Origin of the sequence: Maricaulis sp. (assembly GCF_017642925.1) — a bacterium.
In the GTDB taxonomy this organism is placed as follows: Bacteria; Pseudomonadota; Alphaproteobacteria; order Caulobacterales; family Maricaulaceae; genus Maricaulis.
The window spans coordinates 112,422-170,092 of sequence record NZ_JAEPOL010000003.1; the positions used below are offsets into that span (position 1 = coordinate 112,422).

Here is a 57,671-nt window from a genome sequence, read left to right on the forward strand (position 1 = left end):
CGTTGAAGACCGGTTGTTCATGCCGGCAACCTACTCCCAAGGCATTCCGGCCTGCCACCTCAAAATTCAGCACGCCCGCGGACAGACGGCGGGACGAAGTGCCGCTATCGTCATTCGCCCGCCGATCCGCTACCAACCGGCCGGTGCGGCGGCAGACACCGCCAGGCGGGAGAAACAGTCTTGGTCCAGCGCCTCTACATGATCCGCGTCCGCGGCCTGATGCGCAGCCAGCTGTGGGCGCAGATCCTTGTGGCCATGCTGCTGGCGATCGGCACCGGCCTCCTGCTCTCGCCGGACCTCGGCTCGCCGCTCGCCGTGCCGGGCGATACCGTTGCCGTCGTGGGCGAATGGCTGCGCCTGCCGGGGCAGATCTTTCTCAACCTGATCCAGATGGTGGTGATCGGCCTGGTCGCGACCTCGATCGTTCTGGGCATCACCTCCAGCGGCGACGCCAACATGCTGGCACGCGTTGCCGGGCGCATCGCCCCCTATTTCCTGATGACGACCACGATCGCGGTGCTGATCGGCTATGCCATCGCGACCCTGGTGCAGCCCGGCAGTTTCATCAGCCTGAGCGATGTCGCACCGGCCGCCGCAGGGTCCGGCGATGTCGATCTGGCCGCCACGCCGGCGCCCACCCTGGCCGGCTCAATCGCCGACATCATCCCGGCCAGCCTCGCCGAGGCAACGCTGAACGCCAATATGTTCCAGATCGTGGTCGCCAGCCTGATCGGCGGCACCGCCCTCGCCTCGCTGGGCATCGGCCGCGCCGCCCCGCTGATCCAGATCATCCAGCTGGTGCAGGACGCCTCGCTGACCATTGTCGGCTGGGCCATGCGGCTGGCACCGTTTGCCGTGTTCGGCCTGATTTCGGATTTCGTGATGCGGATCGGCATTTCCGCCCTTCTGGGCATGTCGGTCTATATTCTCTGCGTCGTCAGCGGTCTGCTGGTGCTGCTGGGCGTCTATCTGCTGATCGTTGCGGTCTTGGGCCGCCGCTCGCCGCTGGCCTTTGCCGGCACGGTCGCGAGCGCCCAGCTCCTGGCCTTCTCGACCTCCAGCTCGGCCGCCACCATGCCGCTCTCGCTGAAGACCGCCGAGCAGGGGCTGAAAGTCCACCCCGCCGTCGCACGCTTCGTCATTCCGCTGGGCGCGACGGTGAATATGGACGGAACCGCGCTCTACCAGGTGATCGCCGCGCTCTTCATCGCCCAGATCTACCAGGTCGAACTCAGCACGCCGGGCTTCATCATGCTGGTGGTGACGGTGGTCGGCGCCTCGATCGGCAGCCCCTCGACGCCGGGGGTCGGCATCATCATCCTGGCGGGCATCCTGCACTCACTGGGCATTCCGGCCTCGGGCGTTGCCATCCTGCTGGGCGTCGACCGCATCCTCGACATGTGCCGCACGGCGATCAACGTCACCGGCGACCTCGTCGCCTGTGTCGTGATGGACCGCTGGCTGGCTGGCGCCCTGGACGAAGACGACCTGGCAGCCCGGCCGCAAAACGAAGTCCGGTCATAGCCGCACCTTAGCCCGCTACTCTGGCGGATTGTGCTCCTGCAGGAACGCAATCAGATTTTCGTAGAGTTGGCGCTTGTGGCTGGTCGTCATCTGCGAGGAATAGTGACGCCCCCCCTCAATGACCACCAATTCATACGGCCGTCCCGCAGCATCCATCGCCTCCGCCATGATCTCGGCCTGCTCGAAGGGAACCACGATGTCCTCGGTGCCGTGGATGATCATCAGCGGTGCCTGGACCCGGCCGGCATGCAGAGCCGGCGAGATCGCATCGACATTCTCACGATGACGCCCCCGCCAATCACCGATATTCCGCGCCCAATAGAGTTGAGAGCCACCGCCGAGACGTTCCTGTTCATATTCCATCATGGCGGCGATGTGTGATACGCCCGCACCGGCAATCCCGCACCGGTAGCGGTCTGGAGTCAGTGTCATCGCGGCCAGCGTGGCGTAACCGCCATAACTCCAGCCGAACACACAGACGCGACCCGGATCGGCGAGCCCTTGGGCCACGATATAGTCGACGCCGTCGTCGAGATCGTGCTGCATCTCCTCCCCCCAGCGGGTGTAGCCCATCTCCGCGAACTCGGTTCCGAACCCGCCGGATCCACGAAACTGTGGCTGGAACACTGCATAACCGCGCGACGCCAACAGCTGTGCCCATTCATCGAAACCATAGCTGTCGCGCGCCTCGGGCCCGCCATGCGGCATCAATACCATCGGCAGGTCCGACGCCTCCCGCCCCGGCGGCAGCGTAAGATACCCAAACAGATCCAATCCGTCGCGCGCCTGGTACCGGATGATCTCGACAGGCGCCACTGCGGCGTCCGGAATACCCGGACGCGCCGCGCCGAGCAGCTGGACATCTCCGCTAGACCTGTCGACCAGATAGTAAGCCCCGGCCGTGTGTCCACCTTCGATATAGACGACCACCCTCCGCACTGCCCGGTCCCAGTCGATCAGGTGGACGTTGGAATCGGGAAAGAAGCCTTCGATCCGAACCTGAAGCTCCGCGAAATCGGGGTCGAAGAACTCGACTTGCCGCCGGCCATCATCCCAGACTGCGCCGATAACCGCATTGTTGCGCCAGTCGCGGACAAGGCTGGAGATGTCGGCAATCTCCGAGGCAACAACCGGTCCCTCAATCGCCTCCTCGACAAAGTCGTAGCGGAACAAGGCAGTCCGTCGTCCCGGCTGCCGCCCTGTCGGCGAACCATTTGTTTCTGAAAGAAAGTAGCCATAACGGCCGGTACTATCGAGGCCGGATATCCATTCGATCACGCCAATCCAGTCCTGCCAGCTCCGTGCTGCGAAGCGGAACTCCCGGTCAAGTTGATGGCGTTCGGTATAGACCCGGCGCCAGCGATCGCTGTCACCCCCGATCCTTGTCCACAGTTCATAGGGCTCACCAGGCGCTCGCCCGCCGCGTTGTCGCACGACGCTTCGATCATTGGCGTCGAGTACCATTTCAAAGTCCTGCGTACCAAGCTCCACGCGACTGCGGTCGTTCACGCGATCAAGATTCTGGGCGAACAAGCCATAGCCTGTTCCGCCCCGGACCCGGGTCCGGACATTGCCACCATGACGCTCAGCGGGCACCCAGGTCAGGACGGACCGCGGATCGGCCTCGTTGATTGAGGCGAATTCGGTGCCAATTTCCAGCTCGACCACATGTTGATCTTCGACCCGCATAAGATAGGAGCGCCGAAAATAGGCATCGTCACCAATGCCGAACCAGTTTCCGCGGTCGATATAGTCCAGCCACAGATGCGTGTCGGAGACGAAGAAGACGTTGGAAATCGCCTGGTCATCACCAACATCGATAACCAGGGGCGCCTGCGAACCGTCCAGCGGGAAAACAATCAGATTGCGTTCTTCCCAGCTGTCTCCGGATACAAACACCAGCCTCTCGCCGTCCGGCGATATCCGCACGTTCGACATGTTCGGCAGGACAACATAGTCCTCGATGGCTGGCGTCTGCCCCGTGGCCGCGCTCGTCAACGCGACCGCAGCTGCTACTGCACCAAAAAACTTCATAATGCCCCGCAGAATTGTTTCTGCGATTTGACATCACCATAGATTGCACATCAAGACCGAAAAAGAAGGGCCGATCCATCGATCGGCCCTTCTTCAGGGTGGGAACCCTAGATCAATCCGGTGGATTGTGCTCCAGCAGGAAACGTTCGAGATTGCTGTAGAGCTGCTCCATATTCGCAACCGTCATCCGATACGACTGGTGCGGCCCATCCTCGATGCGGACAAGTTCGTAAGGCTTGCCTACGCGGTCCATTGCCTGGGCCATCAACTCAGCCTGCTCATAAGGCACGATCAAGTCGTCAGTACCGTGGATCAGCATCAGCGGTGCCTGCACATGCTCGACTTGGCGCGCTGGCGAAATCCGCGTGATGTAGTCGGTTTCGCTGCGCCAGTCGCCGATGTACTCGGCCCAGTAAGTCACCGAAGCGCCACCGAACCGGCCAGTGACATAATCCATCATCGCGAACACGTCGGACACAGGCGCTCCGGCGACCACGCATCGGTAGAGTTCCGGTGTCAGTGTTGCCCCCGCGAGCGCGGCATATCCTCCATACGACCAACCGAAAATGCACACTCGGTCCTGGGCCGCCACGCCGGATTCCACCAGGTGATGAACGGCGTCGGAGATGTCGTCCTGCATCGAACGGCCCCACTCGCCGTGCGCCATGGTGATGAAATCGCGACCGAAGCCCTCTGAGCCGCGGAACTGGGGCTGGAACACAGCATAACCCCGCGAGGCCAGGAACTGGGCCCAAGGGTCGAACCCATAGAAGTCACGAGCTTGGGGACCACCGTGCGGCAACATGATCAGCGGCAGGTCTTGCGCTTCCCGCCCCGGCGGCAGCGTCAGATATCCGAACAGATCCAGACCGTCGCGTGCCTCATACTGGACGACCTGAACCTCGGCAACGACCTCGTCGGGAATCCGAGGCCGGCTCTGCGCCAGCAACGTGACGTCGCCTGTCTCGCGGTTAAGCAGGTAATAGGCGCCAGCCGTCGAGCCGCCTTCGATATTGACGATCACTTTGCGGAAATCGGTATCCCAGCTGGTGATGGTCACGTTCGAGGACGGAAAAAACCCTTCCAGCTGCTCCTGAAGAGCCGCAAAGTCGGGATCGAAGTAGTGGACCTTTTCCCGCTCCTCGTTCCAGCGAACACCAATGATCGCATTGGTGCGCCAATCCGTTATGAAATTGCCGACATCAGCAAGCTCGGACTGCAGCACCGGCCCTTCGATCTCGTTGGTCTCGAAATCGAAACGGAAGACTGCCATCCGATCGTCATTGACCCGCGATGTGAAATAGCCGTAGCGGCCCGTGATATCGAGACCGGCCATATTGGTCATCCGTCCGGTCCAGCGGTCAGAACGGCGGGCCCCGAACCGGAAACGCTCACGCTCAAGGTTCTCGGCGTAGACGCGCTGCCAGCGACCGCTGCGTCGCGACCACAGCTCGAACTCGCCGCCATCACTCGTATAGCGAACGATCGGTTCGTTCTCGGCATTCAGGATATAGTTGAAACCGCCCTCGCCGATAAAAACACGATCTCTATTGCGGTCGCGATCAAGGCCCTGACGATAGAGACCTACGGCTTGATCGACCCCGCCGCCGGCAGCGGGCGACCCCCGATTGTCTTGCAGAACAGGAAGCCATACCAAAATGCTATCGGGGTCCGACAAGTCGCGATTCGCTATCGTCGCGTAGTTGTTAAGCTCCCAGTTATCGCTTCCGTCATAGTCCACAACATAATTGCGAAAAACGTCAGCACGCTCACCTGCGGCAATGATGTCGCGCCGCTCGGAATAGGTGGCCGAGATGTGGTCGTCGTTCAGCCAGCTGACATTGACAAGCACTTGATCGTCACCGCCGTCGATGACATGAGACCCCTCACCCACGAGCGAATAGATGATGATATTCCGCTCGGCTCGGGTCTCGCCGGAAATAAACACCACACGCTCGCCATTCGGCGATAGCCGCACCGACGACATGTTCGTCATCGCTGCATAATCTTCAACACTGGGCGCAGGGGCCTGCGCCTGAACGGCCGAGCCGAAGCAAATAGCCACAATCGCCCCTAGAAAACGGGCCATAAATCCCCTCCCTTACTAAACCCCAATACGCGCGTCACCTTACGGTAAGATTTTATGCCGTGCGCGGTAGATCAAGGGATTTCCCCAGTTTGCCCCAAAAAGTCAGCGGAAAAACTTCGAAAGCTTCAGTCCCTGGGCCTGATAGTTCGAGGCTACGCGGCCATAGGGGATTTCGGGTGCTTCGCGCATCGGCTCGTAGACCAGCCGGGCGATCGGCTGACCGTGTTCGAGAATGAAGGGCACGTCGCGGCCGCGCACTTCCAGCACTGCGCGCGAGCCTGTCCCGCCCGCCTCGGCAATGCCGAAACCAGGATCGAAGAAGCCGGCATAGTGGGCGCGGAACTCGCCGATCTCGGTGGCGATGGGCGCCATCTCCGCTGCCTCTTCCGCGCCGATCGACACGGCCTCCCGAGATGCCAGGATGTAGAACTCGCCCGGATCCAGGATCAGGCGGCGGTCAGGCGCGTACATCGGCTCCCAGAACCGGGTGCGCTCATGCCCGCCGATCTTCGCCAGATCGACCAGCCCGGCATGGCGGCGGGCGCGATAGCCCACAATCCCGTCCTCGAAACCGGCAAGATCGACACTGACCGTCACATCGCGCAGCGGCACATAGGCGCCTTCGCGGAAACGGATCTGGCTGAGCCGGTCGCCCGTTCGGGCAAGGATGGAGAAGGTGCAGGGGCAGATCTCGGCATAGAGCGGACCGTCATAATCCTCCGGCGCCTGGTCAAAGGCGACGCCATGATCGGTAATCACCCGCGTGAAGACGTCGATCCGGCCGGTCGAGCTTTTCGGATTCATCGCGGCGCTGAGGCCCGGCGGCAGTTTCAGCCGCTCCTGCAGGGGCGCGAGGTAGACGCAACCCGTCTCCAGCACTGCCCCGTTGGTCAGATCGACCGTGTGCATGACCACGTCTTCATCGAGCCGGTCCGACACGGTCCGGCCCGGGCCGGGCAGAAAGCTCGCCCGCAAACGCCAGGCATGGCTGCCCAGTCTGAGATCGATACTGGCGGGCTGGATCTGGCCCTCTGCCGGAGACGTGTCAGCGGAAATGACGCCGGTGTCGAACAGGGTTTTCAGCCGGTGGTCGGGCAGGATTCCGGAGGCGGTCATGATCGTCCATGCGGTTGCCGGGCGGGGACGACCACATGTCCCCCATCTGCCGCGCCCTGTCCAGACGCGCTGACCGTGGGGGTTGAGCCGGACCCGCGCGAAGAGGATTATGCGCGCCGGAGCGCGCCTGAAGGCTGCGCAGTGAGGGCGGAAGCGCAGCATGTACGAGCACGAGAGCAGCGGCGTGAAGATCAGCGTGATGCCGGACTATCTGGAGGACGAATCCGATCCGGATGAAGGCCGCTATGTCTGGGCTTACACGATCGAGATCGAGAATACCGGCCATGAAGCCGTGCAGCTGCTCGCCCGCAAATGGGTGATCACCGACTCCATGGGCCGCACCGAGCATGTGCAGGGCGAAGGCGTGGTCGGCGAGCAGCCGGTCATCGAACCGGGTGAATGCTTCCGCTACACGTCCGGCGCGCCGCTGGGCACACCGTCCGGCTTCATGCAGGGCAGTTATGAAATGCGCCGCCGCAATGGCGAGAGTTTCGCGGCGATCATCCCCGGCTTCTCGCTCGACCGGCCGACCGACCGGGTCCAGCTGCACTGATGCGGCCGCACCGGCCTGTTTTCTGGGGTTCGCCGTGACCACATCCCTGCGACAGGTCCTGTTCATGGTGGGCATCATGGTCGCCGTCCTGGCCGCCGCGATGGTTTTCCCGGCCATGCTGGATGCGGCCGAAGGTGACGGGGAAAGCGCCAGCGCCTTCTTCATCTCCTCCATCCTGGGCATGTTCATCGGCGGCGCCACGGCGCTGGTCAATCGCGGCCCGGTCGACTCCATCACACCACGCACGGCCTTTGTCCTCACGGTCGGCGCCTGGCTGGCGCTATCCGTCTGTGCCGCACTGCCGCTGCGCCTCGCCGGCGAGGGACTGAGCTGGACCGACGCCTTCTTCGAGGCGGTCTCGGGCCTGACGACGACCGGGGCCACCGTGATTACGGGCCTCGACTACCGGCCAGAGGGCCTCCTGCTCTGGCGCGCCATCCTGCAATGGATCGGCGGCATCGGTATCATCGTGACGGCGATGGCCTTCTGGCCGATGCTGGGCATTGGCGGCATGCAGCTGTTCCAGCTGGAAACGGGCGACAAGTCCGACAAGATCCTGCCGCGTGCAACCCAGATCGCCGCCAGTATCTCGCTGATCTACCTGATCCTGACGCTGATCTGCTTCTTCGCCTTCATCGCGGTGGGCATGGACTGGCTGCACGCGCTCTGCCACGCCATGTCGACGCTCTCGACCGGCGGCTTCTCGGCGTCGGACAATTCCATGGGCAATTACGTGCACATGGGCGCGGACATCATCACCACCGCCTTCATGATCCTGGCTTCCCTGCCCTTTGTGCTGTTCATCGTGGCGATCCGCGGCAAGCCCGTGGCTCTGTGGCGGGACGCCCAGGTGCGCGGCTTTCTGCTTGTGGTGACCGTCGCAACGGCCTTCCTGACCGTACTCCTCTGGGTGACGGGCGCACACGAGGAAGGCGGCGCGATCCGGCAGGCGGCCTTCAACTCGGTCTCGATCATCACGGGGACCGGGTTTGCCACAGCAGACTATGGCGCCTGGGGTCCGATCTCCCAGGCCGCCTTCTTCGTCTTCATGTTCATCGGCGGCTGTGCCGGTTCGACGACGTGTTCGGTGAAGATCTTCCGCTACCAGATCGCCGGCACGGCGATGCGGCGTTACCTGGCGAAACTTCTGCGTCCCAATGCGGTGATACCGATGCACTATAACGGTCGCATAGTGGATGAAAAAACGCTCCACTCCGTACTCGGATTCTTCTTCGTCTTCTTCGCCGTCTACGCGATCACTGCAGCGCTGCTGTCGGCGATGGGGATGGATACGGTGTCGGCGCTGTCGGGTGCGGCGACCAGCCTGACAAATACCGGTCCGGGCCTGGGTCCGATCATCGGTCCGTCGGGCACGTTCGCCCCCCTCTCCGATCCGGAGAAATGGCTCCTGACCTTCAACATGTTCATCGGCCGGCTGGAAGTGATCGCGGTCCTGGTCTTCCTCAGCCCGCGCTTCTGGCGGAACTAGGAGCGTTTCCAGCGAAAGTGGGAACCGGTTTCGCGGTTCGAAGATGCGGCCACTCAGGACTCAGCATTTTCAGCGAAAGTGGGAACCGGTTTCGCGGTCCGGAAATGCGCTAGCGACTAGCCGCCGCAGCAACCTCTTCGAGGCCGAAGCCCCAATCCTTGTTGCAGTACTCGCAGGTCATCACGATGGCGCCGCCGGTTTCCATTTCCGCGCGGTCTTCCGGCGGGAAGCTGGCGACGATGCCGAGCAGGCGCTCGCGTTCGCACGAGCAACGCCGGGCGATCTGGGCGGGCTCGAACAGGCGCACGCCATCCTCGTTGAACAGGCGATAGAGCAGATTGCCGGCCGACAGGTCGGGATCGAGGAGTTCGGCGTCCTCGACGGTCTCGTAGAGCGCGCGGACATGATCCCAGTCATCCCGGGCCGAACCGCGGGTCTCGTCGCCGGCGACCTGCTGCAGCATGGCTCCGCCGCCACGCCAGGCGCGGGCCTCGCCTTCCTTCCAGCTTTCGCCGATGGCGATCCGCAGGCGCGTGGGTGTCTGTTCGGACTGGGCGAAATAGCCTTCCGCGACCTGCGAAAGGGACGCACCCTCGAGCGGAACGACGCCCTGGTACTGGTCCTTGTCGGGACCATAATCGAGCGTCATCGCGAAGGCGCCCTTGCCCAGGAGACGCTCCATCAGCGTGTCGCGGGGCGGGTTATCGGCGAGCACGGCCTCGACGGCTTCACGGTCGATCTTGGCAAAGCCGCGCACGCCCTCACCGCTGACATATTCGGCCACGACAAAGCGGATCGGACCCGACCCGTTCGCCTGCACGATCAGCCGGCCGTTGAATTTCAGCGCATCCCCGACGAGGGCGGCGATGATCACCGCCTCGCCGAGCAGATGGGCTACCGGTTCGGGATAGGCGTGCGCCGACAGGATCGCGTCCAGCGTCGATCCCAGGCGGCAGACACGGCCGCGCACGGCCCGTCCCTCAACCTGGAAACCGGCCACGATATTGTCATGCTCTCCAAGCGGATCGCTCACGCCGTCTCTCCGTTCGGCAAGGGTTGGTCTAGTTGGCCTCGAGTGCGCCGAGCGCTTCGTCGAGAATGGCCACGGCCTCGCTGGCATCGTCCTTGGTGATGATCAGCGGCGGCGCCATGCGGCAGACATTGTCACCCGCCGCGCCGACCAGGAGATGGCGATCGCGAGCCAGTCCTGCAAGCTTCTTGGGATCGAAACCGTCTTTCAGCTTCACCCCGACCAGCAGACCCTTGCCGCGGATCTCGGCGATCTTGTCGCCGTGACGGTCCATCAGCCCGTGCAATTGCTGGCGCAGATAGTTCGACACGTCGACCACATGATCCATGAAGCCGTCGGAGGTCAGCTCGTCGAACACGACATTGCCGACCGCCATGGCCAGTGGGCCGCCGCCATAGGTCGAACCGTGCGTACCGACGACCATGCCGGCCGCCGCGGCTTCCGTCGCGAGGCAAGCCCCCATCGGGAAACCGCCGCCAATGCCCTTGGCCGCGGCCATGATGTCCGGCTCGGCGCCGTCGACCCATTGGTGTGCGAACAGCTTGCCGGTCCGGCCGGCACCCGACTGGACCTCGTCAAAGATCAGCATCAGGCCGTGCTCGTCGCAGATCTGGCGCAGACCACGCAGGAAGCTGTCTTCCGGTGCCCGCACACCGCCCTCGCCCTGGACCGGCTCGACGCAGATCGCCGCGGTCTCTTCGGTGACGGCATTCTTCACGGCATCCAGATCGCCGAATTCGACCTGGTCGAAGCCTTCCATCGCCGGGCCGAAACCCTCGAGGTATTTCGGGTTTCCGCCGGCATTGATCGCGCCATAGGTGCGGCCGTGGAAGGCGCCGGTGAAGGTGATGATGCGATAGCGCTGCGGATTGCCGTTCACGAAGTGATAGCGGCGCGCCGTCTTGAGCGCGCATTCCATCGCCTCTGCACCGGAATTGGTGAAGAAGACGCGGTCGGCGAAAGTCGCCGCGCAAAGCTTCTCGGCCAGTTCGATACCCTTGGGCACCTTGAACATGTTGGACAGGTGCCAGAGCTTGCCGGCCTGCTCGTTGAGGGCGGCCACAGCCTTGGGATGGGCATGGCCCAGACAGTTCACCGCGATGCCCGAAATGAAGTCCAGATAGGCATCGCCGGCCTCGGTATACAGGCGCGTTCCCTTGCCGTGGTCAAACACGAGATCCGGCGGCGAATAGGTATCCATCATCGGGGCGGGCATGAGGTCCTCCAAAAGCATCGCGGCGCCCGTTTTCGGACGCCTTTGATACTCGTCTAGGCCTCCCCGCTCAGCTCTTCAAGCGCCAGCCTGCGCGCAAGAGCAGATAACAGGCCGCGGCCAGTGCAAGGTTGATCGCGAGCACCAGGAAGGCACCGATGGCGAGATTGCCGTCGGCATGCCCCGTGAAGCCGTAGCGGAAGCCGTCGATCATGTAGAAGAAGGGGTTGAAATGGCTGATCGTGGCGATCGGTTCGGGCAACGCCGTGACCGAATAGAACGTGCCCGACAGGAAGGTCAGCGGCGTGATCACGAAGGTCGTCACGGCCGCCATATGGTCGAACTTCTCGGCCCACAGACCGCCGATCACGCCGACCATGCCCAGCATGGCCGAGGCCGATATCCCGAAATAGAGGACCGCCCACCAGTGCTGCGGCATGACGTTCATGAAGGGGATCAGCGTCACCGCCGTCACCACCGCCACCATGATGCCGCGCGTCATCGCGCCGGCGATGAAGCCGATCGACAATTCCAGCGCCGACAGCGGCGGCATCAGGAAGTCGACCGCATTGCCCTGCACCTTGGACACCAGGATCGAGGAGCCCGAATTGGCGAAGGCGTTGTTCAACAGGCCCATCAGAATGAGGCCCGGCGCCAGGAACTCGATGAAGGGGATACCGTTCACATCGCCCCGCCGCGAGCCGATCGCGACGGCAAAAACGGTCATGTAAAGCAGCGTCGTTGCGACCGGTGCAGCGACCGTCTGGGTGTAGACCTTGAGAAAACGCCGCACTTCCTTCTTGTACAGCGTCCATAGACCTAACCAGTTGATAAAGCCGAATTTTCTGGGCTCGTTAAGGCCGGTTAAACTGGCGTTACTCATATCGAATTACCCTTAAGATCCCGGTAACCATCCGCGTTAACGATTAGGCGTGCAAGTGAGCTTTCCACAGGAATGGTCATCCCCCGATCTTGTGGCCTCAGTTAGCGCGGGTACAATATCTAGTGTAATTAAACATGAATTGAGATATGCGCTCTTAGCCGACATTCAAGGCAATGAAGCGCATCCAACTCAGGAGATGAGTGCGATGGCCTGGACTGACGAACGCGTCGAGCAACTCAAGAAGCTCTGGTCGGAAGGCCTGAGCGCCAGTCAGATTGCCAAACAATTGGGGGGTGTGACCCGGAATGCCGTGATTGGCAAGGTCCACCGTCTCGGTTTGTCAGGCCGCGCGACGCCGTCGCGCCCGGCCCGCCGCACTGTTAAACCCTCCCGTCCGCGCACCACAACGGCTTCCACCGCGCCGGCACAGCGCCCGGTGTCGCGTCCCTCCCCCTCAACTGCGACCCCGGCTGCTCCCAAGCCGGCGCCGGTGGAGCCTGCCGTCCTGCCGTCTGGCGAGTTTGCCACCGTGCTCACCCTGCGTGACTCGATGTGCAAATGGCCGATCGGCGATCCCGCCCAGGCCGAGTTCCGCTTCTGCGGCCGCAAGACCGCCGGCGGCAATGCCTATTGCGAGGCGCACTCCTCGATGGCCTACCAGCCGAGCGCCAAGCGCCGCCGCCGCACCAGCGATGCCGGTGCCGCCCTCGACGCGATCGCCGCAACCCGGCGCTATAATTTCTGATTTCCGGCCCTGCCCTCACCCTCGGGTCCGGTAATGCGGCCGCCTCTCGGGGCGGCCGTTTTCTTTTGTGCTTCTGTATGAAGGGTCAGTCGCGCCGCTCGCCCACCAGCGCCTCGCGCATTTCGGGAATCCAGCTGTCCGTGCGGCGATTATAGGCCCTCAGGGTGGTGGCAAAGCCCCAGTGGCACCAGGCAAAGTCGCGGTCTTCCGAGGCCTGGCGCACCGCCCCCACCCAGCGCGCCCGCAAGTGTTCGGGCACTTCGTAATAGACACCGAACTCGCCAACCAGGACCGGCACATTCTGGGCCTGTGCATACTGAGCCACAATGTCGAGGTCGCGGGCGAGTTCCGCCTCGTCGGCCGGACCGCCCCATTCGATGCCGGTGCGTGACTGGTTCGACCAGGGCGCGCCCTGATGGGTGAACTCGAAGGGCGAATAATAGTGCACCGTCGTCATCACCCGCGGATCGTCCGCGGGCACTTCGGTCTGTACGAGGCCCTCGATATTGTTCCAGCGGGCCGAGGACAGGATCACCCAACGCTCCGGCGACACCGCGCGGACGACATCGAGCAGGTGCGCATTGATTGTATTGACCTGCGCGGCGCTGACCCGGTCGGTCGGCTCGTTCAGCAGCTCGAAGATCAGCGTGTCAGGATAGCCGGCATAGTGCTCGGCCAATTGCCGCCATATCGCCGCCAGCTGCGGCAGGCGGCCCTCAGGATCACGCATCAGGGCGTCGAAATGATGGACATCGACAATGACGCTCAGCCCGCGCGACAGGGCGTGATCGATGATCGCATCGACCCGGGCCAGCACGGCGGGGTCGATGCGGTCGCCGGCACCCAGATGCGCCGACCAGCGCACCGGCAGACGGATCGTGTCGAAACCGGCCTCGGCGATCGCATCGATATGACCGAACTCGATCGTATAGCCCCAAGCGCCCTCGTATTCGGCTTCCAGTGCCCCGGACAGATTCATGCAGCGCGCGACCGGCGGCGTATCGACAGCGAGTGATTGCCGCGCCGGGTCGGGCGCAGCCTGCACGCGGGAGTCCGCAGGCCCTTCGCAAGCTGCAAGAAGGGCCGTGCCCAGGATCGCGGTTCTGGAAATCATGTGCATGGCGTCTCCCCTGACCGGCGCCCGCGCCGGCCCCGGTCACAGCCTCTCACGATCCGCATCTTTCATATCATAGGTTTTATCTATCAATATGACGGTATTTTTGAATTAGAAGGCATGGAAAACAGGCCCCAAATCCTCAGCGGCTCAAGACAAAGGAGACGCCATGAAATACGTGATTGCGGGTTTGCTGGCCGCGACGGTTCCGGCCGGAACCGCCCTGGCTGACGAATGGGGTTACGCCGGCGAAGGCGCACCGGAGAACTGGGGCGCCTTGTCGCCCGATTTCGCTGTGTGCAGCGCGGGTGTGCAGCAAAGCCCGGTCGACCTGGTTCCGGGCATTATTGCCGACGGCGTCCGGCCGGTGCTCGACTTCGGCGACATTTCCGGTGTCGAGGCCGAGCGCAACGCGCATGGCGTGACCTATCACGTCCCGTCCGGCTCGGCGCAGCTGTCGCTGAACGGCCGCAACTTCGACCTCCTGCAGTTCCACTTCCATGCCGCATCCGAGCATTGGGTGGAGGGACAGTCCTATCCGCTGGAAGTCCACTTCGTGACGGCCAGCGAGGGCGATCTCGCCGTGGTCGGCGTGCTGTTCGAGCGCGGCGAGGCGCATGCCACCGTCGAGACTTTGTGGGATGCGATCGGCGAACCGGGCGACCGCGAGGAAATCGACGGGACGATCAGCCTGGCCTCCCTGCTGCCGCAGGACCAGGCCGCCTTCCGCTATGAGGGCTCGCTCACCACGCCGCCGTGCTCGGAGATCGTCTCCTGGACGGTGTTCACCACCCCGCTCAGCGTCTCGGACGCCCAGATCGACGCCTTTGTCGAAACGGTCGGCGAGAACGCCCGGCCGCCACAGCCTCTCAATCGGCGCTACGTCCTGCTGGACAACTGACGCTCCGGACACCCACCTTCAAGGGCGCACGCCTTCCCGGTGCGCCCTCTTTTTTGAGGCAGGTTTCAGGGTGTCGTCACCGGATAGGCGATGATCTCGCCATTAAGCCGCACCATCTCGTCCTGCAGGGCATCGCGAGTGGTTTCGGCGAGCGCCGGGGTGATCGTGAAGACGACCAGCATGCGGCGGCCGGACGCGGTGACCTGGCCTGCCCGGCTCCATCGGCCGTCACTGCTTCGACCGGAATGCGCCGACAGTACGATCCAGCTCGTGACGCCCAGCGCCTCGATGCGCGTTTCCACCTGATCGACCTGGACCGCATCCACTTCCAGCTCGACACGAAGACATGTTTTCCAACCCGTCATTGCACGCCTCCAAGAACCATCTGCGCCGTTGTGAAATAGAGCGGAATTCCGATCAGCAGGTTGAACGGAAAGGTGATGCCCAGGGACAGGGTGAGCGACAGCGCCGGCCTCGCCTTCGGCAAGGCGAGCCGCATTGCAGCGGGCACCGCGATATAGGAGGCCGATGCCGCAAGCGTCATCAGCAAGGCCGCATTGCCTGGCGCCAGGCCGAGACCGCGGGCGATGACCAGGGCGATGCCCGCCGCGATGAGCGGCATGTAGAGCCCGTGCAGCACCACACCCGGCCGCATCTTGCGCCCATGCTCGACCAGGCCCCGGCCGGCGATCAACCCCATATCCAGCAGGAACAGGCAGAGCACACCGCGGAACGCGTCGACGAACAGGGGTGAGACCGCCGCCATCCCGGTTTCACCGGAGATCCAGCCGATGGCGAAGGCACCCAGCAGAAGGACGATCGAGCCATTGGTCAACGGTTCGACAAGCCGCAAGCCTCCGCTGCGTCCTGCGGCACCGGCCAGCAGAAGGCCGGTCAGGATGGCCGGCGCTTCCATCGCCGCGGCCACCGCCACCATGGCGCCGCCGGTTTCCAGCTGCAGCATGCGCGCGGCGTCGGATGCGGCGATGAATGTGACGATGGATATCGATCCGTAGTGGGCGGCGATCGCGGCCATGTCGACCCGTGGCAGCGAGGTCGTGGCGCGCAGGAGGCCGAAGCTGAGGGCCGGCAAGGCTGCCGAGAGAACCACCCCGGCCAGCAGGACCGGGATGATGTCGCCCAGGCTGGCACGCGCCATTTCGGCGCCGCCCTTGAAGCCGATCGCCATGATCAGGAAGAGCGACAGGCCCTTTGCAAAGGCTTCTGGGAATTTCAGGTCGGACCGTATGAACGCAGCAGCCAGTCCGAGGACGAAGAACAGCACCGGCGGCGAGGCCAGCGTCGCGAGCGCAATGGAGCCGTGTTCCAAAACCTGATCCTTTTGATGAGGTCAGTCCGGCAACCGCCGAGAGGGGGGCAAGGGGCGGTTGCCGGACAGTTCTCTGCACCGGCGGCTTTGGGACCGGAGGTGAGGCCGGCGCAGAGGCGAGTGGGTACGCTCTAGACGGCAGCCTGAATGAGTGGAAATATATGGATGCTGTTCTTTCATTAGGAAAAAACTATATATGCGTCCGACCTTCCGGCAGCTCGAATATCTGGTCGCGATCGACGAGACCGGACGGTTCTCCAGCGCCGCCCACAGCATGCATGTCAGCCAGCCCAGCCTGTCCGCGCAGGTGGCCGAGGCGGAAAGCCATCTCGGTTTCAGGGTGTTCGAACGGGGGCGGAACGGCGCGATCGCGACACCGCTCGGTCGTGAACTGCTGACCCGCGCACGCGAGGTCCTGCAGTCGATGTCCGATATCAAACGGCTCGCCCAGTACGGCCGGGACGGGCTGGTCGGACAGGTCCGCCTCGGCGTGCTGCCGACGATCGGCCCCTATCTTCTGCCGCGCTGCACGGCCCGCCTGCATGCGCGCTATCCCCAGCTTCGCCTGTCGATCCGGGAGGAATCCTCCGTGGTGCTGAACCAGGCCCTGAGCGACGGGCGCATGGATGTCGTCATTTCCGCACCGGAAGATCATCCCGGCTGCACCAGCGCCGCCCTGTTTCACGAGCGCCTGTGGATCGCCGTGCCGCCGGACGATCCGCTGGCACAGACACGCGGGCCCGTCGGTCTGGCCGAGCTGTCCGGATGCGCCTTCCTGACGCTGGCGCTCGGTCACCGCCTGAACCGGCTGGTCGCGGATCTGGCCGAACGGTCGGGCGGACATCTGCCAGCCGACTATGAAGGGACCAGTCTGGATGCCATCCGCCATATGGCCGCGCTCGGGGCCGGTGTCGCCGTGCTGCCGGAACTCTATGTCCGCTGCGAGGCCGAGCGCGATGACAGCCTGGTCTTCCGGCGGATCGACGACCCGGGCGCCGAACGCGATATCGCGCTGATCTGGCGGCCCGGATCCCCCCTGTCGACCGGCTTCAATGCGGTCGCGGACATCATGCGCGAGGCAGCACAGGCCGCGCTCGCACCGCGGACGCGATAGCTGCGTCCGCCAGGCCTACCAGCCGACCGTGAAGCTGCGTCCGGCATGGGCGCGGCTCTCGGCCTCATCGACAATGGCGATGGCGAAGTCCTCGACGGAGATGGCGGAACGGCCGTCCTCGCCCATCACCAGCGTATCCGTTCCCAGCCGGTAGCGGCCCGTACGCCGGCCCGGTTCAAGGCTGGCGGGCGGGCAGATGTGGGACCAGCCCTCACCGCCTGTGGACAGCACGGCGTCGCGCTGGGCCTGACAGGCCTGCGCGATGGGCCGCACGGCGTCGGGCAGGAAGCCGGGACGGGTCAGGACGGTCCAGGCCGGCTGGTCGGGAAAGCGCAGGCTCGCCGCTCCGCCGACGATCACCACCGGCACGCCGGTCTCAAGGGCCGCATCGAGCAGGGTGCGGGTATAGCCGACCAGTTCGGCTTCCCGGCCGGCGGGCGGCCGCAGTGCCATCACCGCCACATCCTGGTGGCGCAGCACGGCGCGGATCGCCGCCCCGTCGCTCGCCTCGGCGAAGGCGGGAATGGTCAGCCCCGGCAAGCCAGCCGCCCGCTGAGGGTTGCGCACCACTCCGGTGACATCATGCCCCCGGTCGAGCGCCTCTTTCACCACGCAGCGCCCGACAGACCCGGCGGCACCGAATACAGCGATCCGTTTCATGCCGTTCCTCCCTGCCTTGCCGACAAGGCCACGGCCGGCGTGCGGGTAGCGCGCTGGCTGAGCCAGATACTGGTCAGCACCAGGGCGGCGCCGGCAAACTGGATCGCGTCCAGCCGCTCGCCCAGCACCACCCAGCCCAGCACGACCGCGCTGACCGGGCTCAGAAAGCCCAGCATGGTCGCGGCCGACGGCCCCAGCCGGGCAATGCCACGGAACCACAGGACATAGGTCAGGGCCGCACCGATCAGGGCCAGATAGGCAAAGCCGGCGATGTGCCCGGCGTCCAGCGCGGGAAGCGGCGGTTCGACGATGAGGGCAAGCGGCAGCAGCAACAGCCCGCCCGCGGTCAGCTGCCATGCGGTCAGGGTGAGCAGCGGAACCTGCGGCCCCCAGCGCCGGGTCAGCACGGTCCCGGTGGCCATCGATGCCGCACCGCCCAGGGCTGCCAGGACACCGATCGGGTCGAAGCCGGCTTGCGGCGATGCCAGGAGCAGGGCGACGCCGGCCAGGCCGCCGCCGGCCGCGATCACCGCAAGCGGGCGAATGGCGGTTCCCAGTGCCAGCCGGGCCAGGCCCAGCACGATCAGCGGCTGGACGGCACCGACCGTAGCCGCGATCCCGCCGGGCAGGCGGTAGGCTGCCACAAAGAGGCAGATCCAGAACACGGTGAAGTTCAGCGCACCCAGCACAAAGGCCTGGCCCCACCAGGCACCGGCAGGCAGACGGCGCACGAACAGCAGCAGCAGGAGCCCGGCGGGCAGGGCCCGCAGCAGGGCGAGCGTGACGGGATATCCGTCCGGCAGCCACTGGGTGGTCACCAGATAGGTGCTGCCCCAGATCGCCGGCGCCAGCGCCGTCAGGAAAATGTCGAAGGTACGGGGCATGAACTACTCCACCGGCAGGGCGACAGGACGCATCGGCGCGGCATCGGCACCGCGCAGTTTCAGCGACCCGCCGATAAAGGCGAACTCGTGGACACCGTCCCGGGCGAGCCCTTCCAGATTGACGAGTTCCATGATCGGAACGCCGTGCTGGGCGAGCAGGTAGGTGTGCAGCGGAACATAGTTGCCCGGTACTTCGGACGGGAAGGCTTCGAGGCTGAGATTGTCTGCACCAACAATCATCGCGCCGCCCTCCTCGACCAGGAAGCGCGCAGCCTCCATGCCCAGGCCCGGCGGATTGTGCATGTAGCGCTCCGCCGTCTCATAGTCCTGCATGCGGCCGGTGCGGATCAGCACCACATCCCCTTCGCGCAGCGGCGTATCCTGGCGCGCCAGAGCCTGCTGCAGATCGGCACGCGTGATGCGATAGCCATCCTCCAGCCGGTCGACGCCGAGCGCCGCAGCGACATCGATCATCACGCCGCGGGCGATGATGGGCGGAATGGTTTCCGCTCCGGTCACCTGCCAGCCACGGTCGCCGAGATGCGCGTCGGCCGAGAAACCGTTCCAGATCTGCCCGTCGACGCCGAAATGATTGAGCGCGTCGATATGCGTGCCGGTGTGCGTGTACATCGAGATCGCGGAGCCGGTGTAGGAGACGTGCCCGTTCTGCACCTCGCCCACCCCCATCGGATCGTCGACCACGGTGCCGCGCGGCGTGTGGGTCATCCAGATCTGGTAGTGAGGGTCTCCGGCGGCCTGCCAGCTGGGCATGCCGATGAAATACTCGACCGACAGGTCATAGGCGCGTCCGCCGGCGATCCGGCCCAGAATGGCGGCGCGACTCTCGTCGGTCATCAGATTCAGCCGCCCGAGTTCGTCATCCGGCCCCCAGGGGCTGGCTCCGACGGCGTCCTGACCGAAGGCCGCAGCCAGGCCAATCAGCGGGGCCAGAAAGCTGGCGATCAGAAAATGTTTCATGTCGTCCTCCGGGGTTTTTTGCCGGACCGATCCGGCGCCCCCGTATTTATTCGTTCACATGAGAAGACAAAGACGGCATGATCGAGAACTCTTTTCACTCGGAGTAAACAATGGACAAGTTCCGCGCCTTGCAGGTCTTCCGCCGTGTGGTGGAGCTGAACGGGTTCAGCGCGGCGGCACGCGATCTCGACCTGTCCAATGCCGGGGTCAGCAAGACGGTCAGCGCCCTGGAGGCGGAACTGGGTGCGCAACTCCTCGTGCGCACCACGCGCAAGCTCCGGCTCACCGATACCGGGCAGGCCTATTACGACCGGGCGGTGGAGATCCTCGAAGCGCTCGCCCACGCCGATGAGGCCGCCAGCGGGTCCGACGCATCGCCACGCGGGCGGCTGCGTGTCTCCGCCCCCATGTCTTTCGGACTGACCGACCTGGCCGAACGGCTTCCGCGCTTCCAGCAGCGCTATCCGGAGCTGATCCTCGATGTCGAGTTCAACGACCGGCAGGCCGATCTTCTGGAAGACGGGTTCGATGTCGCGCTGCGCGGCAGCGGTCCCCTGCCCGATTCAAGCCTGAAGGCGCGGCGCCTGCGCCCGCTGCACCGCTTGTTGTGTGCGTCGGCGGAGTATCTGGCCCGCCATGGCACGCCGGAAACGCCCGAGGCGCTGACCGGCCACAACTGTCTCGTCTTCACGATGGCGGCACAGCCGAACAGCTGGGTCTTCCGGCGCGGCGAAGAGACGGTCGAGATTGTCGTTGCCGGCAATCAGCGCATCAACAATTCGATTGCGCTGTGTACGTCCGCGATCGCGGGCTGCGGCATTGTCCTGCTGCCGGACTTCGTCGCCAGTGGAGCATTGGCGGGCGGCAGGCTGCAGCGCATCCTGCCGGACTGGCATGTCGACGACCAGCATATCCATGCCGTCTATCCAGCCCATCGCGAGCGCGCGCCAAAAGTGCGCGCGCTCATCGACTTTCTGGTCGCCGAATACGCGGACGCTCAGGCGTTGACGTCGAAGGCGTAGCCGGCCGAGCGGACGGTGCGGATGGGATCGCGCTCTTCCTTGGTGTTCAGCGCCTTGCGGAGGCGGCCGACATGGACGTCCACCGTGCGCGCCTCGACATAGACATCCGAACCCCAGACCGCATCGAGCAATTGCTCGCGCGAGAAAACCCGGCCGGGATGCTGCATGAGATAGTCCAGCAGGCGGAATTCCGTCGGGCCGAGATGGATCTCGCGGTCGGAGCGTTTCACGCGGTGCGCGACGCGGTCCATCGTGATGTCACCGGCGGTGATCACATCCTCGGCGAGGCCCGGGCGGATCCGGCGCAGCACGGCGCGGATACGGGCAAAGAGCTCGGTCATCGAGAAGGGTTTGACGACATAGTCGTCAGCGCCCGTATCGAGCCCGCGTACCCGGTCGGTCTCCTCGCCGCGCGCCGTCAGCATGATGATCGGCACATTGGCGGTTTCCTGGCGGCCGCGCAGGCGGCGGCAGACCTCGATCCCGGAGACCTTGGGCAGCATCCAGTCGACGAGCACCAAGTCCGGCGTGGTCTCCTCGGCCTGCATCAGGGCGTCCTCACCGTCACCGGCAACGGAGACCTGATAGCCTTCCTTTTCCAGATTGTACTGCAACAGGGTGGCGAGGGCGTCTTCGTCTTCGACCACGAGAACTTGAGGCTTCATCGTTCCGTCTCCACGATCAAGGTCATCAAGATTTGGCGTCGTCCGCCTCAAGCGGCCCGGCTGTCACCATGAAGTGCACAGCCTCGGCGACATTCGTCGCGTGGTCGCCGATACGTTCGAGATTCTTCGCCACAAAAAGGATGTGAACACCCGGCTCCACCTGGCCCGGATCCTCGGTCATGCTCATCAGCATCTGCCGCACAAGCGCGTTATAGCGTTCGTCGACCTCGTCATCGGTGCGCCAGACCCGGATTGCCGGTTCGACATCGGCCGAGGACAGGGCATCGAGCACTTCGTGCAGCTGTTTCACGACGATCGCACCGAGACGCTCGACCTGGTCGAGCAGGGAGAGCGGCGCGTATTCGGCCAGATCCTCCGCCCGATAGGCGATGTTCTTGGCGAGATCGCCGACGCGTTCGAGATCGCTGGCGATCTTCAGCGCGGAAATCGTCATGCGCAGATCGGTGGCCAGCGGCTGGCGCAGGGCGAAAAGGCGCAGCACGCGCTTTTCGACGTCGTCCTGCATGGCATTGACCTGTTTCTCGCGCTCGCGCACGCCGGCCACGAGGCTGGCATCGCGGCGGACAATGGCTGCGAGCGCCGTTTCCAGCTGGGTTTCCACCATGCCGCCCATGCGGGCGAGTTCATCGGCCAGCTGGTCGAGTTCCTCGCCATAGGCGGTGACGATATGTGCGGTCTTGGACAGCGCCATTGCGCTACCTCCTCATCTGGCGCCGGCCCCTAGCCGAAGCGCCCCGTGATGTAGTCCTGCGTGCGCGGATCGCGCGGGTTCGTGAAAATGTCCTCGGTGCGGCCGAACTCGACCAGCGTGCCCATGTGGAAGAAGGCGGTACGCTGGGACACGCGGGCAGCCTGCTGCATCGAGTGGGTCACGATGATGATGCAGTAGTTCTCGCGCAACTCGTCGATCAGTTCCTCGATCTTGGCCGTCGCGATCGGGTCGAGCGCCGAACACGGCTCGTCCATCAGGATGACTTCCGGATTGATCGCGATCGCGCGGGCAATCACCAGACGCTGCTGCTGGCCGCCGGACAGGCTGGTGCCCGGATCGTTCAGGCGGTCGGCCACCTCCTCCCACAGCCCGGCCTTCTTCAGGCTGCTCTCGACGATCCCGTCCAGATCGTTGCGCGACAGCGCCAGGCCGTGAATGCGCGGACCGTAGGCGACATTGTCATAAATCGACTTGGGAAACGGGTTGGGCTTCTGGAACACCATGCCGACGCTGGCGCGCAGCACGACGGGGTCGATCGACTTGTCGTTCACCTCGGCGCCGTCGATCTTCAGCGAACCGGTCACCCGGGCGCCCTCGATCGTGTCATTCATGCGATTGAGGCAGCGCAGAAAGGTCGACTTGCCGCAGCCGGACGGGCCGATGAAAGCCGTGACCGAGCGGTCCGGAATGTCGATCGAGACGTGGTTGAGCGCCTGCTTGCCGTCATAGGCGACACAGACATCCCGGGCCGCCACCTTGATCGGCGGCTCGGTCTCGCCGAAGCCGGCATTCTGGTCGAGGATATGGGACTGATTGTCGGGCATGGGGTTACCATCTCCGCTCGAAACGGCGGCGCAGATAGATCGCCAGGGCATTGAAGCCGATCATCAGCGCCAGAAGAACAAGAATGGCGGCCGCGGTACGCGCCTCGAAGGCCCGCTCGGCACCGTCGGACCACAGGAAGACCTGCACAGGCATCACCGTGGCCGGCTGGGTCAGGCCTTCCAGGCCCAGCGTCGGCGCGTCGGCGATGAAAGCGACCATGCCGATCATCAGGAGCGGCGCGGTTTCGCCCAACGCCTGGGCCAGGCCGATAATGGAGCCGGTCAGGATGCCCGGCGCGGCGAGCGGCAACACATGGTGGAACACCGACTGGGTTTTCGATGCGCCAACCGCGAGCGCGGCCTGTCGGATCGATTGCGGCACGGCCTTGAGGGCCGCGCGCGAGGCGATGATCACCGTCGGCAGCGTCATCAGCGACAGCACCAGGCCACCCACCAGCGGCGCCGAGCGGGGCAGGCCGAACGCGTTGATGAAGACCGCCAGGCCCAGCAGGCCGAACACGATGGACGGAACGGCGGCCAGATTGTTGATATTGACCTCGATCAGGTCGGTCAGCCGGTTTTTCGGCGCGTATTCTTCCAGATAGATCGCCGTGAACACACCGACCGGCACTGACAGGCAGATCACGATCAGCATGGTCAGGATCGAGCCGAACAGCGCGCCCTTCACACCCGCCAGTTCCGGCTCGCGGCTGTCAGCGTTGGAGAAGAGGTAAGTGTTGAAATCGGTGCGCACGAGACCGCGGGCTTCCAGCGCCCGGGTCCACACGATGGCCTGGTCGGAGACCCGGCGGCGGCTTTCCGGCGTATCGATCACATAGAGCGTCCAGTCTGCCGCCCCGGAGATGTCCGCCGCATCGCCCAGCATCGCTTCGCCGCTGGCCGACCGGCCATTGGCGTCGAGCGCAGTCAGCCGGACGGCAACGCCGCTCAGCTCGACAAGGATGGTCGGCAGGTCCCGGTTCAGCTCGATCCGGCCGTCATTCTCGGCCAGTTCCTCGCGCAGGGCCTGCGCCTGGGCAGACAGGCGCTCGGCTTCATAGAGCGCATCCTCGGCATCGCTTCCCTCGAGCTCGGCTGCGAGATTGCGCGCCCGCTCGGCCCGCGCATCAAGCGCCGTCGCCTCGGCCCGCATGGTCGCCACTGCGTCCTCGACCAGGCTTGCAAAGTCCGGTGCGCTCGAATTCAGCGCAAGGGCATCGCCGTCGGCACTGATCGTGAGAAGTCCGCTGGTCGCCAGCGTCCGGTCCTCGACGAGCCGGCCCTTGAGATAGAGATCGAGATCGTCCGCGATCGGCATGCGGAAAGTATAGGTCTCGCCGACCAGCGATGGGTCGGCCAGGACATCATCCATCAGCCGGGTCGCGTTGAGCGGCGTGTAGAGACCGAACAGGTTGCGCAGGTCGCGGCGCGCCGTGACCTCGGGGAATTCCGCCCGTATAGCGTCCTGGAGGACGCGGCTGTAGGCACCGCGGCGCAGGGAGGCCTCGCTGGCATCGCCTTCCGGATCGACCACGGAGCGATCGAGATGCACCGGCAGGACCAGCTGATTGACGGTGAAAGCGGGCAGCCCCTGCGACAGGATCGAAATCAGCAGGATCACCAGAATGCCCACGGCCGACGCCACGGCTGCCAGTCCGGCCGCGCGGAAGCGCAGCTCGGCCCGGTAGCGCCGCGGCAATTGACGGCTCACCGCATCGCGAATGGACGTGGTGTCGGAGGTATCAGTCATATTTTTCCCGGTATCTCTGCACCACACGCAGGGCGATGACATTCATGATCAGGGTGATGACAAACAGGACGAGCCCCAGCGCAAAGGCAGACAGGGTCTTGGGACTGTCGAATTCCTGGTCGCCCGTCAGCAGCATGACGATCTGCACGGTGATGGTGGTCACCGATTCCAGCGGGTTTGCCGTCAGATTGGCGCCCTGGCCCGCCGCCATGACGACGATCATCGTCTCGCCAACGGCGCGCGACACGGCCAGCAGGATCGCGCCGACAATGCCCGGCAGGGCCGCCGGCATCACCACGCGGGTAATCGTCTCCGAACGGGTCGCGCCCATGGCATAGGAGCCGTCGCGCAGCGTCTGCGGCACGGAATTGATTACATCGTCAGACAGCGAGGAGATGAAGGGGATGATCATCACGCCCATCACCAGTCCAGCCGACAGCGCGCTCTGGGTCACCACATCGTCGAAACCGAGCCAGGTGAACAGACCGCGGATCGCCGGCCCCACCGTCAGCAGGGCAAAGAAGCCGTAGACCACCGTCGGGATACCGGCGAGGATTTCCAGCACCGGCTTGGCTGTCGCCCGGAAGCGCGGGCCGGCATATTCGGACAGGTAGATGGCCGACAGGAGGCCGATCGGCACGGCCACCGCCATCGCAATCAGCGTGATCAGCGCCGTACCTGCGAACAGCGGCACAGCCCCGAACGCACCGGATTGGCCGACCTGGTCGGCCCGAAGGGCGATCTGCGGCGACCATTGCAGGCCGAACAGGAATTCGGAGACCGGCACGGTCGAGAAGAAGCGGATGCTCTCGAACAGCAGCGAGAAGACGATGCCGACCGTGGTCAGGATCGCGAGCACGGAGGAGAGGAGAAGGAGGCCGGTGATCAAGCGCTCGACATGATTGCGGGCGCGGAAATCGGGGATGACCTGGCTGCGTGTGCGCAACAGGCCGCCAGCCGCAAAAACCAGCGCCAGAACAGCCACGAAATAGCGGATGCGGTCCTGATAGCGGGCCACGATGCGGGCGGCCGCGTTCAACTCGGCGCTCTCGCGGCTGGACAACGCTCCGTTGGCGATCTGCATGGCGTCGGACAGGAAGAGCTGGCGCTGTTCGCGCGGCGCCTGGACAAGCTCGAAGCCGGCGAGCTGACGCATCGACGCACCGGCTGCCTCGGCCTCGCTGCCGACAGCTGCGACCAGTTCGGCGCGGCGGCCGATCGCGGCCTCTTCAGCTGCCGTTGCGGAATTCAGTGCCTCCCGCTGCTCCTGCTGCAACTGCTCGAGACGGGCCGGATCGCGCTCCTCGCCGCGCGCGCTGCGCAGGCGCTGCATGTCGTCGCCGATGGCGTTGACGCGTTCGCGCAGCTGCAGGGCCGCGCCCCGGAATTCCTCATACTCGGCATCCGACAGGAGGCGTTCTTCCAGACGGGCGTTGAGGGCGCTGGCTTCGCGCTGAAGCTCGGAGAAGGTCAGGCGTTCGACGGCCTGGCCGCCGAAAATGCCGTAGGCCGCCAGCAGCAGGAATGCCGGCAGGCCGGTCCAGATCGCAACGTAATAGCCGTGATAGTTCGGCAGCGAGTGGAGACGGACCGTATTGCCGTTCACCGCGCCGATCGCCCGCGCCCGGCCGACATAGAATCCGCCCGCCAGCATGACGATGACCATGAGAGCAACGATGGCGATCACTGACATTCAAAGTGTCCTTCGGACGTCCGGCTTCGGGCCGGCTGCGCGGCAGGCGTGACAGATACTGGGTGTCGCGGCCCCCGTTTATGACAGAGTCGCTACAGTTTTGTGACAACGCACGGCCAGTCTGCAGACACAGCCGTCAGACGCTTTCGCGGGCCCGCTCGCGCACCGCGGCAGGAACCGGCAAGAAGACCGAGAATACAGACCCTTCGCCCGGAGCGCTCTCGACCGTGAAGCCGCCGCGGTGGCGGTTCACGATATGCTTCACGATGGCCAGTCCGAGACCGGTTCCCTCCTTCGGACCGCTCTTCTGGCCGTCGACGCGATAGAATCGCTCGGACAGGCGCGGCAAGTTCCGGCGTTCGATTCCTTTGCCCTCGTCGCGGATACGAACCGCGAAATACCGCTCGCGCGGTTCCGAGGCCGGCGCGGCCAGTGTGAGACGACTGGCCTGCGCACCCAGCACCAGCTCGGGACGTTCGGCCTCGTCGCGCATCAGTGGTCCGGCGATCTCGATCTGCACGGCAGAGCCTTCGGGGGAGTATTTGATCGCGTTCTCGATCAGGTTGAGCAGCACTTCCATCAGCTGATCGCGGTCGCCGATAGCCGGTGCCGAGGCCGGCTTGCGCACGGTGAGGCGGATCGCCTTCTCCTCCAGCTGCGGCCGCAGATAGTCGCGGGCATCCTCGACCAGGGCCGACAGATCGGTCTCGCTGCTGGGCGGGACGTGCTCGTCCATCTCGACCCGCGACAGGGACAACAGGTCATTGATCAGACGCTGCATGCGCTCGGTCTGGTCGAACATGATGCCCAGAAAGCGCTCGCGCGCCTCGCTGTCATCGCGCGCATGCCCCCGCAGCGTCTCGATAAAGCCCGCCAGCGAAGCGAGCGGCGTGCGCAGCTCGTGGCTGGCATTGGCGAGGAAGTCGGCCCGCATGCGGTCGGCGCGCTTGATCGAGGTTTCGTCGGAAAGCACCAGCATGGCCCGCCAGGGCATGACCCGGTCGTCCTCGGCCCGCAACGACGCCACGAAAGCGCGCACATGGCTCTCGACCGGTGCCATCATGGAGTACTCAACCGGATCGACGGCCTGACCACGCAGCGCCGTGCTGACCGCTTCAAGCACCTGCGGCTGGCGCAGCACGGCGGACAGGTGCCCCGCCGCCGAGCCGAGGCCGAGAAATTCCCGCGCCGCCGGATTGGCCAGCTCGATCCGGCCGCCGGCCCCGATCAGCAGGACCGGGATCGGCAGGCTGTCCAGCATGTGCTGGGCGCGGGCCTGCGGGTCCACCGGTGCGGGCGCACTGTCATCCACATCCGGCCCGCGCGCAGGGTTCAGCGTGGTCGACACGGTCAGGTAATAAAATGTCGACAGTCCTGCTATAGTGGCAATAGCGACGAGGGTCTCGACGAAGCCGAGCTCCCCGAACATCCAGAACAACAGGATGACGATCGCGCCAAGGGCTGCAACGGCTGCCGTATCCCGGCGCCGGATCCGGATCAGGGGCCGTTCGTCTGCAGAAGGCTGCCTCATTCTGACTCCGTTTGCATCCGATCCGGCAAGCCGGGGCATCTAACAAAAAAATAAGTGCCCACGGGCTAGTTGAAGCTCTATCGCATATTCGCAGTGCCACGCGAAGCCGTGACGCCACCGGAAACCGGGACGCACCAGGGATGCATCTCGAAAATCGAGAGAGTTTTCATGCCATTCGCTATCGATTTAGTGTTTTTCGATAAAAATCTGTTGACTTTCGAGATGCCCTTTCTAGGATGCAAAAATCATCGAGATCGTGACGTGCGGGGACAACGCATGCGTAAAAGTTTGTTAGTTTTGGCTACGGCCCTTGCCACGGCGTCCTGCGCCAGCCTTCCGGCCTATCAGGCCGGGGATGGTCTTCCGGACGCACCGGCGCAGTGGGCTGCAGCTCCAAGGGATACAGGTGCACAGGCTTCCCGGGACTGGGTTGCCGAGCTGGGCGATGCCCGGCTGTCCGCACTGATCGACGAAGCCTTCGACACCAATCCGAGCCTCAACCAGTCCTTCGCCCGCTATCGCGCGGCCCGGGCTGCGGCACGGGTTGCGGGTTCCGACCGCCTGCCGTCTCTGAACGGTGGGATGGACTACACCCGCACCGAGCGCAACACCGGCTCGGGCAGTGACAGTTTTTCGCTGGGTCTTTCGACCGCGTGGGAAGCCGATCTGTGGGGCCGGGTCGCCGATGGCGCGAACGCCAGTGCGCTGGACGCCGAAGCGGCCGCCGACGATGTTCGCGCATCGCAGCTGTCCGTAGCCGGCCTGGTTGCCAAGGGCTGGTTCTCGCTGATCGAGGCCCATCTCCAGACCGAACTGGCCGAACGCGACCTGGCGACCCGCCAGTCCTCGCTCGACCTGACGGAACGCCGCTTTGCCCGCGGCCTGGTCCGCAGCTCCGACGTCCGCACGGCCCGCTCGGCCCTGGCATCGTCCGAAGCGGCCCTGGCCTCGCGCCGGCGCGCCGAAGCAGCGGCCTCGCGCAGCCTGGAAGCGCTGCTGGGCCGCTACCCGGCTGCCCGCCTCGCTCCGGAAGGCGACTTCCCGGAACTGGGCCTGGTCGGCGATATCGGGACCCCGGAAGCCCTGCTGACGCGCCGTCCCGACGTGCGCGCCGCCGAACGCCGCCTGCAGTCGGCCGGCCTGCGCGCCGATGCCGCCCGCAAGGCCCTCTATCCCAGCCTGTCACTCAATGGCAGCTCGGGTACGGGCGGTGCCGATGTCGACGACATGTTCGATCTGGACTCGCTGGTTTCCAGCCTGACGGCCAGCCTGACAGGCCCGATCTTCAATGGCGGCGCCCTGCGTGGCGCCCGCGATCAGGCCCAGGCCAATGCCGAAGCCCAGCTGGCCAGCTATGTCTCCACCGTGCTGACCGCCTGGCAGGAAGCCGAAAACGCGATCGACGCGGACGCCATCCTGGCCCAGCGCGTGGACAATCTGCGCCAGGCCTACGAAGAGGCTGCCGAGGCCGAAAATCTCGTGATCCGCCAGTATGCCAGCGGCGTAGCGACCATCTTCGACCTGCTCAATGCCCAGTCCCGGCGCATCAGCGCCGAAAGCCAGTACATCTCGGCACGCCGCGAGCGCGCGGCCAATCGTGTCGACCTCTATCTCGCCATCGCCGGCGATTTCTCCGCGGCCCAGTCCGCAGACCCGGCCGCCCCGACAGGAGAATAATCATGGGTAAGCTCATCGGACGTTTCGTCATCATCGGCGGTGTTGCCGTCGTCGGTGCTGCAGTTCTCTTCATGCTGTTCGCAACGCAACCGCAGCCGCAGCGGGCCAATTCGGCGCCGCGGCCGGTCGCCGTTTTCGTCGCGGAAGCCGAGCGGGGCGAAATTGCCCTCACCGTCGACTCCCAGGGCGAGGCCCAGCCGCGCACCCAGATCAACCTGGTGCCGCAGGTGGCGGACCGCATCACATTCGTGAATCCCGACTTCATCGAGGGCGGTTTCTTCGAGGCCGGTGAAACCCTGATCCAGATCGATGATGCCGACTACCGTCTGGCGGTCACCCGGGCCTCTGCCCAGGTCGCCCAGGCCCAGCAGGCCCTGGCGCGCGAACAGGCCGAATCCGAACTGGCCGCAAGTGAATGGGCCGAGCTCGGCGAAGGCGAGGCTTCGGCCCTGACCCTGCGCGAACCGCAACTGGCAGAGGCACGCGCCCAGCTGGCCGCCGCGCAGGCAGCCCTGCAATCGGCCCGCCTGGACCTGCAGCGCACGCGCATCTCTGCACCGTTCGCCGGCCGGGTCCGCTCGAAGAATGCCGGCCTTGGCCAGTATGTCTCGCCAGGCACCAATCTGGGTGAAGTCTTCGCAACCGACACCGTGCTGGTGCGCCTGCCGTTGACCGATCATGACCTGTCCCTGCTGGGCATTCCGGTCGCCTACAACGCGGCCAACGATGAACGCGGCGGCGTCCCGGTGGTCCTGTCGGCGACAGTTGCCGGTGGCTATCACGAGTGGGAAGGCCGCATCACGCGCACCGACAGCGCCATCGATCCGCAAACCCGCGTCCTGTACGCCATCGCGGAAGTGACCGACCCCTATGGTTCGGGTGCCGATGACGGCGCGCCGCTGGCTATCGGCCTGTTCGTCAACGCTGCCATCCAGGGGCGTGAAGTCGACAACGCCTACATCATCCCCCGCAACGCCCTGCGCGGCGAGGACAGCGTCTATATCGTCCGCGAAGGCGGTACGCTGGAGATCCATACGGTCGACATCATCGACTCCAGCCCGGAACGCGTCATCGTTTCGAGCGGTGTCGAAGCGGGTGACCTGGTCGTGGTCTCGCCGATCCGTGGCGCCAGCAACGGCATGCGCGTGCACACCTACAATGCCGATGGCGAGCAGCTCGCCGACTACTCGGCCAATTATGAAGAAGCGCCGGAAGGCGAGGAAACCGGTGAAAGCGTTGCCGACGGCGAGAACGCCGTGGCGAGCGCCGGTTAGGCCCGAAGGCAGGAGAGGAAGCGGTCATGACCGATCCCAACAAGACACACGACCAGGTGCCCGGGGGCATCGTCAGCTGGTGGGCACGCAATTCCGTCGCCGCCAACCTGCTGATGATCGTCGCCATCGTCGGCGGTTTCCTGGGCTACAACATGCTCAACCGGGAAGTCTTCCCGACGGCGTCCTTCAACGGCGCGACCGTGTCGGTCTCCTGGCCCGGCGCCTCGCCCCAGGACATCGAAGAGCAGATTGTCGTCCGTATCGAGGAAGCGCTCGCGGACATGGACGGGATCGAGACCATCACCTCGACCGCCCGTGAAAGCGTCGGCTACGTCAATATCGAGGGCAAGCGCAACGTCGACATCGGCGAGTTCATCGACAACATCAAGCTTGAAGTCGACTCGGTGAACAACCTGCCGCCATCGGCCTATCGACCGATCGTGTCGCAGTGGCGCAATCAGGAACAGGTCGTCGGTTTTGCCGTCCATGGCGATATCGACCGGCGCGACCTGCAGGCGATCGGCCGCGAAGTTCGCGACGAGGTCGCCCAATTGCCCGGCGCATCCATCGTCAATCTCTGGGCCTCGCGCGGCGAAGAAGTCTCGATCGAGGTCTCCGAGGACAATCTGCGCCGCTACAACCTGTCCTTCGACGAGATCGTGCGGGCCGTGCGGGCTTCGTCGCTCAACGCCTCCGCCGGTACCGTGCGGACCGAGCTGGGTGAATTCGGCCTGACCGCACGCCAGCTGGCCGATACGGCGCCCGAGTTCGAAAACATCATCATCCGCCAGACCAGTGCCGGCGGCACACTGCGTATCAGTGACGTGGCCCGGGTCACCGACGGCTTCGTCGACAGCAATATGGAAGCCACCTACAACGGCGAGACCATGGTGCTGATTGTGGTCGAGCAATCGCCCGGTATCGACGTGGTCGATACCGCCGCCGCCGTCCATGACTTCATCGAACGCAAACAGGCCGAACTGCCAGAAGGCGTGAGCATCTCGCTGTGGTGGGACAATTCGGAAATGTATTCCGACCGCATGGAGACGATTTCCAGCTCCGCGCTGTTCGGTGGCATCCTGGTCCTGATCACGCTCTTCCTCTTCCTGCGTCCGATCGTGGCGCTGTGGGTGACGGTCGGCATCTTCACCGCTTTCGGCGGCGCCTTCCTGATCCTGCCGATGATGGGCGTGTCGCTGAACATGCTGTCGCTGTTTGCTTTCCTGATCGTCATCGGGATCGTGGTCGACGACGCCATCGTGGTCGGGGAAAACATTCACGACCGGGTCGAACGCGGTGAGCCGGGCCTGACGGCGTCGATCATCGGGACCCAGATGGTGGCCAAGCCGGTCATCTTCGCGGTCATCACGACGATCATGATGTTCTCGCCCTGGATGCTGCTGACCGGTCCGGAAGTGCAGTTCACGCGGCAGATCTCGCTGGTCGTGATTGCTGCCCTCGCCTTCTCGCTGGTCGAGTCCCTGCTGATCCTGCCGGCCCACCTCTCGCACATGAAGCCGCAGTCGGAGAAAGGCCTCTTCGGCCCGCTGATCAAGTTCCAGCGGTCGATTGCCAACTCGCTGATCTGGTTTGCCCGCAACATCTACCGGCCGGCCGCCAAACTGGCGATCCGCAACCGGTATGCGACGCTGGTCGGCTTCCTGATGATTTTCCTGGTCTCCATCGCCCTGCTGATGACGAACCGCGTGGGTTCCGTTTTCATGCCGCAGATCGAAAACGAGACGATCCAGGTGAATATCCAGCTGGCCGAGGGCACGCCCTGGAACCGGACCGAACAGGTCCGCCAGCAGCTGGACGACGCCCAGGCGGAAGCGCTCGAGTACTATCGTCAGGAGTATCCCGGCGAGAACGACATGATCGAAAGCCGCTCCACCATCGCGTCCGATGGCCGGGTGCGGGCCTGGATCGAGCTGGCTGTGCCGGCGGAACGCCCGGGCCATCTGCCCACGGCTGACGTCGCGCAGCAGATCCGCGAATTCCTGGGTCCGATCCCGGACGCCGAGGAAGTGCGCCTGGACTCCACCATCAATGATGGCGGCAGCCGCATGACTTTCGCCCTGTCCCACCCGGACCTGGCCACCCTGCGTGAAGCGGCGGATGCCCTGAAAGAGCAGCTGCGCAGCTATGACACGCTCTACGATGTGGTCGACAGCCTGCAGACCTCGACCGAGGAATTGCAGTTCAGCCTGCGCCCCAACGCCCAGGCCGTCGGCCTGACGCTGCAGGACGTCACCCGTCAGGTGCGCCAGTCCTTCTACGGTGAGGAAGCCCAGCGCCTGCCGCGCGATGGCCAGGACGTGCGGGTGATGATCCGCATGGACGAGGCGTCCCGCCGCTCGCTGGACACGTTGCAGGAAATCCGCATCCGCACCAGCGACGGTCGTGAAGTGCCGCTGTCCTCGGTCGCCGAGGCGCACTTCGCACCGGGTCTGAACCGGATCAACCGCCGCAACGGCATGCGCACCGTCACGGTGTCGGCCGAGCTGTCCGATCCGGCGGCGCGCGGCGACATCAACCAGAGCCTGAACGAGGACTTCTTCCCGACTTTCGACGCGCAATTCCCCAGCCTGTCGCGGGACGAGATCGGCCAGGCCGAAGGTGAACGCGAGTTTGTGGCCGAGCTGATCAACCTGCTCATCCTGGCCCTGGGCTCGATGTACATCCTGCTGGCCGTGGCCTTTAAGTCCTACTTCCAACCGCTGGCCATCATGGTGGCAATCCCGTTCGCCCTGACTGGCGCGATCTTCGGACACTTCCTGTTCGGCATGCCGATCGCCCTGTTCTCCTACTTCGGCGTCGGGGCAGCCGCGGGGGTCGTGATCAACGACAACCTCGTGCTGCTGGACTTCGTGAACCGCCTGCGGGCCAACGGCGTGGGTGCCTTCCAGGCCCTGGTCGATGCCGGCGTGCAGCGTTTCCGCCCGATCCTGCTGACCTCGGTGACCACCTTCCTGGGCATCTTCCCCATGATGGCGGAAACCTCGACCCAGGCGGAGTTCCTCAAGCCGATGGTCGTGGCACTGGGCTTTGCGGTCGTGTTTGCCCTCTTCCTGACCCTGCTGCTGGTCCCGGCCATGTACGCCATCGGGGTCGACATCGCCCGCCTGTTCCGCGCCATGTGGACCGGCGAGCGCCAGCCGCGGCTGGGTGAGCACTACACCGATACCGACTTCGCGCACGGCGAGCTTCCGGGGCATCTGGAAGAAACGCCTGCCGAATAGGCCGCGGACAACACATCCGCTGAATAGCCAAGTCTCGCCCCGCGTTGTACACAACGCGGGGCGAAACATTTTCGCGAAGCGTATTTTGGGGATGCATCCTATGAAGAAGCTGCTGCTTGGCACCGCGGTGCTGGCGCTGGTCGCCGCCTGTGGCCAGACCGATACCGCACAACCGGAACACTCTGCTGCCGTCACACAACCGGCCGGACAGCCCGAGATCGGCGAATGGGGATTCGATCTTGCGGGCATGAATACTGAGATCGATGCCGGCGACGATTTCTACCAGTATGCCAACGGCACCTGGCTCAACGAAGCCGAAATCCCGGCAGACCGCTCCAACTACGGCATGTTCACCGAGCTCGCACTGGAAGCGGAAGTGCACGTGCAGGAAATCATCACCGAGCTGGCTGCCCAGAACGCAGCAGATGGCACGGTCGAACAGAAGGTCGGCGACCTTTACGGATCCTGGATGGACACGGCAGCGATCGAGGAACGCGGCCTGGCTCCGGCCCAGCCCTATCTCGACGAGATCGCTGCTGCGTCCACGCATGACGATATCAACGCGCTGTTCGCGACAATCCACCATCAAAGCCCGTTCGGCGTCGGCATCATCCCCGATCCGGCCGACACGACGCGCTACACCGTCTTCGTCGGTCAGAGCGGCCTCGGCCTGCCGGATCGCGATTACTATCTGGAAGACGAGAACGCAGAATATCGTGACGCCTATCGCGCCTTCATCGCGGAGATGTTTGCGCTCGCGGGGATCGAGGACGGTGAGGCCAAGGCCGATGCGATCCTGGCCCTGGAAACGCGCCTCGCCGAGGTTCACTGGACCCAGGCCGACAGCCGCGACATCCAGAAGATCTACAATCCCATGCCGATCGACCAGCTCGATACGCTGGCACCGCAATTCGGCTTTCCGCAGGCGATGGCCCAGCTCGGCCTCGATGGCGTTGCCACCTATCTGGTCGCCCAGCCGAGCGCCATCGAAGGCGCCGGTGCGATCTTCGAGGAAACCCCGGTCGACGTCTGGAAGGATTACATGACCTTCCACTTCCTGCGCTCGAATGCGGCCCAGCTTCCGGCAGCCTTCGACCAGGCCAGCTTCAACATGTATGGCGCGGTCCTGAACGGTACCGAGGAACAGCGCCCGCGCGATCGCCGCGGCGTGAACCTCGTCGGTGGCCAGCTGGGCGAGGCCGTCGGCCAGATCTATGTCGAGCGCCACTTCCCGCCCTCGTCCAAGGACGCGATGGAAGAGCTGGTCGCGAACCTGACGGCCGCTTTCGAAGAACGCCTGCAATCGCTCGAATGGATGGATGACGAGACCCGCGCCAACGCGCTGACCAAGCTTTCCACCTTCGAGCCGCGCATCGGTTACCCGGACGAGTGGCAGGACTATTCCGCGCTGGAAATCCGCGCTGACGACATTTTCGGCAATATCGTGCGCCTGCGCGAGTTCGGCTGGAATGAGCAGGTCGAGGATCTCGCCGGCCCGGTGGACCGGGGCGAATGGCCCTACCCGCCGCAGACGGTGAACGCGTCCTACAACCCGCTGATGAACCAGATCACCTTCCCGGCCGGCATCCTGCAGCCGCCCTTCTTCGATCCGCACGCCGACGCCGCGGTCAATTATGGCGGCATCGGCGCAGTGATCGGTCACGAGATCGGCCACGGCTTTGACGACCAGGGCCGCCGCTTCGATGAAACGGGCGCCATCCGCGACTGGTGGACCAGCGAGACGAATGAGCGTTTCGAGGAACGCGCCGACCGGCTCGGCGCCCAGTATGACGGCTACTCGCCCGTCGAGGGCCGTTTCGTGAACGGCACTTTCACCATGGGTGAGAATATCGGCGACCTGGGCGGCCTGCAGATGGCCTACACCGCCTATCACCGCCATCTCGACGCCTGCTGCAATGGCGAGGCCCCGGTGATCGACGGCTTTACCGGCGACCAGCGCTTCTTCCTGGCCTGGGCCCAGGTGTGGCGGCGCCTCTATCGCGAGGACAACCTCATCTCGCGCCTGACCACCGACCCGCACAGCCCGTCGCAATACCGCACCAACGGCGTCGTGCGGAATCTCGATGCCTGGTACGAGGCCTTCGGCGTGACGGAAGAGGACGACCTCTACCTGCCGCCCGAGGAACGCGTTTCCATCTGGTAGATGCTTGACGGCCCGGCTTCCCAAGCCGGGCCGTTTTTCCTTGTGTGTCGCCGGAAAACGCAGGCTCAGCCTTTGCGACTTCGCTTTCGCGCCCTAGTGTTTCCGGCAAGTTTCATGAATCAGACCGATTGGGGAGTGTTACCATGAAGAAACTGCTTCTGGGCACGGCGTGCCTTGCTCTGCTCGCCGCCTGCCAGCCGGCCGGCGAACAGCCTGAAGACGAAACGCCGGCCGCCGAGACCGGCGCGTCCGGCGAGAGCCATGACGCCGGGACCGAAACCGCGAGCAATGAGCATTCTCCGGAACTGGGCGACTGGGGTGTCGAGACCCAGCACATCTCCGACACGGTCGATCCGGGCGACGACTTCTTCCGCTACGTCAATGAAGGCTGGCTCGACACGACCGAGATCCCGGCCGGCTTCTCCAATTTCGGCTCCTTCACCGAACTCTATCTGCGGTCCGAAGACCGGATCGAGGGGATCATCCTGGAATCCGCTGAAAGCGACGCCGCCGACGGCACGCTGCCGCAGCAGGTGGGTGATCTCTACGCCTCCTACATGGACACCGACCGTCTGGAAGAACTGGGCCTCGACCCGGCCCGCCCTGGCCTCGAGCGCATCGCGGCGGCCCAGTCGCATGACGACATCGCCAGCCTGATGGGCGCGCCGGGCACCCAGTCGATCTTCGGGGCCTATGTCGGCCGCGACCCGGGCAATCCCCAGCGCTATATCGTCTCGGTCAGCCAGGGCGGCCTCGGCCTGCCGGACCGCGACTACTATCTGGAAGACACCGAACGCTTCGAGACCTATCGGACCGCCTATCTGGAATACATCGCCGACGTGTTCGAGATGATCGGCATGGACAATGGCGCCGAGCGGGCCCAGGCGATCCTCGATCTGGAAACCGCGCTGGCGGAAATCCACTGGACGCGCGCCGAGAGCCGCGACCGCGTGGCGACTTATAATCTGATGTCCGCCGAGGATGTCAGCGGTTACGCCGCCGGCTTCCCCTGGGAGAGCTTCTTCTCGGCCCTCGACTTTGCCGACCAGGAAGAATTCGTGGTGCGCCAGAACACGGCGATCCAGTCGCAGGCCCAGCTGTTCAGCGAAATCCCGGTCGAGACCTGGAAGGACTATCTCGCCTTCCACTGGATGGAGAGCCATCGCGACCAGCTGACGCAAGCCTTCTACGACCGCTCCTTCGACTTCTACGGCCGCACGCTGAACGGTACGGAAGAGCCGCGCCCGCGCGACCGCCGGGCGATCCAGTTCGTCAACGGCAATCTGGGTCAGGCCATCGGCCAGATCTATGTCGAGCGCTACTTCCCGCCGGAATACAAGGAGCAGATGGACGAGCTGGTCGGCTATCTGCGGGCCGCCCTGCGCGAGCGTATCGAGACGCTGGAGTGGATGGACGACGAAACCCGCGTCGAAGCCTTCGACAAGCTGGACAAATTCCTGCCGAAGATCGGCTATCCCGATGTCTGGCCGGACTATTCCAGCATCGAGATCCGCGAAGGCGACCTGTGGGGCAATAATGAGCGGATCAATGCCTGGTTCCGTGCCGACAGCCGCGATCGGCTGCGCGGCCCGATCCGCGACTGGGAATGGTTCATGTCACCGCAAACGGTGAATGCCTATTATTCCTCGACCTCCAACGAGATCGTCTTCCCGGCCGCCATCCTGCAGGGTCCTTTCTTCGACCCCTATGCCGACCCGGCCGTGAATTTCGGCGGTATCGGTGCCGTGATCGGTCACGAAATGGGCCACGGCTTCGACGACCAGGGCAGCCAGTCCGATGGTGACGGCGTGCTGCGCAACTGGTGGACCGAAACCTCGCGCCAGCAGTTCGATGCCCGCACCGACCAGATCGTGGCACAGTACGAGCAGTTCTCGCCGGTCGAGGGCATGCATGTCGACGGGCGCCTGACACTGGGCGAGAATATCGGCGATATCGGCGGTCTCTCGATGGCCTACCGGGCCTTCCAGCTCTACGCCGCGGACAATGAAGTCCCGGCCGAGCTGGACGGTTTCAGCCAGGACCAGCGCTTCTTCCTGGCCTGGGGCCAGGTGTGGCGCCGCCTCTACACCGAGGACGCCCTGGTTTCGCGTCTGACCACCGACCCGCACAGCCCGTCGCAATATCGCGTCAACGGCGTCGTGCGGAACATGGACGTCTGGTACGAGGCCTTCGGCGTGACCGAGGATGACGACCTCTACCTGCCGCCGGAAGAGCGCGTCTCCATCTGGTAGACGAGCCCAGGTTTACAGGAACAGGCCCGGTCGCAAGACCGGGCCTTTTTTCTTGCTGAACCGTAAGGAAATCCTCACACAGCCGACGGGCTTCGCCCGGCATCTTCCCCATGCTGTCTAGTTTCAAATGGGGAAAATCCATGAAATCCATCCTGCGCGCCGGCACGGCCGGCCTTGCGCTTTGCCTTGCAGTGTCCGGCTGGGCCCAGGCCCAGGACGCGGAGCTGGGGGAGTGGGGCGTCGAGACCCAGCACATCTCCACCTCGATCCATCCCGGCAATGACTTCTTCCGCTATGTGAACGAAGGCTGGCTCGAGAACACCGAAATCCCGGCCGGCTTCTCGTCCTACACCGCCTTCCACGAGCTCTATCTGCGTTCAGAAGACCGGATCGAGGGGATCATCCAGGACTCCGCTGCCTCCGACGCCGAAGCCGGTACGCTCGCCCAGCAGGTCGGCGATCTCTATGCGAGCTACATGGATATCGACACGATCAATGCCCGCGGCATCGACCCGGTGCGTCCGGGCCTGGCCCCGATCGCCGACGCCGAAACCCACGCAGATATTGCCCGCCTGTTCGGCCTGCCGGGTTATCCGTCGATGATCGGCACCAATATCTCGCGCAATGAAGGCGATCCCAGCCACTACATCGTTTACATCAACCAGGGCGGTCTGCACCTGCCGACGCGCGACTACTACCTGCTCGATGACGAGCGTTTCGTGGAATACCGCGCGGCTTACCGGTCCTACATCGCCGACATGTTCGGCTTCCTGGGCTATGAGGATGGCGAGGCCCGGGCCGACCGGATCATCGCACTGGAAACGGCGCTGGCCGAGGTTTACTGGACGCCGGCCCAGACCCGCGACCGCGTCGCGACCTACAACCCGATGACGCTGGACGAGCTGCGCGAGTTTGCGCCGGAGTTCGACTGGACCGCCTTCCTCGACGGCAGCGATTTTGCCGACCAGACGAATTTCATCGTCTCCCAGACGTCCGCCATCGAGGCCGCTGCCACCATCTTCCAGAACACGCCCGTCGAGACCTGGCAGGACTATCTGGCATTCGGCTATCTCAACGCTTCTGCCAACCTTCTGAGCGAAGAGGTCTACGCGCGCTCCTTCGACTTCTGGGGCCGCACCCTGAGCGGTACGGCAGAGCCGCGTCCGCGTGACCGCCGGGCGATCCAGTTCGTCAACGGCAATCTGGGCCAGGCCATCGGCCAGATCTATGTCGAGCAATACTTCCCGGCCGAGCACAAGGCCCAGATGGAAGAACTGGTCGGCTATCTGCGCGCCGCCCTCGGTGAGCGTATCGAGACGCTCGAATGGATGGATGAAGAGACCCAGACCGAAGCGCTGGCCAAGCTGGAAACCTTCCTGCCGAAGATCGGCTATCCCGATGTCTGGCCCGACTATTCCAGCATCGAGATTCGCGAAGACGACCTGTTCGGCAATGCCGAGCGCGTCAATGCCTGGTTCCGCGCCGACAGCCGCGACCGTCTGCGCGGCCCGATCCGCCACTGGGAATGGGGCATGTCGCCGCAAACGGTGAACGCCTATTACAACTCCACGGGCAATGAGATCGTCTTCCCGGCTGCCATCCTGCAGGGTCCCTTCTTCGACCCGAACGCAGACCCGGCGGTCAATTTCGGCGGCATCGGTGCCGTGATCGGCCACGAAATCGGTCACGGTTTCGACGATCAGGGCAGCCAGTCCGACGGCGAAGGCGTGCTGCGCAACTGGTGGACCGAAACCTCGCGCGAACAGTTCGACGCCCGCACCGACCAGATCGTGGCGCAGTACGAGCAGTTCTCGCCGGTCGAGGGTATGAATGTCGACGGTCAGCTGACGCTGGGCGAGAATATCGGCGATATCGGCGGTCTCTCGATGGCCTGGCGGGCCTTCCAGATGTACGCCGCCGAGCATGACGTTCCCGAAGAGCTCGACGGCTACACGCCGGCGCAGCGCTTCTTCCTGTCCTGGGCGCAGGTCTGGCGCGTCCTGCAGCTGGAAGATGCGGCCCGGGCGCAGCTCCTGTCCGACCCGCACAGCCCCGGCCAGTACCGGACCAATGGCGTCGTGCGGAACATGGACATCTGGTACGAGGCCTTCGGCGTGACCGAGGAACACGACCTCTACCTGCCGCCGGAAGAGCGCGTCTCTATCTGGTAGGCAGTTCGCCACGCACAAGGAAACGGCCCGGTCCTGCGACCGGGCCGTTTTGCGTTGCGGCCTTGCCCGCACGCACCAAACCCGGTCTTATCCGCCCCCTATAAAAGCAGACGCGATCCACGAGGGGAGATCATGGAAGCCGAAACCGCACCACTGGTGAGCAATGATGCCGTTGTCATGGGCCTGCTCGCCCTGCTTCTGGGCGCCGTATTCTGGACCTCCAGCCTGCAGAACAAGGCCGCCAAGACCTTCTACCGGATCTTCCCGCCCCTTCTGCTCTGCTACTTCCTGCCGTCGCTGCTGAACCTCTTCAACATTGTCGATCCGGAAGAGTCTCAGACCTATTTCGTCGCCTCGCGCTATCTCCTGCCGGCCGCCCTGGTGCTTCTGACCATGTCCGCCGACCTGCCGGCGACACTGCGGCTGGGCCCCAAGGCGCTCATCATGTTCTTCACCGGCACGATCGGTGTCGTGATCGGCGGCCCGGTTGCTCTGTTCATTGCCAGCATCCTCTTCCCCGACGTGGTCGGTGTGACCGGACCGGATGCCGTCTGGCGCGGTATGGCGACCGTCGCAGGCACCTGGATCGGCGGCGGCGCGAACCAGGCCGCGATGTACGAATTCTTCGGCGCCGGCAGCGAGGTCTATTCGGCCTGGATCGCCGTCGACATCATTGTTGCGAACATCTGGATGGCCGTCCTGCTGCTCGGCGTCGCCAACGCCAAGCAGATCGACCGCTTCCTGAACGCCGATGCCGGTGCCGTCGACGAACTGCGCGCCAAGGCCGAACAGTTCGAGCAGGAGCATGCGCGCGTGCCCGAGCTCAAGGACCTGATGATCATCATTGCCATCGGCCTGGGCATGACCGGTCTGGCGCATGTCGTCGCCGACATCATGGGACCGTGGATCGGAGCGAACATGCCGGCCCTGGCCGATTTCGGACTCGATTCCGGCTTCTTCTGGCTGATGCTGATCGCCACCGTCGCCGGCGTCGCCCTGTCCTTCACCGGCGCTCGCCAGCTGACCGGGGCCGGTTCGATGAAGGTCGGCTCGGTGTTCATCTATGTCCTGGTCGCGACCATCGGCCTGCGCATGGACATCACGGCGATCTTCCGGAACACCGAATTCTTCATCATCGGCCTGATCTGGATGGCGGTGCACGTCACCCTGCTGCTCGCCGTCGCCTGGCTGATCAAGGCACCGACCTTCTTCATCGCGGTCGGCTCCAAGGCCAATATCGGCGGGGCGGCCTCGGCACCGGTGGTGGCGTCCGCCTTCCATCCTTCGCTGGCACCGGTCGGCGTCCTGCTGGCGGTGGTCGGCTACATTGTCGGCACCTGGGCGGCCATGATGACGGGCTACATCATGATGGCCATGATGGGTGCGACGGTTACGCCATAGCGCACAAAAACAACTAGATAGGGAATATCCGTCACGAATTCCCCTGATGGGTGTTTTTCGGGCAGGCATGGTTAATCTTTCTTAACCATGCCTGCAATTTGCGCTAGCATCCGCTCGATTTGCGAGCCCGTACCAACGGCGCCCGCAGTGTCGACAGAGGGGGAATCACATGCTCCGACACACGCTCCTGTGCGGCTCAGCCGCCGCACTCATCTCGGCATCGGCCGCTTTTGCCGGCGATGCCGAATGGTTCCCGCCGGATCCGCCGAACAGCGCGGCAGCCGGCGAGTGTTACGCGCGCGTCCGGATCGCGCCGGAATACGACGCCTATTCCGAACAGGTCACTACGCAGGACAGCTATGAGCGCTACACCGTGGCCCCGCCGCGCCTGCGCGACGAGCGCCGCGAATACATCTCCCGCGAAGCCGGGATGCGCTACATCGTCACCGAGCCGGTCTACGAGACCGTCACCGAGACGGTGCAGGTCCGTCCGGCCTACGTGGAATACGTCGTCGAACCGGCGGTCCACGATACGGTGACCGAGACCATCATGGTCCGCGAACCGCGCATGGTCTGGCGCCGGGGCTATACGCCGGGTGCCCAGATGACCCGCTTCGACAGCGAGACCGGCGAAGTCTGGTGTCTCGTCGAGGAAGAGGGCGAATACCGCACCGTCACCCGCAATATCGTGGTGCAACCGGCCCAGATCCGCGAAGTCGAGCACCCCGCGGAATACGCTACCATCACGCGCGACGTGCTCGTGCAGGAAGCGCGTTTCGAGCAGGTTCCGATCGAGGAACTGCGCGACACCTACCGCATCCAGGTCGTCGATCAGCACGCCAGCGTCGACAGCCATGTCGTGCCGGTGGAGACGGAAACCGTCACCCGCTACTCCCTGCGCACCGAAGAGCGCTGGGAATGGCGCCTGGTCGACTGCGAGGACATCGAGCTGCCGGGTTACAACCCGCCGACCAGCACCGAAATCCCGGCTGTCGCGCAGAACCGGGCTGCTCCGGCACCGCAGCACGGCAATACCTATCTCTACGGCACGGACGTGCAGGTGCAGGATGACAGCTATTCGGAAGAAGTTCCGGTGGCGCAGGTCTCCTACTCCACGCGCACCAGCCGCCGGGCGCAATAAGGCGCACGGACTGCAATTCAGGTCTGGACCCGGGGGGCACCGGACCCAAGATGAACGGCGCGGGCGCAAGCTCGCGCCGTTTGCCTTTTCGGGCCGCAGCAAACCGGGACGTCACCATGTCAGCCAGAGATTATGTCGTCGGCTATGGCAGCCTGCTTTCCAGCTTCAGCCGCACCACCTATTCCGGTCTGACCGAGCCGGCGCGGCCGGTCATCGCGCTCGGCTGGCGCCGGGGTTGGACGGTCCGGTACACCGACGAGGCCGCGACCTATGCCGGTGTCCGCACTGCCCCCGGGCATGCGCTCGACGCGGCACTGGTGCCGACCGAGATCACCGATGCCCTGCGTCACCGCGAGCGCGGCTATGTCTTTACCGAACTGCCGCGCGAGACCGTGCTGCCGGCCGATCCCGAGCACGGCGCCCTGCCCGACGGTCGCTACTGGATCGTGGTGAACCGCGAACAGGTCCGGGCCGATGCCGGCCACCCCATCCCGCAATCCTATGTCGACACCTGTCTGGTTGGCTGTCTTGAGACCGGCGGCGAGGCCCGGGCCCGGGCCTTTATCCGCAATACCGAATTGTGGGACGCGCCCTGGATCGATGACCGCGACAGCGCCTCACCGCTTTATCCACGGCGAACGCTCGCGACGGCCGATCAGCGCGAGGCCATCGACCGGCTGCTGGCGAGCGAAGGCGTTCTGCGCCATCGGCGGCCTGTCTGAATTTAGTGAACCGGATCGCTGAAGCGCGCCAGCACGTCTCTCGCGGTGGCGAAGGCTTCGCGCCGCAATTCGCGCAGATCCCGCACCGCTTCGCAGCTCCGGGCAAACTGCTGCTCTGACAGCAGGCGCTTCGGGAAACCCGTTTCCTGGCGCGCCGGCTCGCCGCCGCCCCAGGCCCAGCTGCCGGTCCGTTCGTCGCAGTCGTAGAAGCGGGCAAACACGTCGGCATGCTCGGCGAGGAATTCGACGGCGGAGACGAGAAAATCGACATCATCATCGCTCATCGTCCAGTGCAGGCTGACCCGGCACCAGCCCGGACGCGCGCCGGTTTCGCCAGCGAGAACCCGCTCGCGGATCGCCATCGTCTCGTCATCCCCGATGCCGAGCAGGTGATGGCCATAGGGGCCGGCGCAGGAACAGCCGGCGCGCGACTGGATCCCGAACAGATCGTTCAGCAGCACCGTCACCAGGCGCGGCGGGATGCGATTTCCGTTCCGGCTCAAAAGGTTGAAGGAGACGATCCCGATGCGACGGACGGGATCGGCCGGGCCGAGAACCTCGATCCGCGGATTGGCCGCCCAGCGGGACAGGGCCGTTTCCAGCGCCCGGTGTTCGCGCGCCGCGATCGTGTCATGACCGATTTCCGCCTGCAGCTGCAGGGTCAGGGCGGCGCGGACGAACTGCGGCAGGCCCGGCGTGCCCGCCCGTTCGCGCGCTTCGATATCGTCGATGAAATCATGCCCGCCCGGCCAGACATAGCGCACCGTACCGCCGCCGGAGAGGGTCGGCGGCAAGTGTTCGGGATAGAGTGCACTGTTGAACAGGAGGAGGCCGCAGCTGCCCGGACCGCCGACGAATTTGTGGGGCGAGAAATACACCGCGTCGATCGCCGCTTCCGGATCGGACGGGTGCATGTCGATCGGCAGGTAGGGTGCACTGGCGGCGCAATCCAGACACATAATGGCACCATGCGCGTGCAGACAGCGCGCCAGAGCGGTGACATCCGTGCGCACCCCGGTGACATTCGACGCCGCGGAGAAGGCGCCGATCTTGCGTTTGCCGGCATGACGCGGATCCGAGAGGGCGGCGGCGAGGGCGGACAGGTCGATCCCGCCATCGGCAGCCAGCGGAATGGTCACCGTCTCGGCCAGGCTCTCGCGCCAGGTCAGCTCGTTGGAATGGTGTTCGTAGGGACCGACAAAGACGACGGTATCGGGCTCGTGGTCGTCGAGCCCGCCCAGCGCGGCGCGGGTGGCAGGCGGAATGGCCAGGCCGAGGATTTCCTGCAGCTTGTGGATCGCGCCCGTTGCACCGGCAGCGCACGGAATCAGGCAATCGCCGGGGCCGGCATTGACCGCCGACTTGATGATGCGTTCCGCCTCGCGCATCCAGGCATTGCTGGCCCGGCCGGTCGCGCTGTCCTCGGTGTGGGGATTGGCATAGTCCGACGCCAGGCGCTGCATGACCGCCTCGATCTCCGCCAGGGCGCGGCCGGATGCCGTATAGTCGGCATAGAAGAGCGGCCGCGAGCCGAACGGCGTTTCCAGCCGCACATCGCCGCCCGCAAGTCCGGCACGGACCCGATCGATGAGGGTTTCGGTGCGGCTTTCGTCGAACATGGTCTCATCCCTCCTGACTGGAGAGCGACTAGACCATGTTTTCAAGGGTCATTTTCGCCAATTGAAACCCACCCTCCGCAGCAATATGGTGATTTTCACCAACAGGGAGACAGATCGTGGAGATTGACGACTATGACCGCCGGCTTCTGCGCGAGATCCAGACCGACTCCGACCGGACGGTGCAGGAACTGGCCGACCTGATCGGGCTCAGCGCGACGCCGACCGCCCGGCGCCTGAAGCGTCTTGCCGAGGCCGGCATCATCCGGAAACACGTCGCCCTGCTCGACCCGGAAGCGCTGGGCCTGCAGGCCACCCTGTTCATCGCGGTGCGCACCAGCCGGCATGATGCGGAATGGCTCGGGCGTTTTGCCGAAGGCGTGCGCCGCATGCCGGAAGTGGTCGAATTCTACCGGCTGAGCGGCGATATCGACTATCTGATCAAGCTCTGCCTGCCGGACGTGCGGGCCTATGACGAGGTCTACAAGAAGCTGATCGCCATTGCGCCCCTGTCCGATGTCAGCGCCAGCTTTGCCATGGAAGCGATCAAGAATACGACAAAACTTCCCATTTGACGGGCACTTGGCACGCTTGATACGGGGCACGCGATGGGCGAAGCTTCGCCCTGTCCGCGAGCTGACCCCCTGATGCCCATCATGACCGATCCGACCGTCGACACCGCCCTGGACCCCGAGCCCCGGCGCCGGGGCGAAAGCTATCGAAATGTCGCCGCGATCGTGCTGGCCCTGGCCATGCTGCAGATGGCAGCGGGCGCCCTCTCCGTGGTGGGACCGCTTGCGCTGATTTCCGGCGGCGCCTCGACGCTGAAGATCGGTACTATTGTCTCCGGCTATGCCTTCGGCTTCCTGCTGGGCGCCCACTTTGCCCCGCGGGAAATCCGCCGCATCGGCCACATCCGTGCTGTTGCCGCCTTTGCCGGCGTGACCTCGATTGCCGCCGCCCTGCTCTATGTCAGCGACGCCCTGGCCTGGTGGCTGGCGATGCAGTTCATCATGGGCGTGTGCGTTGCCGGCTTCCTCGCCTCCGGCGAAAGCTGGGTGGCGGACGCTGCCCCCAGCGACAAGCGCGGCGCCATTCTCAGCTTCTACCTGGTGACCGCCAAGATCGGCTTCATCCTCGGCCCCTTCCTCGTTGCCTCGGTGCCGCCCGGCGCGGCCGTCGGCTTCATGATCGTGGCTGCGCTCTACACCGCCAGCCTGATCCCGGCGACCGCCACCAATCGCGCCCAGCCGGCCGCGCCCTCGGCCGAGCCCTTCGGTCCGCTGCGGATCTGGAAGACGGCACCGTCCGCCGTGATCGCCGCCGGGTCTGCCGGCCTGGTCAATGGTGCGGTGATGCAGCTCTACGCCGTCTATGTCGGCGGGATGGGAACCGAGTCCGTCGCCGCCACGGCAGCGGTCTTCTCTGCCTTCATGGTCGGCGGCGGCGTGATCGCGCAATGGCCGGCCGGGATGATTTCCGACCGGATCGACCGCCGCCTCGTGATCGCCGCCCTGGCGGTCACGGCCGGGATTGCGGGCGTGGTGCTGGGGCTGATGTCCAGCGTGCTGCCGCTGATCGCGGTCTTCGTGATTGCCGGCATCTGGGGGGCCGGGGCGCAATCCTATTACGGCATTGCCGCGGCCCATGCTGCCGACCGCGCGGACGAGGGCCAGGCGACCAACATGATGTCGGGCATTCTGACGGTCTATGCCACCGGCGCGATGATCGGCCCGGTGATTGCCGGCGCGACGATGAGCCTGGTGGGCACGTCGGGCCTCTTCCTCTACGCCGCGGTGATCCTGTTCGGCCTCTTCGGCGCCATGCTCTACCGCCGCACCGGCAAGCCGCCGGCGAAGGATACCGACAAGGCCGGCTTCGAGGCCACCTCGGCGACCAGTGTCTCGGTCTATGAGCTTACGGAGATCGCCAGCGAGGAGGCGGAAACCGAAACCGGTGAGGAAGACGAGGATACCGCCATGGCCTTCGCCGATTCCGGCCTGGTGATGGATGACGAGGACGATATCGACGACGACGCCTTCGACGATGATGACGAGGAAGACGGCTACTGGCGCTCCTAGCGCAGCCCAGCCCCTTTTGCCCTATTCGCCGGCTTCGGCCGGCTCGGTCGGCTGGTCGGTGAAACCTTCCAGATCGCCCGACGGCTCGGCATCGCGCTCGATCTCGACTGCGCTCAGCGCATAGGCCTTCAACAGGCGCGCGACGGAGAAGAGCGCGTTCTCGTGGACGCGTTCATAGCCGTGCGACGCATCGATACCGAAGGTCACCAGCGCCGTGCGCACATCCGCCCCGCCCTCGATGGCCGAGGCCGCGTCCGAACGGTAATAGCGGAACACGTCGCGCTGGAAAGGGATCTGCTTGCTCTTGGCCAGATGGATCAGCTTGGTCGTGAGGTGATAGTCGAACGGGCCGGTCATGTCGGCCATGCCGATCGTGACGCCGGTCTCCTTGGAGTTCTGGCCGGGCGCAACAGCGCCATTATCGACCGCGACCATCGAGGCCACGTCATGGGTCAAGATGGAGGAGGCGCCGACGCCGACCTCTTCAGAGATCGAGAACAGGAAAAGTGTGTCGACCGGCAGTTCGGCCCCGCTTTCCTTGAGCGCCTTGAGCACGGCGAACATGGCGGCAACCCCGCCCTTGTCGTCCAGATGACGCGAGACGATAAAGCCATTGCCCAGGAATTCCGGACACGGGTCGATGGCCACGAAATCGCCGACGGCAATGCCCAGCGAATTCATGCTCACCGAGGCGACACCGATGGCCGCGGCGTCGATGTCGTTGTGGACCGGCGCGTCGATGCGCAGTTCGACCTGCGACCAGGCAACCGGCTGGGTATCGATTTCCTTGTTGTAGACATGGCCCGAGGCCTTCAGCGGCAGGATCGAGCCGCGATAACTGCCATGCTCGGTGAACAGGGTGCAGCGGGCACCTTCGGCGAAGCGGGCCGACCAGTGCCCGATCGGCGCCAGCGACAGACGGCCATTCTCCTTGATGTAGGAGACCTGGGCGCCCAGCGTGTCGACATGGGAGATGATGGCGCGGGCGGGCTGTTCCTCGCGCCCCGGCAGGCGCGACCGGATCGCGCCGCGCCGGGTCAGCTCATACTCGATCCCCAGCCGCTCCAGCTCCTCGCAGCACCAGCGGGCGATCTTGTCGGTATAGCCGCTCGGACTGGGGATGGTGAGCAGCGTCTTGAGGGTTTCGCGCAGATAGGTTTCGTCGATTTCAAGCTCGGACACGGTCAGCTCCCGGACGGAGGTTTTCGATACGGGCGGAGCGCGGGAAGAGCAGGTCGAGGAAGCGCTCCACCACCGGCTGGGGTTCGTGATTGGCCAGCCCCGGACGCTCGTTCGCCTCGATGAAGACGAACTCGTCCAGCACCGGCGCCTTGACGATGAAGTCCAGCCCGGCGACCGGAATATCCAGCGCCTTGGCGGCCGCGATGGAGGCCTCGACGATCTGCGGATGAAGCAGGTCGGTCACGTCGTGCAGCGTGCCGCCCGTGTGCAGATTGGCGGTCAGGCGCACTTCCAGCGTCTCGCCGGACGGCAGGACATCGTCCCAGCCATAACCGGCCGCCGCGATACAGCGCTCGGTCTCGGCATCCAGCGGAATGCGCGCCTCGCCCCCCGTGGCGGCCGCCCGCCGACGGCTGAGCCCCTCGACCAGTTCGCGCACGGTCTTGCGCCCATCGCCGGCCACGACCGGCCGCTTGCGCAGGGCGGCGGCGACCACGGCCCGGTCGATCACGATCACGCGCAGATCGTCGCCGGGCACATAGGTTTCCACCAGCACATCGGGACAGTAGTGGCGGGCATTGGCGATGGCGGCATCGAGGCCTTCGGCATCACGGATATCGACGGCCACACCCCTGCCCTGCTCGCCCCGCGCAGGCTTCACCACGACAGATCCGGCCCGCTTGAGCAGAGCCTGGGCCGCATCGGCATCATTGCCGTCGACCGCTTCGGCAACGTCCAGCCCGATCTCGGTCATCAGGCGGCGCGTCACGGCCTTGTCGTCGCACCGGCTCATCGCGATGGCCGAGGTGCGCTCGGTCAGGGATTCCCGGCAGACGACCGACTGGCCGCCAAACGTCAGACGGAAAAAACCGCCCTCGGCGTCCAGCACATCGACGGCAATGCCGCGGCGGCGCGCCTCGGCCACGATGATCTCGGCATAGGGGTTGAGCCCGTCTTCCAGCGACTTGCCGCCGGTGAAGAGCTTCTCGTTGATCGGGTTCTTGCGCTTGACCGTGAAGAAGGGTGTGCGCTCGAAGCCCAGGCGTTCGTAGAGGCGGATCGCGGACTCATTGTCGTGGATCACCGACAGGTCGACATGACGCGAGCCGCGCGCCGAGAAATGCGCGATCAGATGCCGGGTCAGCGCCTCGCCGACCTTGGCATGATTGGCGCGCGGATCGACCGCCAGACACCACAGCGAGGCGCCGCATTCCGGATCGTTGAACAGGCGGGCGTGATCGATGCCCGTGACGGAACCGATGATCTCGCCGCTCGCCTCGTCGACGGCGACGAAATAGACGATCTCGCGGCTGTCGCGATGCTGCCAGAAAAACTCCGGATCGACCGAGACCATGCCGCAGGCCGCATAGATACGGTTTACCGCATCGGCGTCCGAGCGGGCCGCCATGCGGCGCACCTGGAAGCCGCGCGGCGGATCGCCGGCATCGCGATAGGTGGGCAGTTCCAGACGGTAGGTGTGGGACGGGTCGAGAAAGATCTCCTGCGGCGCGAGCGCCAGCAGGACATGCGGATCGCGCACATAGAAGGCAATGTCGCGCCGGTCCGGCTTCTCCGCCAGCAGCCGGTCGATCAGCGTGTCCTGGTCGCGGAAAGTATGGGCGAACAGCAATTGCCCCCAGCCGCAATCGATCGCCGCATCGCTGACAATCGCCTCACCCTCGCCTTCGGCCGGCGGGATGGCCTCGTCGGCCGGCAGCAGGGCCTGTTCACGCTTGCGCCGGAGCCGGTGCGAGATCGCCCCGGCCGGCTGTCGGGGTCCGGGCCGCGTCATGCAGCCACCTCGGCCCGGGCCGGCTTCACGGGCGCATCATGCGTCTGCAGCCACAGCGCCAGCACACCGATCTGCCAGAGTTTGGAACCGCGCAGCTTGGTGATGTGCGCTTCGGGATCCTTCAGGAGGTGATCGACATAGGTCTCCTGCACGATGCCGCGATCCCGGAAGGACCGGCTGCGCACCGCGTCGCGCACCATGTCGAGGAAATCTCCCTGCAGGTATTTCAGGGCCGGAACGGGGAAATAGCCCTTGGGCCGGTCGATGACCGCGTGCGGCAGGACCTGACGGGCCAGGTGCTTGAGCACGCCCTTGCCCTCCTGCTGCAGATGCAACTCGGCGGGACAGCGGGCCGCCAGCTCGATCACCTCGTGATCGAGGAAGGGCACGCGCGCCTCCAGCCCCCAGGCCATGGTCATGTTGTCGACCCGCTTCACCGGATCGTCGACCAGCATGACATGGGTATCCAGCCGCAGGGCCTTGTCGAGGGGCGAAGCTGCGCCCGGCGTCTGGAAGTGGTCGCGCACAAAATCGCCGGCATGATCGCCCCCAAGCCAGGACGGCTGCAGCAGCTCGGCCATCTCGTCATGCGAGCGGTCGAAGAAGGCATCGCGATAGGTGCCGAAAGCATCGTTCGCGCCGGCCATGGGCGGGTACCAGTGATAGCCGGCGAAGGCCTCGTCGGCCCCCTGACCGGACTGGACCACTTTCACATGCTTGGAGACTTCCTCGGACAGGAGGAAGAAGCCGACGCAGTCATGACTGGTCATCGGCTCGGACATGGAGGCGATCACCTCCGGCAGGGCGCGCAGCGCGCGCGAGGCCGGGATCTCGATCTTGTGGTGCTGCGTGCCGAAATGCCTGGCGACGATATCGGAATAGTGGAACTCGTCGCCGGCCTCCCCATTCACGCTCTCGAAGCCGATGGAGAAGGTGTTGAGGTCCTTCACGCCGGCTTCGGCCAGCAGCGCCACAATCAGCGAACTGTCGAGCCCGCCGGACAAAAGAACGCCGATCGGCACATCGGCCACCATGCGCCGCTTCACCGCACCGCGCAGCGCCTCGGCAATCCGCTCGCGCCAGCCCTCGGCATCGAGCCCCTGCTCCTCCTCGCGCATATCGTAGGGACAGGACCAGTAGCGGTGTTCGCGGCGCGTGCCGTCGCGCTCGATCTCCATCAGCGTGGCCGGCGGCAGTTTGCGCACGCCCTTGAACAAGGTGCGCGGCGACGGCACGACGGCGTGGAAGCTGAAATACTGGTGCAGGGCGACCGGATCGAGCTCGCGGTCGACATCGCCGGCGGCCAGCAGGGCCGGCAGGCTGGAGGCAAAACGCAGGCGGCCGGGCGTCTCGGACAGGTAGAGCGGCTTGATGCCCAGACGGTCGCGCCCCAGCACCACCTTGCCGCTGTCGCGCTCGGCAATGGCGAAGGCGAACATGCCCGACAGGCGTTTCGCCACATCCAGCCCCCAGGCATGATAGCCCTTCAGGATCACCTCGCTGTCGCTGGTGGAGAAGAAGCGATAGCCCTTGCTCTCCAGCTCGGCGCGCAGTTCGCGGTGATTGTAGATGCAGCCATTGAAGGCGAGCGTCAGGCCCAGCTGGGCGTCATGCATGGGTTGGGCGCCGGCTTCGGTGAGATCGATGATCTTGAGACGGCGATGGGCCAGGCCGACCCCGTCGCGAATGACCATGCCGCCGCCATCCGGTCCGCGCCGGCGCATGGCCCAGCTCATCCGCTCGAGTGCTTGCGAGTCGGAAGGAGAGTTCTGGAACGACAAGTCGCCGGCAATCCCGCACATGCTATATTACCCCCTGTATTGAATCTGTATTGCGCACTCCACAAAGCCCGACTCGACCCGATCATCAAGTCAGCACGTAATACGGTATGCAACCTGTAAACTCATTCCAAGCGAAAAAGGTTCCATATCGGGTGTATTCTATTTTATGTGCACCACGCGACCTTGATTATCGAGCCAAAAGTACTATCCATATTGACAGATTGACTTCCGCGTGACCTTCACGCCCCATTTTCTGTAAACGGAGTACGATAAACTATATGAGACATTCCCATCGCCCGCGCAGGGTCGCCGCTTTCGTCGCTGAATCCGTCAATGTCCGCCAGCTGCAGACCGCATCCGAAGCGCTGCAGCGCCACAACCGCCGCGCCGTCCTGGTCTCCGACCAGCACGCCCTGCTGCGCGGTTACAACGGCTCCGCCGAGATCAATTTCGCGGTGGCCGAGACGACGGAGAACATCGAGCCGAATGCGTATGACGCCCTGGTGCTGATGGAAGGGGCGGCCAAGCTGGCGCCCAGTGCGACCAGGCTGGCGAAGCGTTTCGGCGATGCCGGCAAGCCGGTCGTCGCGCTCACGGGCAGCGCGCCGCTGCTGTCGGAAATCTCCGGCAATAATACCGGTCCGGGCGAGAACACGGCCTCGGCGATTGTCGAGGGTGAGCTTTATGAAGTCACCGACGACGATGCCGACTGGAAGATCCTCGACGCCATTTCCGAAAAGCTGAAAGCCATGCAGGATGCGCATCAGCTGGAGCGTGCCGGCGCCTGACGGAGGCCGGCCGCTGACAACAAAAAAGGGGCGCCGCGGTTTCGCAGCGCCCCTTTTTCTGTGCCCGATGCACTCCGCCTAGCGGCGGTAGCTCAGAACAACCCAGGTCTTGGACACGTCGGCCGGAGCCGGCGCCACGCCGGGGCCGTCATAGTCCGCCGCTTCCAGGGCGAGGGAGAGGCCCTGCGGCAGGTCGAGCTCGACGAAGGCATCCCATTCGCTGCCCAGATCGGCACCCGTGCGCTCGGCCTCGAATTCGTGACGGCGCACACCGGTGGACAGACCGCGGATGAAGCCCGTCTCCCATTCGCGGCCCCAGGACAGCATCACATTGAAGTCCTCGACGCCGTCGACCGTGCCCTGGCGACCGCCGCCGGAGAAGACGTCCGCCCAGCCGAGGAAGTCGTGGTTCTTGCCCAGCGGGTTGGCAAAACCGGTCGAGCCATTGCCCTCGATCACATCATAGCCCAGGGCCAGTTCCGCGCCGCCATAGCTGAAGGCGAGATCGCTGGCGAAATAGGCGAGGTTGAAGTCGATCGCCGCAGACGCGTAGTCGGTCTGGTGCGCATACATCACCGCGTATTCGACACCCAGATCGCCATAGCTGCGCTCGCCGGCCAGACGGGCGCCCAGCGTCGTGTTCGAGCGATCGCGTCCGCCGGCCGAGGTAATGTCGATGAAATAGGCAAAGCCCGAAACGTCGAGCGTGTCGTTGATTTCGTAGCCGACATGGAAGAGATGGCTGTCGCTCTGCCAGTCGGAATCATCGCCGGGGCCGCGATTGATCCGGTCGTGATAGACATAGCTGGCATCGAACGCGCCATGCGACCAGCCGATCTGGATCGCGTCGTGCGAATTCTTGTCCTGGCGGTGGCCGGCAGAGGCGACGAACTGGCCGTCATCGAACTGCAGATACTGGCGGCCCAGCGTCACGGAGACGTTCTCGAAGGGCGAGAAGGCCACCTGCAGACGGTTGAGTTCGGTGAACTCGCCATCCTTGATCCCGGCATACTGACCCAGCCCGTTGAGGCCGGAATTATAGTCGTCATCGCCATCGACGGCCGTGACGTTCTCGACTTCACCGAGGAAGATAAAACCATTCCATTCCGGCGACTTCCAGCCGAGGCGGGTGCGCAGGGTGATGGCGTCGGCGCCGAGCTTGCCGTCCTGGGCCACATTCTCGTAGCGCATGCGCATGTCGACGAGGATATCGCCCGGCAGGCTGTTATCGGCCACAGCGAGGGGGGCTGCAGCAGCGCCGACGAGCAGCGCGGCCGCAAGCGTAGCGGTCATGGTCTTCATGGGATTGTCTCCTGTCGCAGCCTTACGCCGCGCGAATGTTCTCGAGGAAGGCTTCGAAATCCGTCTTCCAGGCGGTGTAGCGGCCCGACATCTCTTCGGAGGCGCTGAGCACGGACTTGGAAACCTGGTCGGTCTGGCGGGTGAACTCGGCCACGCGGTCCACATTGGACGCGGCATGCGTGGTGCCGTCCTGGGCCTTCTGGGCCGACTGGGCGATCTCCGAGGTCGCGACGCGCTGCTGCTCGATCGCCGAGGCCGAAGCCACGGCCAGCTCGCCCAGCTGCGACACCGCATCCAGCGCCTTGGACGCCGACAGCGAACAGGCTTCCGTCGAGGACTGGATCTTGGAAATCCGCTCGGCGATCTGCTGCGTGGCCGTCGTGGTCTGTTCGGCCAGCGCCTTCACTTCCGACGCCACGACCGCGAAACCGCGACCGGCTTCACCGGCCCGCGCCGCCTCGATGGTGGCGTTGAGGGCCAGGAGGTTGGTCTGGCTCGCGATGGTGTCGATCAGGTCGACAATGGCGCCGATAGCCTGGGCCGATTCCGCCAGCTCCTGGATGCCTTCGGCGCTGGCGCTGGTCTCCTGGCCGGCCACCTGCGACAGCTCGCTCGTCTTGGTGACCTGGGTCGAGACTTCCGCAATCGAGGCGGCAAGCTCTTCGGAGGCTGCAGCCACGGCCTGCACGCTCGAGGCGGCATTGCTGGCGGCATCGCGGGCCGATCCGGAGACGGTGGCCGCCTCGCCGGACGTCGCCTGCATCTGGGTCGCGGACGCGGAGAGCTGTTCGGACGCTTCCATCACGCTCGCCAGGAGCGCGGTGGAGGCTTCCTCGAAGCGGGCCACGGCTTCTTCCGTGCGGGCCCCGCGTTCAGCCTTGGCGCGGGCCTCGACCGTTTCGCGCTCGCGCATTTCATCAGCAGAGGTCAGCGCTTCCTGCAGCGTGTCCAGCGCCCGGGCGAGATTGCCGAATTCGTCGCTGCGCTCCTTGCCCGGAACCTCAAGACCGCGTTCGCCGCGGGCGAGGCCGCCGACCACATCCTGAATCCTGGAGACCGCCGTACGGATCGTGCCGCCGATCACCTGGGTCAGACCGTAGAGACCGCCTGCCGTCAGCAGCACCGCAACCACAGCCACCCAGAAGGAGAGCTGGGCCATGCGGTCGCGACGCGCCCAAGCCGATTCGAGATCGACCCACGCACCGTCGCGCACGCTCTCGATCGCGGTGTCCATGGCATCGTCGAACACGGCCAGCTGGTCGATGAACTGGTTGATCTCGGCGCTGTTCATTCCGGCGATACGCGACATGCGGTCGCTCATCAGCGTTTCCAGATCGCCATAGTCTGCGCGGATTTCCGACAGGGTCGCCGCGTAGGTGGCATCGGTAACCACGCCCTCGGCGTCCGCCAGCGATATCCCGAAATCGGTGAGATTGCCGCGGGCCGCCTCGATGCGCTCGGCGGTCGGCGTGGCGGTCATCAGATAGGTGTCGCGCAGAAGGGAGGTGAGATCCTTCTCCACATTGTTGGCGGCGATCAGGGTCAGTGTCGCCTGCTCGGCTTCGGCTTCGGCCTTCACCATGGCACTGCGCACAACACCGTTCGCGCCGACATAGACCAGCATCAGCGCGACGGAGGCCACCGCGAGCAGCGACAGGCGGGCCTTGAGGGAAAGACGGTTCAGACTGGTCAGCATCGGAGCTACGCCCCCTTCTTCTCGAAACATGTGCATCGCCACGCGCCGGGCCGGATCGGGACTCCGGCGGGAGCGGGCTGCTTTCACGGACGAGTAGCTGCCAAGACGGTTAAACCTTCCTTTCGGGACTTCCTGCGGTAACCGGTTGTTAGGGCATATTTTATTCGCCCGGACAGGGCTCAAGGCATGGCGGAGCCTGCCCCTGCAGGGCTACACGCGTTTTGATAGGGTTGTGCAGATTGCAGCTTGCGCGACGCGTTTTTCGCAGTCGCAGCAAAAACGAACATTGTCCAAAAAAGAATGCGGCAGTGTCGTGAGCACTGCCGCATAGATCCGGGGGCTAAAACCCCCTTCTTCGTTGGCGCTTACTCGGAGGGATACAGACCTTATAAACACCGCAACGAACATGGTCGGCCAAGCGTGGCACCTGGATCGGCGCCGCCCCCGGCTGTCGGGATTGAAAAAACCAAACCCGGCCGGTGACTTCCATCGCTTTGAGACAGGCAACGGGACGCTGCGGCAAACGCGGCAGCCTGCGACGAACGACGGCCCAGACGCGACGAGGGTCCCGGCTCAAGTCCGCAGGGCTCGCGAGCATTGTCGCTCGCGGAGGCCGCGCGCCCACCCCTTCACAGACGAGATCCCGGACCCGATCCAGGGGAGTTGCGTGAAATCAAGGACTCGCGAGATCGAGTTCAAAACCCGCAGCCCTGAGCGCGTTCCATGTGAGCATCGCCCCGGCACCGAAGGCGGAGCCAGGCTCGGGTCGAGCGGAGCGGGAACAAAAGGAAAAATGGCGCGCCTTGAAGGAAATTCTTCGAACGCGCTATTTGAAACATTACAGGATTGGGAGCACCAACTCAAACACTCTGAGATAGACTTCAAGGCTATCTCTCAGAAGCCAAAGGGGCCGCAGCTATGAGCGGCCTTGAGAAAGCAGCAAAGATAGGCGTTAGCGCCCGTTTCAAGACCGCTGCGGCGCAACAAGACAAATCCAAGCCCGCACCGCCATTCTCCATGCGTTTGACCGTTGGAGAGCGCGCAAAGCTGGAACACTTGGCCAATGGCATGTCGCTCGGCGCGTATATCAGAAAGCGCTTATTCGGCGATGATGCAGAGCCGCGAAAGTCACGCCAACGTAGGCCGACTGTTGACCGTATAGCTCTAGCGAGAGCGCTGAGCATCTTGGGCAATTCACGCCTCGCCTCCAATCTCAACCAGATTGCAAAAGGCATCAACAACGGGGCACTGCCGTTGGGGTCTGACCTCGAAGCTGAACTGGTAAGCGCATGCGCTGATATTCATACCATGCGCGATGAACTCATGAGGGCACTTCGGACGGGCGCTGAGGGGCCGTCATGATCCTCAATGGCAATCAACGCGGCGGCGCGAAAGACCTGGCCGTACACCTCATGAAAGAGGAAAACGATCACGTCGAGCTTTATGAGCTTCGTGGTTTTGTCGCCGATGACCTGATGGGCGCTTTTGGAGAAGCGCAGGCGATCAGCAAGGGC

At 64.7% G+C, this 57,671-nt stretch carries 46 protein-coding genes (2 of these 46 cut by a window edge); 21 read left to right on the forward strand and 25 right to left on the reverse strand.

Features of this window, described 5'->3' with window-relative positions; translation table 11 throughout:
- On the reverse strand, positions 1-21 hold the beginning of the coding sequence (locus tag JJ918_RS03510) for a TrkH family potassium uptake protein (protein ID WP_291883319.1). 1,476 nt of this gene lie to the left of the window's left edge; the window shows 21 of its 1,497 coding nt (coding positions 1-21); the start codon lies at positions 19-21; its stop codon lies off the left edge, out of view.
- A 159-nt stretch (positions 22-180) separates the two neighbouring features.
- On the opposite strand from JJ918_RS03510, the gene JJ918_RS03515 reads away from it, so the two are divergent.
- Positions 181-1,524 carry a dicarboxylate/amino acid:cation symporter gene (locus tag JJ918_RS03515; protein WP_291883321.1) on the forward strand — a complete coding sequence of 448 codons (1,344 nt, stop codon included), beginning with the start codon at positions 181-183 and terminating at the stop codon, positions 1,522-1,524.
- A 15-nt stretch (positions 1,525-1,539) separates the two neighbouring features.
- On the opposite strand, the gene JJ918_RS03520 is transcribed toward JJ918_RS03515, so the two are convergent.
- The 3 genes from JJ918_RS03520 to JJ918_RS03530 form a co-directional block, all read right to left on the reverse strand.
- Positions 1,540-3,558, reverse strand: a complete 2,019-nt coding sequence (locus JJ918_RS03520) for a S9 family peptidase (protein ID WP_291883324.1) — start codon at positions 3,556-3,558, stop codon at positions 1,540-1,542.
- A gap of 112 nt (positions 3,559-3,670) precedes the next feature.
- Positions 3,671-5,647 carry a S9 family peptidase gene (locus JJ918_RS03525; protein ID WP_291883326.1) on the reverse strand — a complete coding sequence of 659 codons (1,977 nt, stop codon included), beginning with the start codon at positions 5,645-5,647 and terminating at the stop codon, positions 3,671-3,673.
- Positions 5,648-5,749: 102 nt separating this feature from the next.
- Positions 5,750-6,763: a 2'-deoxycytidine 5'-triphosphate deaminase gene (locus JJ918_RS03530; protein ID WP_291883328.1), complete on the reverse strand. Its 1,014-nt coding sequence runs from the start codon at positions 6,761-6,763 to the stop codon at positions 5,750-5,752.
- A gap of 160 nt (positions 6,764-6,923) precedes the next feature.
- On the opposite strand from JJ918_RS03530, the gene apaG reads away from it, so the two are divergent.
- Positions 6,924-7,316, forward strand: a complete 393-nt coding sequence (gene apaG, locus JJ918_RS03535; protein ID WP_291883331.1) for a Co2+/Mg2+ efflux protein ApaG — start codon at positions 6,924-6,926, stop codon at positions 7,314-7,316.
- A gap of 34 nt (positions 7,317-7,350) precedes the next feature.
- Positions 7,351-8,805: a TrkH family potassium uptake protein gene (locus JJ918_RS03540; protein ID WP_291883334.1), complete on the forward strand. Its 1,455-nt coding sequence runs from the start codon at positions 7,351-7,353 to the stop codon at positions 8,803-8,805.
- 109 nt (positions 8,806-8,914) lie between these two features.
- On the opposite strand, the gene JJ918_RS03545 is transcribed toward JJ918_RS03540, so the two are convergent.
- From JJ918_RS03545 to JJ918_RS03555, 3 genes are all read right to left on the reverse strand, one after another.
- Positions 8,915-9,838, reverse strand: a complete 924-nt coding sequence (locus tag JJ918_RS03545; protein ID WP_291883337.1) for an Hsp33 family molecular chaperone — start codon at positions 9,836-9,838, stop codon at positions 8,915-8,917.
- A 28-nt stretch (positions 9,839-9,866) separates the two neighbouring features.
- Positions 9,867-11,051 carry an aspartate aminotransferase family protein gene (locus JJ918_RS03550; protein WP_291883339.1) on the reverse strand — a complete coding sequence of 395 codons (1,185 nt, stop codon included), beginning with the start codon at positions 11,049-11,051 and terminating at the stop codon, positions 9,867-9,869.
- A gap of 67 nt (positions 11,052-11,118) precedes the next feature.
- Positions 11,119-11,931 (reverse strand): ABC transporter permease, encoded by an 813-nt coding sequence (locus tag JJ918_RS03555; protein ID WP_291883341.1) that lies wholly within the window; start codon positions 11,929-11,931, stop codon positions 11,119-11,121.
- A gap of 205 nt (positions 11,932-12,136) precedes the next feature.
- On the opposite strand from JJ918_RS03555, the gene JJ918_RS03560 reads away from it, so the two are divergent.
- Positions 12,137-12,676: a GcrA family cell cycle regulator gene (locus tag JJ918_RS03560; protein WP_291883344.1), complete on the forward strand. Its 540-nt coding sequence runs from the start codon at positions 12,137-12,139 to the stop codon at positions 12,674-12,676.
- 85 nt (positions 12,677-12,761) lie between these two features.
- Here JJ918_RS03560 and JJ918_RS03565 read toward each other — a convergent pair whose 3' ends face one another.
- A complete protein-coding gene (locus tag JJ918_RS03565; protein ID WP_291883347.1) occupies positions 12,762-13,790 on the reverse strand; it encodes a glycoside hydrolase family 5 protein in 1,029 nt (342 codons plus the stop codon).
- Positions 13,791-13,959: 169 nt separating this feature from the next.
- Here JJ918_RS03565 and JJ918_RS03570 point away from each other — a divergent pair, with 169 nt between their 5' ends.
- The gene (locus tag JJ918_RS03570; protein ID WP_291883349.1) at positions 13,960-14,691 is read left to right on the forward strand and encodes a carbonic anhydrase; all 732 of its coding nucleotides are present in this window, start codon (positions 13,960-13,962) and stop codon (positions 14,689-14,691) included.
- 65 nt (positions 14,692-14,756) lie between these two features.
- Here the strand turns inward: JJ918_RS03570 and JJ918_RS03575 are convergent, their stop codons facing one another.
- Together JJ918_RS03575 and JJ918_RS03580 are read right to left on the reverse strand one after the other, a co-directional pair.
- Positions 14,757-15,056, reverse strand: coding sequence for a hypothetical protein (locus tag JJ918_RS03575; RefSeq protein WP_291883352.1), 300 nt, complete (start codon positions 15,054-15,056; stop codon positions 14,757-14,759).
- Entirely contained in the window at positions 15,053-16,021 is a 969-nt protein-coding gene (locus JJ918_RS03580) for a sodium-dependent bicarbonate transport family permease (RefSeq protein WP_291883354.1), read from the reverse strand. Before JJ918_RS03580 ends, JJ918_RS03575 begins: the two co-directional genes overlap by 4 nt.
- 196 nt (positions 16,022-16,217) lie before the next feature.
- On the opposite strand from JJ918_RS03580, the gene JJ918_RS03585 reads away from it, so the two are divergent.
- On the forward strand, positions 16,218-17,135 hold the full coding sequence (locus JJ918_RS03585) for a hydrogen peroxide-inducible genes activator (RefSeq protein WP_291883357.1): 918 nt from the start codon (positions 16,218-16,220) through the stop codon (positions 17,133-17,135).
- A 15-nt stretch (positions 17,136-17,150) separates the two neighbouring features.
- Here the strand turns inward: JJ918_RS03585 and JJ918_RS03590 are convergent, their stop codons facing one another.
- The 3 genes from JJ918_RS03590 to JJ918_RS03600 are packed head-to-tail and all read right to left on the reverse strand — an operon-like array spanning position 17,151 to position 19,657.
- Positions 17,151-17,795, reverse strand: a complete 645-nt coding sequence (locus JJ918_RS03590; RefSeq protein WP_291883359.1) for an NAD(P)-dependent oxidoreductase — start codon at positions 17,793-17,795, stop codon at positions 17,151-17,153.
- A complete protein-coding gene (locus tag JJ918_RS03595; protein ID WP_291883361.1) occupies positions 17,792-18,679 on the reverse strand; it encodes an EamA family transporter in 888 nt (295 codons plus the stop codon). Before JJ918_RS03595 ends, JJ918_RS03590 begins: the two co-directional genes overlap by 4 nt.
- 3 nt (positions 18,680-18,682) lie before the next feature.
- The gene (locus JJ918_RS03600) at positions 18,683-19,657 is read right to left on the reverse strand and encodes a cyclase family protein (protein WP_291883363.1); all 975 of its coding nucleotides are present in this window, start codon (positions 19,655-19,657) and stop codon (positions 18,683-18,685) included.
- Between the two features lie 110 nt (positions 19,658-19,767).
- On the opposite strand from JJ918_RS03600, the gene JJ918_RS03605 reads away from it, so the two are divergent.
- The gene (locus JJ918_RS03605) at positions 19,768-20,679 is read left to right on the forward strand and encodes a LysR family transcriptional regulator (protein WP_291883365.1); all 912 of its coding nucleotides are present in this window, start codon (positions 19,768-19,770) and stop codon (positions 20,677-20,679) included.
- Here the strand turns inward: JJ918_RS03605 and phoB are convergent.
- The 6 genes from phoB to JJ918_RS03635 all read right to left on the reverse strand — a co-directional run bounded on the left by phoB (position 20,655) and on the right by JJ918_RS03635 (position 27,875).
- Complete coding sequence (gene phoB / locus JJ918_RS03610; protein ID WP_291883368.1) at positions 20,655-21,344, reverse strand: phosphate regulon transcriptional regulator PhoB; 690 nt, start codon at positions 21,342-21,344, stop codon at positions 20,655-20,657. The genes JJ918_RS03605 and phoB overlap by 25 nt on opposite strands.
- Before the next feature lie 25 nt (positions 21,345-21,369).
- On the reverse strand, positions 21,370-22,056 hold the full coding sequence (gene phoU, locus JJ918_RS03615; protein WP_291883370.1) for a phosphate signaling complex protein PhoU: 687 nt from the start codon (positions 22,054-22,056) through the stop codon (positions 21,370-21,372).
- 29 nt (positions 22,057-22,085) lie between these two features.
- Positions 22,086-22,901, reverse strand: a complete 816-nt coding sequence (gene pstB / locus JJ918_RS03620) for a phosphate ABC transporter ATP-binding protein PstB (protein ID WP_291883373.1) — start codon at positions 22,899-22,901, stop codon at positions 22,086-22,088.
- A 4-nt stretch (positions 22,902-22,905) separates the two neighbouring features.
- Positions 22,906-24,651, reverse strand: a complete 1,746-nt coding sequence (gene pstA, locus JJ918_RS03625) for a phosphate ABC transporter permease PstA (RefSeq protein WP_291883375.1) — start codon at positions 24,649-24,651, stop codon at positions 22,906-22,908.
- A complete protein-coding gene (pstC, locus tag JJ918_RS03630; protein WP_291883378.1) occupies positions 24,644-26,344 on the reverse strand; it encodes a phosphate ABC transporter permease subunit PstC in 1,701 nt (566 codons plus the stop codon). The genes pstA and pstC overlap by 8 nt, the downstream gene beginning before the upstream one ends.
- Positions 26,345-26,480: 136 nt before the next feature.
- Complete coding sequence (locus JJ918_RS03635; RefSeq protein ID WP_291883381.1) at positions 26,481-27,875, reverse strand: ATP-binding protein; 1,395 nt, start codon at positions 27,873-27,875, stop codon at positions 26,481-26,483.
- A 297-nt stretch (positions 27,876-28,172) separates the two neighbouring features.
- Here JJ918_RS03635 and JJ918_RS03640 point away from each other — a divergent pair, with 297 nt between their 5' ends.
- From JJ918_RS03640 to JJ918_RS03680, 9 genes are all read left to right on the forward strand, one after another.
- Complete coding sequence (locus tag JJ918_RS03640) at positions 28,173-29,552, forward strand: efflux transporter outer membrane subunit (RefSeq protein ID WP_291883384.1); 1,380 nt, start codon at positions 28,173-28,175, stop codon at positions 29,550-29,552.
- A 2-nt stretch (positions 29,553-29,554) separates the two neighbouring features.
- Positions 29,555-30,826 carry an efflux RND transporter periplasmic adaptor subunit gene (locus JJ918_RS03645; RefSeq protein WP_291883386.1) on the forward strand — a complete coding sequence of 424 codons (1,272 nt, stop codon included), beginning with the start codon at positions 29,555-29,557 and terminating at the stop codon, positions 30,824-30,826.
- Between the two features lie 26 nt (positions 30,827-30,852).
- Positions 30,853-34,068, forward strand: coding sequence for an efflux RND transporter permease subunit (locus JJ918_RS03650; RefSeq protein WP_291883389.1), 3,216 nt, complete (start codon positions 30,853-30,855; stop codon positions 34,066-34,068).
- A 100-nt stretch (positions 34,069-34,168) separates the two neighbouring features.
- Complete coding sequence (locus tag JJ918_RS03655; protein ID WP_291883391.1) at positions 34,169-36,232, forward strand: M13 family metallopeptidase; 2,064 nt, start codon at positions 34,169-34,171, stop codon at positions 36,230-36,232.
- 143 nt (positions 36,233-36,375) lie between these two features.
- Positions 36,376-38,484 (forward strand): M13 family metallopeptidase, encoded by a 2,109-nt coding sequence (locus JJ918_RS03660; RefSeq protein ID WP_291883395.1) that lies wholly within the window; start codon positions 36,376-36,378, stop codon positions 38,482-38,484.
- Positions 38,485-38,624: 140 nt separating this feature from the next.
- Positions 38,625-40,655: a M13 family metallopeptidase gene (locus JJ918_RS03665; RefSeq protein WP_291883398.1), complete on the forward strand. Its 2,031-nt coding sequence runs from the start codon at positions 38,625-38,627 to the stop codon at positions 40,653-40,655.
- A 132-nt stretch (positions 40,656-40,787) separates the two neighbouring features.
- The gene (locus tag JJ918_RS03670; protein ID WP_291883401.1) at positions 40,788-42,056 is read left to right on the forward strand and encodes a DUF819 family protein; all 1,269 of its coding nucleotides are present in this window, start codon (positions 40,788-40,790) and stop codon (positions 42,054-42,056) included.
- Positions 42,057-42,225: 169 nt separating this feature from the next.
- Positions 42,226-43,197, forward strand: a complete 972-nt coding sequence (locus tag JJ918_RS03675; RefSeq protein ID WP_291883404.1) for a hypothetical protein — start codon at positions 42,226-42,228, stop codon at positions 43,195-43,197.
- Positions 43,198-43,313: 116 nt separating this feature from the next.
- A complete protein-coding gene (locus tag JJ918_RS03680) occupies positions 43,314-43,919 on the forward strand; it encodes a hypothetical protein (protein ID WP_291883406.1) in 606 nt (201 codons plus the stop codon).
- Positions 43,920-43,921: 2 nt separating this feature from the next.
- Here the strand turns inward: JJ918_RS03680 and JJ918_RS03685 are convergent, their stop codons facing one another.
- Positions 43,922-45,538 (reverse strand): aminotransferase class V-fold PLP-dependent enzyme, encoded by a 1,617-nt coding sequence (locus tag JJ918_RS03685; RefSeq protein WP_291883408.1) that lies wholly within the window; start codon positions 45,536-45,538, stop codon positions 43,922-43,924.
- 113 nt (positions 45,539-45,651) lie between these two features.
- On the opposite strand from JJ918_RS03685, the gene JJ918_RS03690 reads away from it, so the two are divergent.
- Together JJ918_RS03690 and JJ918_RS03695 are read left to right on the forward strand one after the other, a co-directional pair.
- Complete coding sequence (locus JJ918_RS03690) at positions 45,652-46,110, forward strand: Lrp/AsnC family transcriptional regulator (protein ID WP_367277633.1); 459 nt, start codon at positions 45,652-45,654, stop codon at positions 46,108-46,110.
- Positions 46,111-46,191: 81 nt separating this feature from the next.
- Entirely contained in the window at positions 46,192-47,616 is a 1,425-nt protein-coding gene (locus tag JJ918_RS03695; protein WP_291883413.1) for an MFS transporter, read from the forward strand.
- Between the two features lie 21 nt (positions 47,617-47,637).
- Here JJ918_RS03695 and JJ918_RS03700 read toward each other — a convergent pair whose 3' ends face one another.
- From JJ918_RS03700 to JJ918_RS03710, 3 genes are read right to left on the reverse strand one after another with little or no spacing between them, the layout of a single operon-like run.
- Positions 47,638-48,798, reverse strand: a complete 1,161-nt coding sequence (locus JJ918_RS03700) for an osmoprotectant NAGGN system M42 family peptidase (protein ID WP_291883416.1) — start codon at positions 48,796-48,798, stop codon at positions 47,638-47,640.
- Positions 48,785-50,590, reverse strand: a complete 1,806-nt coding sequence (ngg, locus tag JJ918_RS03705) for an N-acetylglutaminylglutamine synthetase (protein ID WP_291883417.1) — start codon at positions 50,588-50,590, stop codon at positions 48,785-48,787. Before ngg ends, JJ918_RS03700 begins: the two co-directional genes overlap by 14 nt.
- Positions 50,587-52,392 (reverse strand): N-acetylglutaminylglutamine amidotransferase, encoded by a 1,806-nt coding sequence (locus tag JJ918_RS03710; protein WP_291883420.1) that lies wholly within the window; start codon positions 52,390-52,392, stop codon positions 50,587-50,589. The genes ngg and JJ918_RS03710 overlap by 4 nt, the downstream gene beginning before the upstream one ends.
- Positions 52,393-52,649: 257 nt before the next feature.
- Between JJ918_RS03710 and JJ918_RS03715 the strand changes: the two genes are divergently transcribed.
- Positions 52,650-53,159 (forward strand): DJ-1/PfpI family protein, encoded by a 510-nt coding sequence (locus tag JJ918_RS03715; RefSeq protein WP_291883422.1) that lies wholly within the window; start codon positions 52,650-52,652, stop codon positions 53,157-53,159.
- A gap of 78 nt (positions 53,160-53,237) precedes the next feature.
- On the opposite strand, the gene JJ918_RS03720 is transcribed toward JJ918_RS03715, so the two are convergent.
- Positions 53,238-54,461 carry an alginate export family protein gene (locus JJ918_RS03720; protein ID WP_291883425.1) on the reverse strand — a complete coding sequence of 408 codons (1,224 nt, stop codon included), beginning with the start codon at positions 54,459-54,461 and terminating at the stop codon, positions 53,238-53,240.
- Between the two features lie 22 nt (positions 54,462-54,483).
- Entirely contained in the window at positions 54,484-56,157 is a 1,674-nt protein-coding gene (locus JJ918_RS03725) for a methyl-accepting chemotaxis protein (protein ID WP_291883428.1), read from the reverse strand.
- A gap of 918 nt (positions 56,158-57,075) precedes the next feature.
- Between JJ918_RS03725 and JJ918_RS03730 the strand changes: the two genes are divergently transcribed.
- Both JJ918_RS03730 and JJ918_RS03735 read left to right on the forward strand, forming a co-directional pair.
- Positions 57,076-57,519, forward strand: a complete 444-nt coding sequence (locus JJ918_RS03730) for a hypothetical protein (RefSeq protein ID WP_291883430.1) — start codon at positions 57,076-57,078, stop codon at positions 57,517-57,519.
- Positions 57,516-57,671: the beginning of a relaxase/mobilization nuclease domain-containing protein gene (locus JJ918_RS03735; RefSeq protein WP_291883434.1), read on the forward strand. The gene runs 1,107 nt beyond the window's last position; only the first 156 of its 1,263 coding nucleotides appear in the window; the start codon lies at positions 57,516-57,518; the stop codon falls past the right edge of the window. The genes JJ918_RS03730 and JJ918_RS03735 overlap by 4 nt, the downstream gene beginning before the upstream one ends.

What these genes read in the sequence shown, in the direction of transcription:
- JJ918_RS03520 (WP_291883324.1), bottom strand. Translation starts at nt 3,558, where the DNA reads ATGAAGTTTTTTGGTGCAGTAGCAGCTGCGGTCGCGTTGACGAGCGCG.
- JJ918_RS03525 (WP_291883326.1), bottom strand. Translation starts at nt 5,647, where the DNA reads ATGGCCCGTTTTCTAGGGGCGATTGTGGCTATTTGCTTCGGCTCGGCC.
- JJ918_RS03530 (WP_291883328.1), bottom strand. Translation starts at nt 6,763, where the DNA reads ATGACCGCCTCCGGAATCCTGCCCGACCACCGGCTGAAAACCCTGTTC.
- apaG (WP_291883331.1), top strand. Translation starts at nt 6,924, where the DNA reads ATGTACGAGCACGAGAGCAGCGGCGTGAAGATCAGCGTGATGCCGGAC.
- JJ918_RS03550 (WP_291883339.1), bottom strand. Translation starts at nt 11,051, where the DNA reads ATGCCCGCCCCGATGATGGATACCTATTCGCCGCCGGATCTCGTGTTT.
- JJ918_RS03555 (WP_291883341.1), bottom strand. Translation starts at nt 11,931, where the DNA reads ATGAGTAACGCCAGTTTAACCGGCCTTAACGAGCCCAGAAAATTCGGC.
- JJ918_RS03560 (WP_291883344.1), top strand. Translation starts at nt 12,137, where the DNA reads ATGGCCTGGACTGACGAACGCGTCGAGCAACTCAAGAAGCTCTGGTCG.
- JJ918_RS03565 (WP_291883347.1), bottom strand. Translation starts at nt 13,790, where the DNA reads ATGATTTCCAGAACCGCGATCCTGGGCACGGCCCTTCTTGCAGCTTGC.
- JJ918_RS03570 (WP_291883349.1), top strand. Translation starts at nt 13,960, where the DNA reads ATGAAATACGTGATTGCGGGTTTGCTGGCCGCGACGGTTCCGGCCGGA.
- JJ918_RS03575 (WP_291883352.1), bottom strand. Translation starts at nt 15,056, where the DNA reads ATGACGGGTTGGAAAACATGTCTTCGTGTCGAGCTGGAAGTGGATGCG.
- JJ918_RS03585 (WP_291883357.1), top strand. Translation starts at nt 16,218, where the DNA reads ATGCGTCCGACCTTCCGGCAGCTCGAATATCTGGTCGCGATCGACGAG.
- JJ918_RS03590 (WP_291883359.1), bottom strand. Translation starts at nt 17,795, where the DNA reads ATGAAACGGATCGCTGTATTCGGTGCCGCCGGGTCTGTCGGGCGCTGC.
- JJ918_RS03595 (WP_291883361.1), bottom strand. Translation starts at nt 18,679, where the DNA reads ATGCCCCGTACCTTCGACATTTTCCTGACGGCGCTGGCGCCGGCGATC.
- JJ918_RS03600 (WP_291883363.1), bottom strand. Translation starts at nt 19,657, where the DNA reads ATGAAACATTTTCTGATCGCCAGCTTTCTGGCCCCGCTGATTGGCCTG.
- JJ918_RS03605 (WP_291883365.1), top strand. Translation starts at nt 19,768, where the DNA reads ATGGACAAGTTCCGCGCCTTGCAGGTCTTCCGCCGTGTGGTGGAGCTG.
- phoB (WP_291883368.1), bottom strand. Translation starts at nt 21,344, where the DNA reads ATGAAGCCTCAAGTTCTCGTGGTCGAAGACGAAGACGCCCTCGCCACC.
- phoU (WP_291883370.1), bottom strand. Translation starts at nt 22,056, where the DNA reads ATGGCGCTGTCCAAGACCGCACATATCGTCACCGCCTATGGCGAGGAA.
- pstB (WP_291883373.1), bottom strand. Translation starts at nt 22,901, where the DNA reads ATGCCCGACAATCAGTCCCATATCCTCGACCAGAATGCCGGCTTCGGC.
- pstA (WP_291883375.1), bottom strand. Translation starts at nt 24,651, where the DNA reads ATGACTGATACCTCCGACACCACGTCCATTCGCGATGCGGTGAGCCGT.
- pstC (WP_291883378.1), bottom strand. Translation starts at nt 26,344, where the DNA reads ATGTCAGTGATCGCCATCGTTGCTCTCATGGTCATCGTCATGCTGGCG.
- JJ918_RS03635 (WP_291883381.1), bottom strand. Translation starts at nt 27,875, where the DNA reads ATGAGGCAGCCTTCTGCAGACGAACGGCCCCTGATCCGGATCCGGCGC.
- JJ918_RS03645 (WP_291883386.1), top strand. Translation starts at nt 29,555, where the DNA reads ATGGGTAAGCTCATCGGACGTTTCGTCATCATCGGCGGTGTTGCCGTC.
- JJ918_RS03650 (WP_291883389.1), top strand. Translation starts at nt 30,853, where the DNA reads ATGACCGATCCCAACAAGACACACGACCAGGTGCCCGGGGGCATCGTC.
- JJ918_RS03655 (WP_291883391.1), top strand. Translation starts at nt 34,169, where the DNA reads ATGAAGAAGCTGCTGCTTGGCACCGCGGTGCTGGCGCTGGTCGCCGCC.
- JJ918_RS03660 (WP_291883395.1), top strand. Translation starts at nt 36,376, where the DNA reads ATGAAGAAACTGCTTCTGGGCACGGCGTGCCTTGCTCTGCTCGCCGCC.
- JJ918_RS03665 (WP_291883398.1), top strand. Translation starts at nt 38,625, where the DNA reads ATGAAATCCATCCTGCGCGCCGGCACGGCCGGCCTTGCGCTTTGCCTT.
- JJ918_RS03670 (WP_291883401.1), top strand. Translation starts at nt 40,788, where the DNA reads ATGGAAGCCGAAACCGCACCACTGGTGAGCAATGATGCCGTTGTCATG.
- JJ918_RS03675 (WP_291883404.1), top strand. Translation starts at nt 42,226, where the DNA reads ATGCTCCGACACACGCTCCTGTGCGGCTCAGCCGCCGCACTCATCTCG.
- JJ918_RS03680 (WP_291883406.1), top strand. Translation starts at nt 43,314, where the DNA reads ATGTCAGCCAGAGATTATGTCGTCGGCTATGGCAGCCTGCTTTCCAGC.
- JJ918_RS03685 (WP_291883408.1), bottom strand. Translation starts at nt 45,538, where the DNA reads ATGTTCGACGAAAGCCGCACCGAAACCCTCATCGATCGGGTCCGTGCC.
- JJ918_RS03695 (WP_291883413.1), top strand. Translation starts at nt 46,192, where the DNA reads ATGACCGATCCGACCGTCGACACCGCCCTGGACCCCGAGCCCCGGCGC.
- ngg (WP_291883417.1), bottom strand. Translation starts at nt 50,590, where the DNA reads ATGACGCGGCCCGGACCCCGACAGCCGGCCGGGGCGATCTCGCACCGG.
- JJ918_RS03710 (WP_291883420.1), bottom strand. Translation starts at nt 52,392, where the DNA reads ATGTGCGGGATTGCCGGCGACTTGTCGTTCCAGAACTCTCCTTCCGAC.
- JJ918_RS03715 (WP_291883422.1), top strand. Translation starts at nt 52,650, where the DNA reads ATGAGACATTCCCATCGCCCGCGCAGGGTCGCCGCTTTCGTCGCTGAA.
- JJ918_RS03720 (WP_291883425.1), bottom strand. Translation starts at nt 54,461, where the DNA reads ATGAAGACCATGACCGCTACGCTTGCGGCCGCGCTGCTCGTCGGCGCT.
- JJ918_RS03725 (WP_291883428.1), bottom strand. Translation starts at nt 56,157, where the DNA reads ATGCTGACCAGTCTGAACCGTCTTTCCCTCAAGGCCCGCCTGTCGCTG.
- JJ918_RS03730 (WP_291883430.1), top strand. Translation starts at nt 57,076, where the DNA reads ATGAGCGGCCTTGAGAAAGCAGCAAAGATAGGCGTTAGCGCCCGTTTC.